This window comes from Rahnella sp. ATs2, from assembly GCF_051851855.1.
GTDB lineage: Bacteria > Pseudomonadota > Gammaproteobacteria > Enterobacterales > Enterobacteriaceae > Rahnella > Rahnella variigena.
Genome location: NZ_JBLYPL010000003.1, coordinates 115,343 through 173,013 on the forward strand (window position 1 = coordinate 115,343; position 57,671 = coordinate 173,013).

42 protein-coding genes (2 of these 42 running past the window's edge) are annotated in these 57,671 nt (G+C 54.5%); 17 read left to right on the top strand and 25 right to left on the bottom strand.

Translation table 11 applies throughout. From position 1 onward, the window contains the following. Positions 1-2,066: the 3' portion of a malto-oligosyltrehalose synthase gene (gene treY, locus ACJY2G_RS03710; protein WP_439291287.1), read on the top strand. 457 nt of this gene lie to the left of the window's left edge; the window shows 2,066 of its 2,523 coding nt (coding positions 458-2,523); its start codon lies off the left edge, out of view; it ends in the stop codon at positions 2,064-2,066. A gap of 102 nt (positions 2,067-2,168) precedes the next feature. Continuing rightward, complete coding sequence (locus tag ACJY2G_RS03715) at positions 2,169-2,441, top strand: DUF883 family protein (protein ID WP_112286543.1); 273 nt, start codon at positions 2,169-2,171, stop codon at positions 2,439-2,441. Positions 2,442-2,746: 305 nt separating this feature from the next. Here the strand turns inward: ACJY2G_RS03715 and ACJY2G_RS03720 are convergent, their stop codons facing one another. Together ACJY2G_RS03720 and ACJY2G_RS03725 are read right to left on the bottom strand one after the other, a co-directional pair. After that, positions 2,747-3,583 (bottom strand): alpha/beta fold hydrolase, encoded by an 837-nt coding sequence (locus tag ACJY2G_RS03720; RefSeq protein ID WP_120162239.1) that lies wholly within the window; start codon positions 3,581-3,583, stop codon positions 2,747-2,749. A 138-nt stretch (positions 3,584-3,721) separates the two neighbouring features. Further along, a complete protein-coding gene (locus ACJY2G_RS03725; protein ID WP_439291289.1) occupies positions 3,722-4,618 on the bottom strand; it encodes a LysR family transcriptional regulator in 897 nt (298 codons plus the stop codon). A gap of 118 nt (positions 4,619-4,736) precedes the next feature. Here ACJY2G_RS03725 and ACJY2G_RS03730 point away from each other — a divergent pair, with 118 nt between their 5' ends. Continuing rightward, positions 4,737-6,059, top strand: a complete 1,323-nt coding sequence (locus ACJY2G_RS03730; protein WP_430319534.1) for a serine hydrolase domain-containing protein — start codon at positions 4,737-4,739, stop codon at positions 6,057-6,059. A gap of 60 nt (positions 6,060-6,119) precedes the next feature. Here ACJY2G_RS03730 and ACJY2G_RS03735 read toward each other — a convergent pair whose 3' ends face one another. Next, positions 6,120-7,232 carry a mechanosensitive ion channel family protein gene (locus tag ACJY2G_RS03735; RefSeq protein WP_430319533.1) on the bottom strand — a complete coding sequence of 371 codons (1,113 nt, stop codon included), beginning with the start codon at positions 7,230-7,232 and terminating at the stop codon, positions 6,120-6,122. Between the two features lie 247 nt (positions 7,233-7,479). Here ACJY2G_RS03735 and ACJY2G_RS03740 point away from each other — a divergent pair, with 247 nt between their 5' ends. Continuing rightward, the gene (locus ACJY2G_RS03740) at positions 7,480-7,845 is read left to right on the top strand and encodes a hypothetical protein (protein WP_284005913.1); all 366 of its coding nucleotides are present in this window, start codon (positions 7,480-7,482) and stop codon (positions 7,843-7,845) included. A 2-nt stretch (positions 7,846-7,847) separates the two neighbouring features. Next, complete coding sequence (locus tag ACJY2G_RS03745) at positions 7,848-8,351, top strand: YbjP/YqhG family protein (protein WP_430319532.1); 504 nt, start codon at positions 7,848-7,850, stop codon at positions 8,349-8,351. A 75-nt stretch (positions 8,352-8,426) separates the two neighbouring features. On the opposite strand, the gene ACJY2G_RS03750 is transcribed toward ACJY2G_RS03745, so the two are convergent. After that, positions 8,427-9,899, bottom strand: coding sequence for a pyridoxal phosphate-dependent decarboxylase family protein (locus ACJY2G_RS03750; RefSeq protein ID WP_129638858.1), 1,473 nt, complete (start codon positions 9,897-9,899; stop codon positions 8,427-8,429). 18 nt (positions 9,900-9,917) lie between these two features. Next, positions 9,918-11,303, bottom strand: a complete 1,386-nt coding sequence (locus ACJY2G_RS03755; protein ID WP_120162233.1) for a diaminobutyrate--2-oxoglutarate transaminase — start codon at positions 11,301-11,303, stop codon at positions 9,918-9,920. Between the two features lie 750 nt (positions 11,304-12,053). Between ACJY2G_RS03755 and ACJY2G_RS03760 the strand changes: the two genes are divergently transcribed. After that, positions 12,054-13,043 carry an aldo/keto reductase gene (locus tag ACJY2G_RS03760; RefSeq protein ID WP_430319531.1) on the top strand — a complete coding sequence of 330 codons (990 nt, stop codon included), beginning with the start codon at positions 12,054-12,056 and terminating at the stop codon, positions 13,041-13,043. Between the two features lie 83 nt (positions 13,044-13,126). On the opposite strand, the gene blaRAHN is transcribed toward ACJY2G_RS03760, so the two are convergent. The 7 genes from blaRAHN to ACJY2G_RS03795 all read right to left on the bottom strand — a co-directional run bounded on the left by blaRAHN (position 13,127) and on the right by ACJY2G_RS03795 (position 21,990). Further along, the gene (blaRAHN, locus tag ACJY2G_RS03765; RefSeq protein WP_430319530.1) at positions 13,127-14,014 is read right to left on the bottom strand and encodes an RAHN family extended-spectrum class A beta-lactamase; all 888 of its coding nucleotides are present in this window, start codon (positions 14,012-14,014) and stop codon (positions 13,127-13,129) included. 125 nt (positions 14,015-14,139) lie between these two features. After that, on the bottom strand, positions 14,140-15,804 hold the full coding sequence (locus ACJY2G_RS03770; RefSeq protein WP_430319529.1) for a methyl-accepting chemotaxis protein: 1,665 nt from the start codon (positions 15,802-15,804) through the stop codon (positions 14,140-14,142). A gap of 233 nt (positions 15,805-16,037) precedes the next feature. Next, on the bottom strand, positions 16,038-17,627 hold the full coding sequence (locus tag ACJY2G_RS03775) for an ABC transporter ATP-binding protein (protein ID WP_439291293.1): 1,590 nt from the start codon (positions 17,625-17,627) through the stop codon (positions 16,038-16,040). Continuing rightward, positions 17,624-18,439 carry an ABC transporter permease gene (locus ACJY2G_RS03780; RefSeq protein WP_439291295.1) on the bottom strand — a complete coding sequence of 272 codons (816 nt, stop codon included), beginning with the start codon at positions 18,437-18,439 and terminating at the stop codon, positions 17,624-17,626. Before ACJY2G_RS03780 ends, ACJY2G_RS03775 begins: the two co-directional genes overlap by 4 nt. Positions 18,440-18,457: 18 nt before the next feature. Then, positions 18,458-19,384: an ABC transporter permease gene (locus tag ACJY2G_RS03785; RefSeq protein ID WP_439291403.1), complete on the bottom strand. Its 927-nt coding sequence runs from the start codon at positions 19,382-19,384 to the stop codon at positions 18,458-18,460. Positions 19,385-19,478: 94 nt separating this feature from the next. Further along, complete coding sequence (locus tag ACJY2G_RS03790) at positions 19,479-21,020, bottom strand: ABC transporter substrate-binding protein (RefSeq protein ID WP_439291404.1); 1,542 nt, start codon at positions 21,018-21,020, stop codon at positions 19,479-19,481. Between the two features lie 67 nt (positions 21,021-21,087). After that, positions 21,088-21,990: a homocysteine S-methyltransferase family protein gene (locus tag ACJY2G_RS03795; protein WP_439291297.1), complete on the bottom strand. Its 903-nt coding sequence runs from the start codon at positions 21,988-21,990 to the stop codon at positions 21,088-21,090. 820 nt (positions 21,991-22,810) lie between these two features. On the opposite strand from ACJY2G_RS03795, the gene fhuE reads away from it, so the two are divergent. From fhuE to ACJY2G_RS03840, 9 genes are all read left to right on the top strand, one after another. Continuing rightward, positions 22,811-25,033: a ferric-rhodotorulic acid/ferric-coprogen receptor FhuE gene (gene fhuE, locus ACJY2G_RS03800; RefSeq protein ID WP_430319525.1), complete on the top strand. Its 2,223-nt coding sequence runs from the start codon at positions 22,811-22,813 to the stop codon at positions 25,031-25,033. 335 nt (positions 25,034-25,368) lie between these two features. Continuing rightward, entirely contained in the window at positions 25,369-26,406 is a 1,038-nt protein-coding gene (locus ACJY2G_RS03805) for a dipeptidase (protein ID WP_430319524.1), read from the top strand. Positions 26,407-26,576: 170 nt separating this feature from the next. Beyond that, positions 26,577-26,648: a pyrroloquinoline quinone precursor peptide PqqA gene (gene pqqA, locus ACJY2G_RS03810; protein WP_013578120.1), complete on the top strand. Its 72-nt coding sequence runs from the start codon at positions 26,577-26,579 to the stop codon at positions 26,646-26,648. A gap of 57 nt (positions 26,649-26,705) precedes the next feature. Further along, positions 26,706-27,617: a pyrroloquinoline quinone biosynthesis protein PqqB gene (gene pqqB / locus ACJY2G_RS03815; protein WP_439291300.1), complete on the top strand. Its 912-nt coding sequence runs from the start codon at positions 26,706-26,708 to the stop codon at positions 27,615-27,617. 12 nt (positions 27,618-27,629) lie between these two features. Next, positions 27,630-28,397: a pyrroloquinoline-quinone synthase PqqC gene (gene pqqC / locus ACJY2G_RS03820; protein ID WP_120162222.1), complete on the top strand. Its 768-nt coding sequence runs from the start codon at positions 27,630-27,632 to the stop codon at positions 28,395-28,397. A 26-nt stretch (positions 28,398-28,423) separates the two neighbouring features. After that, positions 28,424-28,681 carry a pyrroloquinoline quinone biosynthesis peptide chaperone PqqD gene (pqqD, locus tag ACJY2G_RS03825; RefSeq protein ID WP_232829931.1) on the top strand — a complete coding sequence of 86 codons (258 nt, stop codon included), beginning with the start codon at positions 28,424-28,426 and terminating at the stop codon, positions 28,679-28,681. Then, entirely contained in the window at positions 28,668-29,801 is a 1,134-nt protein-coding gene (gene pqqE, locus ACJY2G_RS03830; RefSeq protein WP_369920764.1) for a pyrroloquinoline quinone biosynthesis protein PqqE, read from the top strand. The genes pqqD and pqqE overlap by 14 nt, the downstream gene beginning before the upstream one ends. Before the next feature lie 7 nt (positions 29,802-29,808). Further along, on the top strand, positions 29,809-32,061 hold the full coding sequence (pqqF, locus tag ACJY2G_RS03835) for a pyrroloquinoline quinone biosynthesis protein PqqF (RefSeq protein WP_439291303.1): 2,253 nt from the start codon (positions 29,809-29,811) through the stop codon (positions 32,059-32,061). A 64-nt stretch (positions 32,062-32,125) separates the two neighbouring features. Further along, positions 32,126-33,256, top strand: coding sequence for a GGDEF domain-containing protein (locus tag ACJY2G_RS03840; protein WP_439291305.1), 1,131 nt, complete (start codon positions 32,126-32,128; stop codon positions 33,254-33,256). 44 nt (positions 33,257-33,300) lie between these two features. On the opposite strand, the gene lldD is transcribed toward ACJY2G_RS03840, so the two are convergent. Beyond that, positions 33,301-34,449: an FMN-dependent L-lactate dehydrogenase LldD gene (lldD, locus tag ACJY2G_RS03845; RefSeq protein ID WP_112289147.1), complete on the bottom strand. Its 1,149-nt coding sequence runs from the start codon at positions 34,447-34,449 to the stop codon at positions 33,301-33,303. Positions 34,450-34,784: 335 nt separating this feature from the next. On the opposite strand from lldD, the gene ACJY2G_RS03850 reads away from it, so the two are divergent. Continuing rightward, positions 34,785-43,319, top strand: coding sequence for a GH36-type glycosyl hydrolase domain-containing protein (locus ACJY2G_RS03850; RefSeq protein WP_439291308.1), 8,535 nt, complete (start codon positions 34,785-34,787; stop codon positions 43,317-43,319). A gap of 57 nt (positions 43,320-43,376) precedes the next feature. On the opposite strand, the gene ACJY2G_RS03855 is transcribed toward ACJY2G_RS03850, so the two are convergent. Together ACJY2G_RS03855 and ACJY2G_RS03860 are read right to left on the bottom strand one after the other, a co-directional pair. Further along, positions 43,377-44,474, bottom strand: a complete 1,098-nt coding sequence (locus ACJY2G_RS03855) for a pectate lyase family protein (protein WP_113877672.1) — start codon at positions 44,472-44,474, stop codon at positions 43,377-43,379. 97 nt (positions 44,475-44,571) lie between these two features. Further along, entirely contained in the window at positions 44,572-45,069 is a 498-nt protein-coding gene (locus ACJY2G_RS03860; RefSeq protein WP_430319519.1) for a helix-turn-helix domain-containing protein, read from the bottom strand. Positions 45,070-45,616: 547 nt separating this feature from the next. On the opposite strand from ACJY2G_RS03860, the gene ACJY2G_RS03865 reads away from it, so the two are divergent. Further along, positions 45,617-46,462: an EAL domain-containing protein gene (locus ACJY2G_RS03865; protein WP_430319518.1), complete on the top strand. Its 846-nt coding sequence runs from the start codon at positions 45,617-45,619 to the stop codon at positions 46,460-46,462. 101 nt (positions 46,463-46,563) lie between these two features. Here the strand turns inward: ACJY2G_RS03865 and ACJY2G_RS03870 are convergent, their stop codons facing one another. From ACJY2G_RS03870 to ACJY2G_RS03915, 10 genes are all read right to left on the bottom strand, one after another. Next, entirely contained in the window at positions 46,564-47,679 is a 1,116-nt protein-coding gene (locus ACJY2G_RS03870; protein ID WP_430319517.1) for a hypothetical protein, read from the bottom strand. A 56-nt stretch (positions 47,680-47,735) separates the two neighbouring features. After that, entirely contained in the window at positions 47,736-48,866 is a 1,131-nt protein-coding gene (locus tag ACJY2G_RS03875; protein ID WP_439291311.1) for a hypothetical protein, read from the bottom strand. A 55-nt stretch (positions 48,867-48,921) separates the two neighbouring features. After that, positions 48,922-51,480 carry a fimbria/pilus outer membrane usher protein gene (locus ACJY2G_RS03880; RefSeq protein WP_430319515.1) on the bottom strand — a complete coding sequence of 853 codons (2,559 nt, stop codon included), beginning with the start codon at positions 51,478-51,480 and terminating at the stop codon, positions 48,922-48,924. 91 nt (positions 51,481-51,571) lie between these two features. Beyond that, positions 51,572-52,327, bottom strand: a complete 756-nt coding sequence (locus ACJY2G_RS03885; protein ID WP_430319514.1) for a fimbrial biogenesis chaperone — start codon at positions 52,325-52,327, stop codon at positions 51,572-51,574. Beyond that, entirely contained in the window at positions 52,324-53,070 is a 747-nt protein-coding gene (locus ACJY2G_RS03890) for a fimbrial biogenesis chaperone (RefSeq protein WP_113877679.1), read from the bottom strand. Before ACJY2G_RS03890 ends, ACJY2G_RS03885 begins: the two co-directional genes overlap by 4 nt. Before the next feature lie 10 nt (positions 53,071-53,080). Then, the gene (locus ACJY2G_RS03895) at positions 53,081-53,647 is read right to left on the bottom strand and encodes a fimbrial protein (protein ID WP_120509480.1); all 567 of its coding nucleotides are present in this window, start codon (positions 53,645-53,647) and stop codon (positions 53,081-53,083) included. 21 nt (positions 53,648-53,668) lie between these two features. Further along, complete coding sequence (locus ACJY2G_RS03900) at positions 53,669-54,211, bottom strand: fimbrial protein (protein ID WP_113877681.1); 543 nt, start codon at positions 54,209-54,211, stop codon at positions 53,669-53,671. Then, positions 54,195-54,863, bottom strand: coding sequence for a fimbrial biogenesis chaperone (locus ACJY2G_RS03905; protein ID WP_259274989.1), 669 nt, complete (start codon positions 54,861-54,863; stop codon positions 54,195-54,197). Before ACJY2G_RS03905 ends, ACJY2G_RS03900 begins: the two co-directional genes overlap by 17 nt. Before the next feature lie 165 nt (positions 54,864-55,028). After that, entirely contained in the window at positions 55,029-55,541 is a 513-nt protein-coding gene (locus tag ACJY2G_RS03910; RefSeq protein WP_113877683.1) for a fimbrial protein, read from the bottom strand. A 283-nt stretch (positions 55,542-55,824) separates the two neighbouring features. Beyond that, a protein-coding gene (locus tag ACJY2G_RS03915) for a response regulator (protein WP_430319513.1) crosses the window boundary here: on the bottom strand, positions 55,825-57,671 show its 3' portion. The gene runs 1,765 nt beyond the window's last position; 1,847 of the gene's 3,612 nt are visible here — the last part of the coding sequence; its start codon lies beyond the right edge, outside the window; it ends in the stop codon at positions 55,825-55,827.

Genomic DNA, 57,671 nt, shown 5'->3' on the forward strand with positions numbered 1-57,671 from the left:
GTCAGCCTGCACTCGCCTATTTCGACACGTACTATCCTCTTGCGCCAGACACGCACGACGCCAGCGCAACCACGCCGGATAACGGCGCGCTGGCGGAGTTACATCAGCGCCAGCCCTACCGGCTGATGTCATGGCGCGATGCGCCGCGTGAACTTTCCTACCGGCGATTTTTTGAAATCACTGGCCTGGCGGGCGTGCGGGTGGAAGATGACGCGGTATTCGATGATACGCACCGGTTGATCCTCGAACTGGTGCATTCCGGCGCGGTGGACGGGTTACGGGTGGATCATGTGGACGGTCTTGCCGATCCGAAAGCTTATCTTGAACGTCTGCGGGAAAAGGCCGGTGCGGATTGCTACATCACGGTGGAGAAAATCCTCGGTAAAGGCGAACGTCTGCCCGCTGACTGGCCGGTTTCCGGCACCACAGGTTATGAATTTATCGCCGCACTTTCTGATGTGCTGGTCGAAGATGAAAACATCGCGGTGCTGCGCAATTTGTATGAAAACGTGGTCGGCAAGCCGGTAGATATGCGCGAAGAATTGCGCGCCGCCAAACTGATGATGGTGGAGAAAAATTTCGAAGGGGAATTCACTACGCTGTGCCAGCTGGCGCTGAATATTGCAGAAGCGGAAGACCACACCTGGGATGCCAACACCCTGCGGGCAGCGCTGCGTGAACTGCTGATCGCCTTCCCGGTGTATCGCACCTATGGCACATCGCGGGGACTGCCCGCGGATGACGCTGCCCTGCTGCATAACATTATCGGGAAGATCACCACCTCATCGCTTGCCGTACCGGCGGATATTCTCGAATTTCTGGCTCGTATTCTCTGTGCGCAAACACCGGAGTCCGTATCCGGTCAGGCTGACCAGTTCCGCACCCGCTTCCAGCAACTGACGGGGCCGCTGATGGCGAAATCCGTGGAGGACACGCTGTTCTTCCGCCAGCACATGGATCTGGCCCTGAACGAAGTGGGCGCAGAGCCTCTGCTGCGCAGGTTTTCCCTCGACCGGTTCCATCAGGAAATGGCCCGTCGGCTCGGGGAACAACCGGCAGCACTCTCCACCACGTCAACTCACGATACCAAACGCGGCGAAGATGCCCGCGCCAGACTGTTTACCCTCACCGAAGCGCCGGAACTTTGGGCCGAAAATGTCACCCGCTGGCATCAGATGAATCAGTCGAAAGTCATCACTTTGCCAGACGGCCCCGCACCGAAACTGACCGGCGCATGGATGCTTTATCAGGCGCTGGCCGGTGCATGGCCGGCAACACTGCATCCGGCCGATGAGGAAGGTTTGCGTGAACTCAATGAAAGATTCCAGCTATTCGTAGAAAAGGCGCTGCGTGAAGCCAAGCTGCGTACCAGCTGGGGTGACAGCAACGATGATTATGAAAACGCCGTACTCGGCTATGCCCGTCATCTGCTTTCTCCCGATAACAGTCTGTTTCTTAATGATTTTTACGCTGCCATCCGTCCCTTTATTCGCGCCGGGTTGGTGAACAGTCTGACCCAAACGGTGATCAAAATGATCGCGCCGGGTGCCCCGGATATTTATCAGGGCAGCGAAGTGCTCAATTTCAGTCTGGTGGATCCGGATAACCGGCGTCTGCCTGATTTCGATGAGCTGGATCGCCTGCTGGTTCAGGGAGAAAAACCGGCGTGGAACGATGAAACCGCGTGGACAAGCGGGCAGCTGAAACAACATATCGTTGCCGTTCTTGCCCGTTATCGTCAGCAAAAAACCGCGCTGTTTCTGCAAGGGGATTATCTCCCGCTGGAAACGACTGGCGACCACGCCGGTAAAGTCATCGCTTTTGCGCGGCAGGCAAACGGCGAAGCGGTGATTGTCGCCGCGCCCCGTCTGGTTTTTAATGAGCAAAAAGTCGGCTTTACTCAGCCCGCAGAGGGAGTTGATACGCAGGTGCTGCTGCCAGAATCACTGGCTCACCGCACCTGTCGTGACCTGCTCAGCGGCAGAGAAATCCACGTGACCGACCGGCTGGATCTCAGTACCTGGCCGCGTGATCAGCCGGTCGTGCTGTGCGCTTCACCACGTTGACGCAGGTCATTTAACCGGCGGTTTTTTAGGAATAAGCGGAATATTGTCCTGAGCTGGAAATTATCGACTAGGCTTAAAGTCGGTTAACAAAAGGAGAAAACCATGTCATCACATGATATCGATGCAGACGCAAACCATCTGGCAGATAAACTCGAAGACAAAGGCAAGCAGCTTGCCGGTGAAGCACAGAAACAATTTGGCGATTTTGTTGATTCTCCTAAGCACCAGATTAAAGGCGCAGCGCGGAAATACTCGGCTCAGGCCGGTGAAGTCGTCTCTGACGTCGCGGAGAAGATCAAAGAAAATCCCCTGTCCGGTCTGATCGCGGCAGGCGCAATTGGTGTTGTGCTGGGTTTACTGCTTGGCCGTAAGTAAGTGAGTAAGCTGGCATAGTCCGCATAAAAAAGGCCTTCGGGCCTTTTTTATTGCCTGAAAGACGCAATCCCGCCATCGTTCGCGCCACGCTTTGTCGTGAGAACCAGAATTCTCCTACACATTTCTGTCACAGTGGGAGTGTATAGTGAACATCTCTGTAGCAACCTACAGAAATCTCAAGACTTCCCCTTGTAACCTTAAAAACGCCCGTTTCCCCTGACGGGCTTTTTTATGCCTTGCAGAAAAAACCCGCCATTTCAGCGGGTCTTTGTTTAAAAAGATGTATGACGTAAATGACGCAGGAATTATCCGCGAATAAACGCCAGAATATCCTTATTGATCACGTCGGCGTGCGTGGTGTGCATACCGTGAGGATAGCCTGGATAAATCTTAAGGGTGCTGTCTGCCAGCAGTTTATCCTGCAGGAGAGCAGCATCTTTATAGGGTACAACCTGATCGTCATCCCCCTGCAAGACCAGCGTCGGCACAGTAATGGCTTTCAGATCGTCGGTCTGATCCGTTTCTGAAAACGCCTTGATTCCTTCGTAATGCGCATTGGCGCTGCCGGTCATACCCTGACGCCACCAGTTATTGATGGTGCCTTGTGACACTTCTGCCCCATCGCGGTTAAACCCGTAGAAAGGCCCGGAAGCGACGTCTAAATAAAACTGCGCGCGGTTTGCGGCGAGCGCACTGCGAAAACCATCGAAGACGGCAATCGGTGTACCGTCGGGATTAGCATCAGTTTTCACCATCAGCGGCGGAACCGCGCTGATCAGCACCGCTTTCGCCACACGCCCCTGTGGCTGGCCGTATTGCGCCACATAGCGGGCAACCTGCCCCCCGCCCGTTGAATGACCGATATGCACGGCATCATGCAGGTCAAGATGCTCGGCAACAGCGGAAGCATCGGACGCATAGTGATCCATATCGTTACCTTCACTGGTCTGATCCGAACGCCCGTGTCCACGACGGTCGATGGCGATCACACGAAAACCTTCGGCCAGGAAGAACAGCATCTGATTGTCCCAGTCATCCGCACTCAGCGGCCATCCGTGATGGAAAACAACCGGTTGCTTGTCTTTCGGACCCCAGTCTTTGAAGAAAATATTGACGCCGTCTTTCGTTTTAACAAAAGGCATAGAATGAACTCCTCAGCAGATTTTCGGGAAATCAGTATGGTTTGCAGGGCGAGGTTCAGATACAGGATGCTAAGAAAGCGTAGCAAAGCCCGCTGAAATTGCCTGCCTGAGGGCACATTTATCCGGCGATCACATCCTTCAGCCCTGAAGGCTGTTACGCCATAATTCCGGCAGTGCACTGATTAATCTGCCGGTGACCGGTTGCTTTGTCTGACCGGGCTGCCAGATAGCCACCATCGTAATGGTCAGTCCCTGATTGCCCACTTCCGTCTCAATCGCCTGCACATCCTTCCATGTCGATGCCTGATAATGTGTGGGTAAAAATCCCCACCCCTGCGCATTTTCCAGCAAACTGCGCAGCGCAGAACGCTCGTTGACATAAAGAGTATGCCCCGAAATTTGTAACCGGCGGGCAATTTGCTCATCATGTTTGTGATGCATGACCAGCTGAGGTTTCAGGGAAAGATTGAGCAACGTCAGCGGACGCTGCTGATGCTGAAACAAACCGCTTGCGGCGTAAAAATCCAGTTCAATATTGCCCAGCGCGCACCATTCCATATCCATCCCCAGCGCACGATTATTTGCCTGACAGACTGCAATCTGGGCCGTCCCGGCAGTCAGCGCCGCTTCGGCCTCTTCCCGCGATGCGCTCCATGCGCTGAAACGGATCCCCTCTTTCGACATCATCACGATAACTGCGTCGATAAACGCCTGCGAAACGAAGGGGTCGTAGACCATCACCAGTTCCTGCTGATCAGGCTGCGGCAGCGACTGCGCGTAAAACTCAAAGGCCTGAGCCTGACGCATCAGCAAATGTGCCTGCCGGTGGAGTTGCTGCCCTTGCTCCGTCAGCACTAGCGTGCGCCCCTGACGGATAAACAGCGGATACCCCAGCGCGTCTTCGAAATAATCAATTAAATCACGCAGCGTGGTGCGATCCTTACCCAGTGATAACGCGGCACGGGATAAATTGCCCATTTCAGCAACGCAGGCAAAAGCCTCTATCTGTGAGAAGGAATAACGTAACGCTGACATGTTCTGCTCCCTGTAAATGTCATTTTATTGGGGGATTTTCCCCCATCAGCTGATTTTTTTAAATCATTTACCCTCCTTATACTCATGTTTCCCGATACTCCGATGGATAAGTGAAAACATGAAAACATGGAATCATCCCCTCCTAAAACCTCTGATGCTGGCTGTAACCATGAGTGCAGCAGTCTCGTTTATGACGCCTGCTTCTGCAGAACAACCACTGGACTGCGGCGGTATCAAACTCAGCAACTGTCCGACGCCATTCGATAAGACGCTGCCGGATACCAAAGACATGCTGAACTGGGATCAGGCCGCCCGTGTCATCGGTTTTCGTAACGACTACCGCAATTATGCTGGCGACGTTTTCCGTCATGGCAAGGCTACGCCATTCGTACAGGCAGAAAAACAACTTCAGGATCCGACGTACAGCGTGAACGGTAAAACCTATACGCTGCAGGATTACCTGAAGCGTGAAAATGTAACCGGCATGCTTGTGCTGAAGAACGGCAAAATCGCGTACAAATATCTGGGCGAAGGCAATACAGACCACACCTTGTGGACATCGCGTTCTGTAGGGAAATCCGTGGTGTCAACACTGGTCGGGATTGCGATCAAAGAGGGAAAAATCAAATCACTGAATGACCTCATCACCGATTACGAGCCGGACCTCAAAGGCACCGCGTGGGAAGGCGTCACGCTGCGCCAGCTTATTCAGCACACCTCCGGCGTGGCATGGAATGAGGACTACACTAATCCTGAATCAGATTTTGCTCATCTCACCCAATGTGAAGCGCAGCCGGGCACCTACGATTGCGTTCGTAAAATCATTACGGGTTTGAAACGCGCGCATTCGGCGGGTGAATCCTGGTCGTATTCTTCTGGCGGTGCATGGCTGCTGGGCGATGTGCTGGAAAAAGCCACCGGTATGCCGCTGGCGAAATATCTGGAAAAAACCCTCTGGCAGCCTTACGGCATGGCCCAGGATGGCGTCTGGCACTCGTATCAGCAGGGAAAACATGACGTAGGGGCGCACGGCTTTAACGCGACGTTAGAAGACTGGGGACGTTTCGGCGAGTTTGTAATGAGCGGCGGCCAGTTGCCGGACGGTAAAACAATTCTGCCTGAACACTGGCTGGAACAGGCGGCAGACTGGAATAAGGCGAAGAATTCGGTTTCAGCTGCGCATCCGGAAGGGATGTACGGCTATCAGTGGTGGAATAATGCCGTGCCCGCCAATGCCAAAAACGTCACGCCAGCGCCGTCTGAATCGCTAAAAGGTTCGATGTGGGCGCTGGGTATTTATGGTCAGGTGATTATGGTGAATCGCGCAGAAAATCTGGTTATTGTTCAGTGGTCAACATGGCCGCAGGCAGAACCTGATTTCAGCGCGCAACCGCTGGAAGCGTCGCTGATGTACAGCGCCATCGCACAGCAGTTACGTTAATCAGATCCAAAAAAGACAGGGTTGCAGCGTTTCGATATGCGGCAAACCTGTCTTTTTATCCTAACCCTGCGGTTTTGCGCTGGCAGCTTCCCATTCTCCGAAGCCACTTTTCTCCGGTGTTTTAACAATCATATTTGGCAGCGCCATCTCAATACCGTTTTCCATGAGCTTTTCGATAATGCGGATATTAATTTCCTGCTGGATATCCATATATTTATTGTAGTCGGCGGTATTAACGATATGAACCACCTCAATATTCAAACGGTCGGTGCCAAAACCCAGCAGATGAGCCCGGTCAAATTTGGTTTCGCCGACATCGATAATAATCCCTTTGACCATGTCACCGATATTGCGCAGCTTATCCGGCGGCGTATTGATGGCGATACCAAAATTAAACACGATGCGGCGGGTCTGCATACGCTTGTAATTATGCAGCGTCTGCTGAAGCAAAATGGCATTCCCGCAGACAATCTGTTCCCCGCTCAGGCTGCGGATGCGCGTGGTCTTCAGGCCAATATGTTCCACCGTACCGGCGACATCATTGAACACCACAAAATCACCAATTTCGAAAGGTTTATCAAAGCCAATCGACAGCGAGGCAAACACATCGCTGAGGATGGTCTGGATAGCCAGCGCGATAGCAATACCGCCCACGCCCAGACTGGCGACCAGCGCGGTAATGTTGACGCCAACGTTAGCCAGAATGGATAACAGCATTACCGACCAGACCATCGCGCGGAATATCAGACCGGTGATCACCAGCGTCACCGGATTTTTGTTCATGCCCGGCTGCCGCATGATATGCCGCAACCACGACACCACACCCTGATCGAGCCATAGCGCCATTTGCAGCGCCAGCACCAGAAACCACGCATGGCTGATGGTGTTGTAGAGATTGTCCGGCAGATTGACGAACCGCAGGCTGAACAGGAATGCGGCGACAAATATCAGCAGATTATTAGTGCGGTTGAGCATATCGCCCAATATAAATCGCATTCTGTTGGTCGCCGGATGCACCTCTCCCCAGCTCTTAACGCCTTTGCGCAGAAACGACAGTAACCAGCTCAGCAGCCAGTAAGTCACCAGCGTAACCACCACCATCGTCGCGACGCCAATCCAGAATGCCGGTGTCATCACCAGCGCGATAAAATTGAAGTGTGACGGAAAATTCATCGTCCCTCCCCGTTTTCAGCACAAAGTACCAGTATAGGAAACGAGGCCCGGGCGATCGAAAGAATAGGAAAGTTCGGTGAATAGGCGGGTTGTTACAACTTAACAGAACGGATCCAGAACTAACCCCGATAACAAACTTCTGAAAATAACCTTTCGCACCTTTAGTGCTTTCTCCCCATTATTTCCAGGGCGTATTTTAGCGTTTCGACAAACGTAGGATAAACAGTGTTTTTACTTTGGAGCCGTTATGAGTTGGAACAGGGACGCAGCAGTTTCGCACATACGAACACACGCGAGCGGAGGTTCACTAAGCCGCTGTGCTGAATACACCAGACAAGCTATTGAAGCGGGAGGCACAACCCTTGACCGGACTGCAAATGCTAAAGATTATGGAGCACCGTTAGAGCGTGCCGGTTTTCGTGAATTACCTCGGGGTTCAACGCTTCAACCAGGGGATGTAGCAATTATCCAGCCCTACACAGGGGGAAACCCGTCAGGTCATATGACCATGTTTGACGGCACAACATGGTATTCAGATTTCAGACAACGCACGATGTATCCGGGTGGGGGCTATCGCAGAGCCCAACCCGCTTATAAAATTTACAGGAAGTAATAATGCGCATACTTGCCATGTTGTTCATCACACTGCTGACCGCATGCACCTCTCCCCGAACAGATGACCAAAAGGCCATTCAGCAGGTCACTGACTTTTATCATTATTACCTGAACACGTTCATGAGTTCTCCTTCGCCAGCCCTCCAGTCGGCTGAAATGCGTCGCTATGTCGCCACAGACACTCTTAAGCAGCTGGAAATAATCAGCAAACTTCCGGAACCTGATATTTTTAATGTTGATTATTTCACTTACTCACAAGACTATGATCCCGCGTGGATTGCCGCATTCAAAACAGGTGATGTCCGTGATCTGATGGGGGGTAAAGTCGTCGATGTCTGGCTCGGAATTCAGGATGGAAAACACGAACATTTAGCAGCTTATGTCAGGCTGGAGGAGAACAAGTGGAAGATATATCGTGTGCGTGATATCTCAAATAAATTTGAATCCCCTATTTTCGATAATTTCACTATAGAAAATATCCGCACTAACAGCATGTCTGAGTGAATCTTCACAAATAAAAAAACCGGTGACACTTTCGTATCACCGGCTTTTGGCTGCGTCTGGGCGCAGAACTAAAACTTACTGGTTCAGCAGTTGCTGTGCGGTTTTCTCAACCAGCGCCAGCAGAACTTTTACGTCTTCCAGCGTCACCGTCGGGTTCAGCAGAGTCAGTTTCAGGCAGGTCACGCCGTTATGCTCCGTCACGCCTACGTTGGCGCGACCAGATTCCAGCAGCGCATCGCCGATTTTCTGGTTCAGCAACGCGATCGCCGCATCGCTGCTGCCCGCCAGTTGCTCAGGACGATAACGGAACAGCACGCTCGCCAGCTGCGGCTTCATCACCAGTTCCAGCGCGGCTTCAGAGGTCACATACTGCGCGACTTCCTGCGCCATCGTCACACCGTGATCGATGATGGCGGCATACTGTTTCTGCCCTAATGCTTCAAGACCCATCCACAGTTTCAGTGCATCGAAACGGCGGGTGGTTTGCAGTGATTTGGACACCAGATTCGGTACGCCAGCCGCTTCGTCGAACTCAGAGTTCAGATAAGCCGCCTGATAGCGCATCAGCTCGTAATGACGTTCTTCTTTAAGCAGGAACGCGCCACAGCTGATGGTCTGGAAGAACTGTTTGTGGAAGTCCAGAGTGATGGAATCCACTAACTCGATGCCGTCCAGATAGTCGCGGTATTTTTCGGACAGCAACAGAGCACCGCCCCACGCCGCATCCACATGAACCCAAATCTGATGCTCAGCGGCCAGTTCAGCAATGGCGCGCAGCGGGTCGATAGCACCGGCGTCGGTGGTCCCGGCGGTCGCCACGATCGCGAGTATCTGATCGCCATTGGCCTGCGCCTGTGCGACTTTCTCGCGCAGATCGTTGAGATCCATACGCGCGAACTCGTCGGTTTTCACCAGCGTCACGCACTGATAACCCAGACCGAGCAATGCCATGTTCTTCTGCACAGAGAAATGCGCGTTTTCAGAGCATAACACTTTAACTTTACGCAGATTTCCGACCAGACCATCCTGCTGAATGGAATGACCCTGACGGGCAAAGAAGGCATCACGCGCCAGCATCAGACCCATCAGATTGCTCTGGGTGCCGCCGCTGGTGAACACGCCCGCGTCGCCAGCCTGATAGCCAACCTGAGTACGCAGCCATTCGATCAGTTTCATCTCGATGATGGTCGCTGACGGGCTTTGATCCCAGGAGTCCATACTCTGGTTAGTGGCGTTGATCAGCACTTCCGCGGCCTGGCTGACAACCAGGCTCGGGCAATGCAGATGCGCAACACACTGCGGATGATGTACAGACAGGCTGTCTTTTAAAAAGTATTCAATGGCGCGTTCAATCGCGGCCTGGTTACCCAGGCCGTTTGGATTGAAGTCCAGTTTGATACGTTCACGCAGCTCAGCAACGGTTTTGCCCTGATACATCTCAGGTTGTTGCAGCCACTGCACAACAGCTTCACTGCTCTGCGCAATGGCTTGCTGATAGGCTTCAGTGCTTTGCGCTGAACCTGCCAGAATCGGGTTTAACTCGGACATCAGAATCTCTTACTCCGCTCAGACAGGCTTGACGCCAGCCGCTAACAGCGCCTGCTCAAACTTATCGAGGAAAATACCCAGCTCATCATTGGTGATCAGCAGGGAAGGCAACAGGCGAAGAACGCAACCATTACGGCCACCGCGTTCGAGGATCAGGCCTGCTTCGAAGCATTTTTTCTGCAACAGGGCAGAAAGCTCGCCGTCAGCCGGGTAGCAACCCATATGATCCTGCGCTTCGTTCGGTTTCACGATCTCGATACCGATCATCAGACCCAGACCGCGCACGTGACCAATTACCGGATAACGTTTCTGCATCTCAGCCAGTTTGCCTTTCAGCCACTCGCCCTGTGCAGCCACTTTCTCGGCAATTTTTTCTTCTTTCAGGATTTTCAGCGTGGTCAGGCCGGTCGCCATCGCCAGCTGGTTGCCGCGGAAGGTCCCGGTGTGGTGACCCGGCGCCCAGGCGTCGAACTCTTTTTTGATACCCAGAACAGCCAGTGGCAGACCACCGCCCACCGCTTTAGACATCACAATGATGTCCGGCTCAATACCTGCGTGTTCGAAGGCGAACTGTTTGCCGGTACGGCAGAAACCCGCCTGTACTTCATCGAGGATCAGCAGAATGCCGTGTTCCTGAGTTACTTTACGGATGCGCTGCAACCACTCAGCCGGAGCCGGGTTCACGCCGCCTTCGCCCTGAACGGCTTCCAGGATCACAGCCGCAGGTTTGCGCACGCCGCTTTCCACGTCGTTGATCAGGTTTTCGAAGTAGTAAGTTAATGCTTTGACGCCAGCGTCACCGCCAATGCCCAGCGGGCAGCGGTACTGGTGCGGATAAGGCATAAACTGCACTTCCGGCATCATGCCGTTAACCGCTTCTTTCGGAGACAGGTTACCGGTCACCGCCAGCGTGGCGTGGGTCATGCCGTGGTAGCCACCAGAGAAACTGATGATACCGGTACGGCCAGTGACTTTCTTAGCCAGTTTCATTGCCGCTTCAACAGCATCAGCACCGGACGGACCGGTGAACTGCAGGCAATACTCTTTGCCCTGTTGTGGCAACACAGAAAGCAGATATTCGGAGAACTGATCTTTCAACGGTGTTGTCAGATCCAGTGTATGTAACGGCAAGCCGCTGGTAATGACATTTTGGATGCTTTGCAGCACGTCAGGATGATTATGTCCCAGAGCCAGCGTACCCGCGCCTGCCAGGCAATCAAGATATTGATTATTCTCAACATCAGTGATCCACACGCCATTGGCTTTCGCGATTGCCAGAGGCAATTTACGAGGATAGCTCCGAACATTCGATTCAAATTCAGCTTGTCTCGCCAAATAGGTTTCATTGTTTCCGTTTAATGAATTCGCACCTAAACTGTCAATACGGACTTTATCCGTCATCATATCTCTCCTACAACCGCGGGTTATTGGTAACGCCGCAATTGAATAAATGGAATTTAAAAGTAAGTACCCTGTGAAAAACGCGGCCAATATATGGCTTTTTTGCCCCCACCTCAATAATTTATTTTGTATAGAATTGTTTATTCTTTTGCATACTAATCAATATGTTGCTGATTTAATGAACGATCGTGCTGAGTTAAGCCCATTACGAGGTCATTAATAAAGGCCTAAAAAGCACTTCCGGCCTGTTAAACACAGGCTAAACAGGGATCCCGGCAGGCACTTCCTGCTGACGAAATCGCAAAGAGGTTTGGCCAGATAGCCGTGACGCCGCACGGGTTGGGATACCCGGATCAGACGTCATAGTGAATATTGCAATTATAGTCTCGGGGACAGCAGACGGGCGTCAATAATAATTATATCGCCAGTAACTGGCTGAATATTGGCCTGATATAAATGTTTAAATATATTACAACGAGATCAATTCCACTTAGGGACGAAATAATCCGGACTTTTATTACTGCTTATTAAAACCGTTAATACAGGGCCACTTTTCAAGGATATAACAACGGCCTCATATTGATTCATGAATCCTGCTCATAAGCTCTTGCAGATAACCCCCTCTAATCTTATGAAAGTTCAGCGTCTAGTATTACTGACACTACATCACCTGCCGTTGCCCGCAACGGGAAATCCCAAAATCCCATAATCACAAGATGACAGGATTTCAGAAATTAATAAGAGGAAAACCACATGCAAAAACGTCTGCTGGGAAAATCCGGCCTTGAAGTCTCATCACTCGGTTTGGGTTGTATGGGTCTGAGCCATGGCTACGGGCCTGCCACAGGAACCAAACAGGCGGTTGAACTGATCCGCGCTGCCGTCGAACGGGGCGTCATTTTCTTTGATACCGCTGAAGTTTATGGCCCTTATCTCAATGAAGAAGTGGTTGGCGAGGCGCTGGCACCGGTTCGTGACAAAGTAGTGATAGCGACAAAATTTGGTTTCACTTTCGGCGATGATAATAAGCAGCAAATCCTTAACAGCCGCCCGGAACATATCCGCCAGGCCGTTGAAGGCTCGCTGAAGCGTCTGAAAACCGACGTTATCGACCTGCTCTATCAGCACCGTGTTGACCCGGATGTACCGATTGAAGACGTCGCCGGTACGGTGAAAGAGCTGATCAGCGAAGGTAAGGTGAAGCATTTCGGACTGTCTGAAGCGGGCGCGCAGACCATCCGCCGTGCGCACGCGGTACAACCGGTGACCGCACTGCAAAGTGAATATTCGATGTGGTGGCGTGAGCCGGAGCAGGAAATCATCCCCACGCTGGAAGAACTGGGCATCGGCTTTGTGCCATTCAGTCCGCTCGGTAAAGGCTTTCTGACCGGATCGATTACCGCAGATTCAACGTTCGGCAGTGATGATTTCCGGAGCCTTGTGCCACGTTTTTCTCCGCAAGCACTGGCGGCCAATCAGCAATTGATCACAGTTATTCACCAGATTGCTCAGGACAAAAAAGTGACGCCCGCGCAGATAGCGTTAGCCTGGCTGCTGGCACAGAAACCGTGGATAGTGCCGATCCCGGGCACCACTAAACTCCACCGTCTGGAAGAAAATCTCGGCGCTGCTGAGGTCACGCTGTCAGACGCCGAACTGCGCACCATAGCCACCGCACTGGAGACCGTGAAAGTTCAGGGCGACCGTTATCCGGCTTCACTGATGGCACGCGTTGGCCGCTAACCGGATCAGGCGTTAAACAGACACAATAAAGGGTCCCTGCGGACCCTTTTCTTATTGTTTCAATTAATCTTTATGTGCGTGGATCAATAACCCTGCGTCACTATCTTGGCCGCACTGGCGAGCACATCACGACGGGATTTTGCATCTTTTTCGGGTTGGGTGAAATACGTCACCAGCACCAGCGGCGCTTTGTTTTCTGGCCAGATCACTGCGATATCATTGGTCGTGCCGTAATCGCCGCTGCCGGTTTTATCGCCGACAATCCAGGTCGCCGGTAATCCTGCGCGGATGCTCATCGCGCCGGTGGTATTCCCTTTCATCCATTCCACCAGTTGTGCGCGCTGCGGTTCCGCCAGCGCGGAGCCCAGCGTCGCGTGTTGCAGGCTCAGCGCCATCGCACGCGGTGACGTGGTGTCGCGCTCATCGCCCGGAATGGCGGTGTTCAGCGTCGGTTCGGTGCGATCCAGACGGAATGTGTTGTCGCCCAGCGTACGCGCATAATCGGTGACTTTGTGTGGCCCGCCGAGATGTTCGATAAGCTTATTCATGGCGGTGTTATCACTGTATTGCAAGGCCGCTGCCGCCAGTTCGCCAATCGTCATACCCTCTTTGAGATGCTTTTCGGTAATCGGGTTGTAATTCACCAGATCCGATTTTTTCAGCCCGACATGTTGGGTAAGGAGATTTTTCTTCACTTCGCTCTCTTTCAGGATCGCCGAAGCCGCCATGAATTTGCTGGTGCTGCACATCGCAAAACGTTCATCCGCACGATAAGCAATTTGAGAGTTGTCCGCCGTATCAATCAGCATCACGCCAAGACGTCCGCCGCTTTCTTTTTCCAGCGCCGTCAGCTGTTGCTGAACTGACGTCATTTTCGTCGCAGTTTGCGCCCAGGACGGCGCGCTGAATGCGAGCATTGGCACCACAGCCGCTGCCATCAGCACGGTTTTACGCAGGGTATTTTTCATCATCAAAGCCTTCTCCTTTATATTGGCGAAGGGATTATGGCAAAAGCTGACACATAAAGTAAAAAACCCGACAGAATTTGTCGGGTTTCAGACGTAAAACAGAAATTTTTCAGAAACTATGCGGAAGTTTAAAAGGTTTCCCAGTTACCTTCTTCAACGGCAGGAACCGGCTGGCGGTTTGACAACAAGGCCGGTGTTTTCGCGTGAGCAGCCTTACGCACCGCCGCCGTCGCAGAACCTGCGCTGACTTTAAAGATGCTGATGGCTTGTGATAAACGCTCCGCCTGCTCATTGAGAGAATACGCTGCCGACGACGCTTCCTGAACCAGTGCGGCGTTCTGCTGCGTCACTTCATCCATCTGCGTAATGGCTTTATTAATTTCCTCAATGCCGGTGCTTTGTTCGTTACTGGCGATAGCGATTTCGCCCACAATATCGGTCACGCTTTTCACGCTGGACACCACTTCCGCCATCGTCGAACCGGCTTTGGCGACCAGTTGCGTGCCGTTATCCACTTTCGCTACAGAATCGTCAATCAGCACTTTGATCTCTTTCGCAGCACTGGCAGATCGTTGCGCCAGATTCCGCACCTCAGAAGCCACTACCGCAAAACCGCGCCCCTGCTCACCGGCACGCGCGGCTTCAACCGCAGCATTCAGCGCCAGAATATTGGTCTGGAAAGCAATACCGTCAATTACGGCAATGATATCGACGATTTTGCGTGAAGACGCGTTGATGCCTTCCATGGTGTGAACCACTTCGCCCACCACTTCTCCGCCCTGCACAGCCACGCGGGAAGCCTGCGCCGCCAGCTGATTGGCCTGACGCGCGTTATCGGCATTCTGCTTCACAGTCGCGGTCATCTGCTCCATGGCCGACGCCGTTTCTTCCAGCGAACTGGCCTGCTGTTCGGTGCGTGAAGACAAATCCAGGTTTCCGGCCGCGATTTCACCCGAGGCGCTGTGGATCGCGTTGGTACCCGCGCGCACTTCGGTCACAATCTTCAGCAGGTTTTCGTTCATGTTTTTCAGTCCCTGCATGAGCTGACCGGTTTCATCGTTTGAAGTCACGTGGATTTGCGTGGTCAGATCCCCTGCCGCGACGTTTTCTGCCACTTTTACGGCAGTATGCAGCGGACGGGTGATAGAACGGGTGAGGAAGAAGCCCAGCGCGGCCGCCACCAGAATCGCCAGCGCGGAGAAAATCAGTGTCAGCTGAATCGCCGTTGCGCCATCGGCAATCGCCGTTTTGCCTTCGCTCTGTAACTGCTGATCCTGCGAGTCGGCAAACGCCGTTGCCAGATCCAGATAAGCATTTTGTGACGTAGTCAGTTTGCGCAGAACGAATTCCGTCGCGCCGTCCATATCCCCGGCACGCGCTAAATTGACCAGTTGTTCTTTCGCAGCTTCAAAGGTGTCACTCGCATCCTGCAATGCTTTAATCTTTTGCTTGCCTGTCACCGTCGTCTGGATAGCGGCGATTTTATCCATCGCTAAATTAGTTTGTTTAACGGTGTCATCAAGCTGCAAATAACGTTTTTTATTTTGCTCAGGATTTTTGGTATCGATGACAATACCGCGTAGATATTTAATCTGATCGTTCACCCCGTCACGGACATCAAATGCCAGCCGCACTTTGACATAACGGTCGCTGACTATTTGTTCGATAGTGCTGTTAATACTGCTTATTTTCGTCACTGCCGTTACGCTGACGATGATCAGCAGCAGTATCACCAGACTAAATGCCGCACCCAGACGGGCACCGACACGCATATTGTTGATCGCTTTAAACATTCCTTCTCCCTTGTTTCCTGGCCAATAAAATAAATACAATGAAAAAATATTTCAAAATATTGATTACATAGAGGAACTACTTTGCAGATATTTATTTAATCCAACAGGGTTATCGGTATAAATAAAGGAATCTTTAGCGAAGAGGATATTAGGAAAGTGTAAATAAGGATGACCTGATAAGGCATGTTACTGAACAAAAAATTTCTCCTCCCCGGCGAAGGGGAGGACGAGTATTAATTAGCAAACATTTCTTCCAGCCAGCCGACCCGCATCTCAGGTACGGAGTGCAGCAATTCACGGGTGTAATCGTCCAGCGGCTCGGCCAGAGTGGAGCTGACCGGGCCCTGGCGCACAATCACGCCCTGTTTAAGCACCGCGACGTCATCGGCGACTTCCCGCACCACCTGCAAGTCGTGAGTGATGAACAGATAAGAAATGCCGGTGTCTTGCTGGATCTGGCGCAGTAAAGCCAGCACATCGCGGGCGACCAACGGGTCGAGTGCCGAGGTGGGCTCATCACAAACGATAACTTTGGGTTCAGCCGCCAGCGCCCGCGCGATACAAACGCGCTGTTTCTGACCGCCGGAAAGCGCATCCGGAAAACGCCCGGCCAGTTCAGCATTAAGCCCGACTTGCGCCAGCAAAGCTTTTACCCGCGCCTCACGCTCACTGCGGTTCAGCGTGGTAAAGCACGCCAGCACGCGCGAAATCTGGCCGCCGATACGCTCTTTCGGGTTAAGCGCCGTATCAGGGATCTGATGGATCATCTGCACATCGCGCAATTGCACGCGGCTGCGCTGACGCAGTCCGGCGGGCAGCAAGGTCTGCTCAAGGCTGACATCTCCTGATTCCGGCACCAGTAATCCGCAAATCACTTTACCGAGGGTCGATTTGCCTGAACCCGATTCACCAATGACCGCCAGCGTGCGGCCTCGTGGCAAACTGAGTGAGATGTTTTGCAGCACTGGCTGCGCGTGATAGCGGGCGCTGACATTACTGATGGTCAGCATCAGCGGCGCGTCGCCGGTTTGCGGTGTTTTAGTCTTGCCCTGCGCCTGTAACAGGCGGCGGGTGTAATCCTGCTGAGGCTCAGCCAGCAGTTGTGCCGTCGGCGCGTGCTCCACCATTTTGCCGTGCTGCAATACCATAATGTGATGGCTTATCTGCGCGACCACCGCCAGATCATGGCTGATATAAATCGCCGCCACGCCGGAAAGGCGAATGACATCGCTGATAGCCTTAAGCACGCCGAGCTGCGTGGTAACATCCAGTGCCGTCGTCGGCTCATCGAAAATCAGCAATTCCGGCCCCGCGCAAAGTGCCATCGCAATCATCGCCCGCTGTAACTGGCCGCCGGAAACCTGATGCGGATAGCGCTGATAAAACTGCTGCGGCTCCGGCAAACCAAGCTGTTCGAACAGCTCAATTGCCCTCGCCTGCGCCTGCTGGCGGTTAAAAATATTGTGTTTCAGCGCTGCTTCAATCACCTGCTCGCCGAGCGTTATCGCCGGATTAAACGCCGCACCGGCAGATTGCGCCACATAGGCAATTTGCCTGCCGCGCACCTGACGCAGCTGTCGGTCAGAAAGCTGCGTCAGGTCCTGCCCGCTGAAGGCAATCTTGCCTGACTGAATGCGCATCCCCTGACGGCAATGCCCGAGGATTGCCAGTCCGATGGTCGATTTGCCCGCACCTGATTCACCAATCAGTCCGAGCACTTCGCCGCGTCTGACGGTAAAAGAGACATTATCCACCAGCGTGCGCGGACTTTTTCCCTGCGAAACCACACACAAGTTTTCAACGTTCAGTAACGGTTCATTCATGCTTTTTTCCCCCAGACGCGACGCTGACCGCTCATCAGCCAGTCCGCCACTGCGTTGACCGCCAGCGCCAGCACGGCAATGGCACCGCCTGGAATTAATGCCGCCCAGACACCAAACAGAATGCCGTCTTTGTTATCGCGTGCCAGTCCGCCCCAGTCCGCGGTCGGTGGCTGAACACCTAAACCGAGGAAAGACAGCGCGGAAAGGAACAGCAAGATGAAGATAAAACGCAGGCCGAATTCGGCAATTAACGTCTGTAAAGCATTCGGTAAAATGACCCGCCACAGGATCCAGCCGAGGCTTTCGCCGCGCAGACGCGCCACATCGACAAATTCCATCACGCCGATATCCACCGCGAGAGAGCGTGCCACACGCAGTACGCGGGTGGATTCCAGCAGGCCGAGCACCAGCGTCAGCACCAGAATGGTTTTAGGTAACACAGCCAGCACGATCAGTGCCAGGATCAGCGTCGGGATCGCCATCACGATATCGTTGCAGCGGGAAATCACCTGATCCAGCCAGCCACCGCGCAGTCCGGCGATAAAGCCCAGCGTACAGCCGACGATAAACGCCACCAGCGCCGCAAGCGCGGTCACGCCCAGGGAAACGCGTGTGCCCCAGATCAGCCGGGAAAGCAGATCACGTCCGAGATTATCGGTGCCAAGAAGTGCGTTGGGTCCCGGTAAATCCCACGACATACCGAACGTCTGATCCGGTGCATGAGGCGCCAGCCACGGAGCAAAAATGGCGATAACAATAAACAGACTCAGCACCAGCAGGCCGAGAATCGAAGCAGGTTTTAAAGCAGGCATGACAACTATTCCTAAGATTCAGCGGTTGTGGCGTAAACGCGGATTTGAGATCAGCGCCATCACATCTGCCAGCAAATTCAGCAGGATATAAATACCGGCCAGTAACAGCGCGCAGTCCTGCATCACCGGAATATCACGCTTGCTGATGCTGTCGACCATGTATTGTCCGAGTCCCGGATACACAAACACGTTTTCGACAATCACCACGCCAACCATCAGATACGCCAGATTAATCGCCACGACGTTAATAATCGGCCCGATAGCATTGGGTAAAACGTGACGCCACAAAATGCGCGACGGCGACAACCCTTTCAGCAGCGCAGTGTCGACATACGCCGAACTTTGCGCAGCACGGGTCATGTTGCTCATATGCCCGAGGATCGCCAGCACCAGCGTGGCACACGGCAGGGAAATCGCAGAAAGTTTGGCCGTCAGCGGCATATCTGCCGTGATACTGCTGTTGCTTGGCGCCCACGCCAGCGTGATGGCAAAAATCAGGATCAGCAGATAACCGGAGAAAAACTCAGGCAGCGCAACCGTCGCACGGGTGATCACATTGAGCAGCGTATCGATAACACTGCCGTGATAGCGCACTGAGATAAACCCGATCAGCAGCGCCAGCGGAACCGCAATCGCCGCGGTGCATCCGGCCAGAAACAGCGTATTGCCCAGACGGGTAAACAGCGGACCGCTGATGGCTTCACGGGTAGAAAAACTGGTGCCGAAATCACCGTGCAGCACGCCAAACAACCAGCTCAGATAGCGACTGACAGCCGGTTTATCCAGCCCGAGCTGGAGATTCAGTTCGCGAATGGCATCCGGCGTCGCGCTCTGGCCCAGAATGGCCGTCGCGGCATTTCCCGGCAGCAGCTGCACACCGGCAAAAATCAGCACCGAGACCGCGAGTACCACCAGCACGCCATAAAACAGGCGCACCAGCACCATGCTCAGAAGGCCGGAATGAGGTTGCGAAAAACGGCCCGCAGGCCGTTGAGTCGCTTTCTGTTGTGCAGATAAGTCAGACATATTTTTACCCGGTTCAGCCTTCGATCCAGACTTTTTCCGCCGCGCGGTTGCCACTCAGCGGCATCCCCGGAACGGAGGTAAACCCTTTGATTTTGGAAGAACAGCCGTCGAGCGCATCGGCATACAGCGGAATGATTTCGCTGCCCTGATCGACCAGCATCACCTGAATATCGTGATAAATCTGCTTGCGGCGCGCTTCGTCCGGTTCACCGCGTGCGGCTTTCACCATCGCATCGAACTCAGGCACATGCCACGCCGATTCGTTCCACGAAGACTGGCTGGTGAACACCAGTGAAAGCAGCGCATCGGCAGTCGGACGGTTCGCCCAGTTAGACGAAACAAAGGCTTTCTTCTGCCAGATGTCATTCCAGAACGCATCGTCCGGCACGCGTACCACATTCAGGTTAATGCCCGCTTTGGCCGCGGATTGCTGATAAATCTGACCGGCATCGACTGCGCCGGGGAAACCGGCATCCGCCACATTCAGCATCAGCGGACCGCTGAAACCAGACTTCTTCCAGTGGAATTGCGCTTTTTCTGGGTCGTACGGCCGCTGCGGAATGTCTTTCGCGAAGTAACGGTTCGACGGGAAGATCGGGTTGTCATTCGCCACGCTGGCATAACCGCCGAGCACGGTGTCGATTATTTTCTGACGATCAATGGCGTATTTCAGCGCCAGACGGCCATCAACATTATCGAACGGCGCGAGATTCGACAGCCCCGGGAAGGTGTAAATCATGCTGTCTTTGGCACGCACCAGTTTCAGGTTCGGCATACGCTCGATGCGGCTGACAATGCGCGGATTCACGCGGTTAATCAGTTGCGCCGATCCGCTGACCAGCGCGGCCACACGGGCAGTAGAATCGTTCATTGCCAGCGTTTCGACCGAATCGACATGACCGCGTTCGCTGTTCCAGTAGTTCGGATTGCGTTTGGTCAGCGTGGTGACGCCTGGCTGGAATTTCTCCAGGATAAAGGCGCCGGTACCGATGCCTTTATCAAAGCTTTCGTTTTCAGCGGTAATGGCGAAATGCACGGCGCTCAGCAGCCAGACGAATTCGACGTCCGGCGCGGTGAGTTTGATCGTCACTTCATGTTCACCGGTGGCTTCAATGGAACTGACCGGATCCAGATACCCTTTCACCGGCGACGTGGATTTCTCGCCACGATGGTGATTAAGGGAATACACCACGTCTTTCGCGCCCAGTGAGCGACCGTCATGGAACTGCACGCCCTGACGTATTTTCAGCACCCAGGTTTTGCTGCCGTCAGTGGAAGCCCACGACTCGGCCAGCGACGGCGCGAGCTTCGCGTTTTCGTCGATTTCCACCAGATTGTTAAACATCTGCGAGCCGACGAAATACATATAAGTTTCGAACCAGAACGCAGGATCCAGACGGTCAGTACTTGAGGCGTTATCCACGCCGACGACCAGATGGCCGCCCTTTTTCGGTTTATCTGTCTCCGCAGCAAAAGCATTTCCCAGCCACAGAGAATGCGTTGCCGCAGCAACGGTAAGTGCCCCCGCACTTTTAATAAACGAACGACGATCAATCATGTGTTTCCCCTGTCTCCGAAGGATGCCTTCAGAATAAAAATGTGATTTTTTCTTTTTATGGACGTTATTTAACGAAGGCTTTTTTCAGCGCCGCAATATGTTCCGGCCCGATGCCGCAGCAGCCGCCAACCATCGTTGCGCCCTGCGCCACCCAGTCTTTGGCGAAATCGAGGTATCCGGCAGGATCGGTGTCCTGACGCATTTTGCTCAGCCCTTCGTTGGCACCGCGCGTGTTATCGGAAGGTTCAAAGGCGTTGGCATAGACACCGATATCAAGCGCCGATCCCTGCGCGGTCAGTGCAGCGCGTGCGGTTTTCACCGCCGTCGCCATGACTTCCGGTCGGCTGCAATTGAACAGCACCGCACCGGCAGAAATCCGCAGTGCAGCATTCACCGCCTCAGCAATGGATTCGCCGGAACGCAGCAGCGCATTGCCCTGCGGATCAAGATTGTCCTGCAAAGTGAAGGACAGCCACAGCGGACGGGGGTCATCGCCCAGCACATCACGCACCGCTTCAACTTCCGCCACAGAACTCTGTGTTTCCGCCAGCCAGACGTCGACGTTACCGGTCAGGTTATCCACCAGCACCTGAAGTAATTTTTTAGCCGCCACCGGTTCGAACAGATCCGGGCGATAAGAACCCAGAACCGGAGGAAGCGAACCCGCAACGAGCACCTTAGCCGGAGCCGCATCCGCCGCTTCGCGCGCCAGTTTGCCGGAAAGAGCGATCAGCGCCGCGCCCTGCTCAGCAAAAACATCGTCCCCGACGTGGAACGGCACGACGGCGTAGCTGTTGGTGGTGATCACCTGAGAACCGGCAGCGATAAAGGCATCATGCGCGGCACGCACAAACTGCGGAGCCTCTATCAGCGCCAGCGCAGACCATTCAGGCTGACGAAAAGGAGCGCCCATCCGGGCCAGTTCGCGACCCATGCCGCCATCGAGGATTTGAATGTTACTGAACATTGTGTCACCACCATCGTATTTTTCTTAGCCGAATCAATCGTTAACACGGCAGGTGATGACACTCTACAAAACGAACGTTTAGATGTCTAGATTTCTTAATGGCTAAAAGGTGGATTTTTAATTGCAAATTGTTCTCACTCGCCGTGAAGGCTGGATCGAGAATATTTCGGTTTCTTAACAACGGTTATCACGTAGCCTTTCGTGCCGAAACCGCCCAAGAGAGGGAAGTGCTTTCCCTCTCTTGGATCTCTCCCCGCTTTTACAACCAGCGCTACCGCTCGCTGGCTATGTTTCAGTTGCCGCAGAGACAGGCTGGAAATCTTGCCGCTGCGCGGTTCCTTCTCTCGGTCTTCGAGCCATAGGTCTCGAAGCCGCTTCGTTCAGCAAGATTTCTGAATCGCCCGCACGATCTTAAATTCAACGGCACACTGTTTTTTATCTTTGCTCCTCCCCCTGCGAAGGGGGAGGCTGGGAGGGGGTTTTAAGCGCAAACACTGTTTGTTCTGGTCAGAGCAAACTCCTGCTTCTTAATTTGTTTTTAATACCCCACCCCAACCCTCCCTTTCGCAGGGGAGGGAGCGTTGCGGCTATCGGTGTGGGCGGCCAACCCACGCACCCTCTCCCCCCGCCTGTAATATTTATTTACAGCAGTAAACCCAATGCGTATTATTCTCATTCGTTTTATTAACCATGCTCATTTTATCTTCTCCAGCCCTTGTTACGGGGGATCCTGGCGGGGTTTGCTCATGCTGATAAAGCCGTATTCATAAAAAAATGCAGTGGCTTAAAAAATAAGAAAATAACCGCGTGGAGAATACTTATGTCAAATTTTACAGGGAATTACGCCGTCAGGAGTGTTAAGGAAAATCCTCAAAACAATTCAGGAAAGAAACTTTCACTTTCCATCATTGCCCTGCTGGTTTCATCTTCATTGCATAGTGCTTATGCAGCAGAAGCCAGCGCAAAAAAAACCGCTGAAGACACGGTTGTCGTCACCGGTCAGAACGACACCAGCGCGGCAGATACCTCAGCGACCGATTACAGTGTGCCGGTTACCACCGCAGGCACCAAAATGGCGCTGACTGCACGCGATATCCCGCAGTCCGTCAGCATTATCAGCACACAACGTATGCAGGATCAGCAGCTTCAGTCGCTGGGTGATGTGCTGCGAAACACCACCGGGATCCAGGAAAGTGTCTCTGACCTTGACCGCCGTACCTACTACGCGCGCGGTTTTCTGATCGACAACTACATGGTTGATAACATCCCGACCACCTTTGACCCACGCTGGGACATTGGCGATTCCCAGTCGGACACGGCCATATATGATCGTATCGAAGTCGTCCGTGGCGCGACCGGCCTGATGACCGGTCCGGGGAATCCGTCAGCGTCCGTCAACCAGGTGCGCAAACATGCCGACAGTAAAGAGTTCACCGGCAATGTTTCCGCCAGTTACGGCAGCTGGAACAAACAACGCTATGTGGCGGATTTATCTACCCCGCTGAATGAATCCGGCAGCGTGCGCGGCCGTCTTGTCACCGGTTATCAGGATAAAAACAGCTACGTTGAACGTTACGGCGCGACCAAAAAATTCGTGTATGCCACCGTGGATGCTGACCTGACCGATTCCACCCTGCTTTCGGCGGGCTACGAATTCCAGCAAACCAACACCGACAGCCCCACCTGGGGCGGAATGCCGCGCTGGTATCTGGACGGCAGCAAAACAGACTATCGCCGTGGTTTTAACTCGGCACCTGACTGGGCTTACAGCGATAAAGAAACCACCAAACTGTTCACCACCCTGAAACAGTCCTTCGACAACGGCTGGCAGGCGACCCTGAACGGCACGCATACCGAATCGCACATCGACTCTAAGATGATGTATATCGACGGCACATTTGATAAAACCACCGGCGTCGGTGAATCTGCCTATGCCGGATATCCGGTCGTTGCGGGTACCGGCTACAACACCGGTAAGCGTAAAGTCGATGGTGTCGATGCCTTTGCCAGCGGTCCGTACCAGCTGTTTGGCCGTCAGCACGAGCTGATGACCGGCGTGAGCTACAGCAAACAGCAGAACACCTATTACAGCTCCTTTGCCAATATTTCCACCGAAGAGCTCGGCAACTTTAATGATTTCAACGGACAGTTCCCTGAGACCGACTGGAACCCGCGTTCTCTGGCCGAAGACGACACTATCCGTCAAAAGTCGGCGTATGTTGCAACACGTCTATCACTGGCCGATCCGCTGCACCTGATCGTCGGGGCGCGTTACACCAACTGGAACTCGCACACGCTGACCGATCAGATCGAGAAGAACAACATCACGCCGTATGCCGGTCTGGTGTTTGACATCAACGATACCTGGTCGACCTACGCGAGCTACACCTCGGTGTTCCAGCCGCAGACTTACCGTGATATCAACGGCGCGTATCTTTCCCCGGTTATCGGTAAAAACTACGAAGCCGGTGTGAAATCTGACTGGTTTAACAGCCGCCTGACAGCGTCCGTTTCCATTTTCCGCGCAGAACTGGACAACGTTGCGCAGACTACCGGACGTACAATCCCGGGCTCGACCGATACGGCCTATGAAGGGAAAGACGGCACCGTCAGCCGTGGCGTGGAATTTGAAGTGAACGGCGCACTGGCCGATAACTGGCAGATGACGTTCGGCGGCACCCGTTACATTGCAGAAGATGAAAACGGTGATGCGGTTAACCCGCAACTGCCGCGCACCCAGCTGAAATTGTTCTCCAGCTACCGTCTGCCGATGTTGCAGGATCTGACCGTCGGCGGTGGCGTGAACTGGCAGACTCACGTCTGGCAGGACGTCCCTGGACCGAGCGGCAACGGCACCCGTTATGCAGAGCAAGGCAGCTACGCGCTGGTCAATCTGTTCAGCCGGTATCAGGTTACGAAACAGCTGGCCGTGCAGGGCAATATCAACAACCTGTTCGACAAGGAATATGACACCAGCGTGAACCAGTATGTGGTTTACGGTGAACCGAGGAATGTGTCGGTGACAGCGAGCTATAGTTTCTGATTTGCTGAGGCCGCAGCAATAATTCAAATGCAGAATGTTTTCTGTTTGCTCCTCCCCCTGCGAAGGGGGAGGTTGGGAGGGGGTTTTAATGGCTAATTCTTTGTAAAAGCACACTTTAACTATTGGATTTTGACCTTAATACCCCACCCCAACCCTCCCCTTCGCAGGGGAGGGAGCTGACTGAGATTTGCCTGACCAACAGACAAAAGGTCAAAGCCGTATTTTTCTTTCACCTCCACATGAAAACAAGTCAGTCAAATCACTTAACATCCCCCAAACAAACCATTACATATTCCGCATACATTTTCGTGCTTTTATAAAGTACCATTAACATCATGAACACCATCCCTAATCCCCCTGTCTTTGACGGTCATAACGACCTGTTACTTCGCTTGTGGCTGCATGACGCAGCAGATCCTGCTGCTCAGTTTCTTGATGGCGCACTTGAAGGGCATCTCGATCTCAGGCGTTGTCGCCTCGGCGGTTTCGCAGGCGGTTTATTTGCCATTTTCGTACCACCTGCTTCGTATATGCCGCAACTGAAGCCAAATTCTCCGCCAGAACCGCATGACGCGTTAGCCATCACGCAGGCGCAGATTTCATTGCTTGAACGCCTTGAAACGCAGTCATCCGGGCGGGCAAAAATCTGCCGGACGGTCGCCGAAATTGAGCATTGTATGGCTCAGGGCGTACTGGCAATGGTGATGCATATCGAGGGCGCGGAAGCGCTGGGCGATGACTATTCACGGCTGGAAGTCTGGTATGAAAAAGGGCTGCGCAGCATCGGGCCGCTGTGGAATTTACCCAATCAGTTTGGTACTGGAGTCAAAGGTGATTTTCCAGGTTCGCCGGATACCGGTGATGGCCTGACGCCCGCCGGGCTTGATTTACTGCGTGAATGCAACCGCAAAAAAATTCTGTTCGATGTCTCGCACATGAACGAAAAAGCCTTCTGGCAGACAGCAAAATTCAGCGATGCCCCGCTGGTCGCCACTCATTCCAATGTCCATGCGTTATGCCCGCAACCGCGTAATCTGACCGATAAACAACTGGCCGCCATTGCCGAAAGTGACGGCTTTGTTGGCGTGAATTTCGGCACCGCGTTTCTGCGTGCCGATGGAAAACGCAATGGCGATACCCCGATCACCGAAATTGTTAAACATCTTGATAACCTTATTGGTAAACTGGGCGAAGAAAATGTCGGTTTTGGTTCGGATTTCGACGGTATCAATGTGCCGGACGCGCTGGGTGATGTTGCCGGACTGCCCGTTCTGTTGCAGGCCATGTCTGATGCGGGCTACAGCAAGCCGCTTATCGAAAAAATCGCGTACCGCAACTGGCTGAAAGTATTAAAGCAAACGTGGGGTGAATAGTTTTTCATCCGGCGTTTTGCGCTAATCCCTGTGGCTTACAGGGCAATATCGGTCTGGCACCATCGCAACATTTTTGTAGCCAAACCGGCGATATTTGACAATAAGCCGATCACCTGCCGCAATGAAAGCGGCAGTGAACTTAAAACTGTAATCACCAAGAGGACGTTATCATGTGGACTAAACCTTCTTTCGAAGACCTGCGTTTAGGCTTAGAAGTGACGCTGTACATTTCTAACCGCTAAGCCCTTATGCCCACGGTTCGCTGTGGGCATCTTCCTTCCCTTTCCCCTGGTTCACACATGCAAATTATCGTACTTGGTTCAGCGGCTGGCGGCGGCTTCCCGCAGTGGAACTGCAATTGCAGCAACTGTCAGGGTGTGCGCAATGGCACCATGAAAACCTCAGCGCGCACGCAATCTTCTATCGCCGTCAGCGACAACGGCAGAGACTGGGTGCTGTGTAACGCCTCGCCGGACATTTGCCACCAGATTGCCGCCACGCCCGAACTGATTAAACACGACGTTTTGCGCGGCACCGCCATCGGTTCCATCATCCTGACCGACAGCCAGATTGATCACTGCACCGGTCTGCTGAATTTGCGCGAAGGCTGCCCGCATCAGGTGTGGTGTACGCCGGAAGTCCACGACGATCTCACTACCGGCTTCCCGATTTTCACCATGCTTTCGCACTGGAATGGCGGCCTGCAACACCACGCTATCGAACCGGAGAACAGCTTCTCCGTGGCCGTGTGCCCGGATCTGAAATTCACTGCCATTCCGCTGCTGAGCAACGCACCGCCTTATTCGAAATACCGCGGCAAACCGCTCCCCGGCCACAATATCGCTCTGTTTATTGAAGACACGAAAACCGGCACCTCGCTGCTGTACGCACCGGGTCTGGGCGAGCCAGACGACGAGCTGATGAAGTGGCTCAATAAAGCTGACTGCCTGCTGATTGACGGCACGCTGTGGCAGGACAACGAGCTGGCGACCACCGGCGTTGGCCGCAATACCGGCAAAGACATGGGCCATCTGGCGCTTGCCGAAGAACAGGGGCTGATTGCCCTGCTTTCTTCCCTTCCGGCGGAACACAAAATTCTCATCCATATTAATAATACCAACCCGATCCTCAATGAATCCTCTGCCGAGCGGCAGGCGCTGACGCAGCAAAATATTGAAGTCAGCCGGGACGGGATGCGCATCGAACTTTAGGTAAATACGATTATGACGACTTCTTCACACCCGACGTCACCGATGACGCCGCAAGAATTTGAACAGGCGCTGCGTGCCAAAGGCGCGTTCTACCACATCCATCATCCCTACCATATTGCGATGCACAATGGTCAGGCGACGCGCGAGCAAATTCAGGGCTGGGTAGCGAACCGGTTCTATTATCAGACCAGCATTCCGCTGAAAGACGCGGCTATTATGGCTAACTGTCCGGATCCCCTGACCCGCCGCAAATGGGTGCAGCGTATTCTTGATCACGACGGTTATGACGGCAGTGAAGGCGGTATCGAAGCCTGGCTGCGACTGGGTGAAGCGGTCGGTCTGGATCGTGATGTGCTGCTGTCAGAAGAAATGGTGTTGCCGGGCGTGCGTTTCGCCGTCGATGCCTACGTCAACTTTGCCCGCCGCGCCGTCTGGCAGGAAGCGGCGTGCAGCTCGCTGACTGAACTGTTTGCCCCGCAAATCCATCAGGCGCGTCTCGACACCTGGCCGCAGCATTACAAATGGATCGAGGAAGAGGGTTACGGCTATTTCCGCAGCCGTCTGAGTCAGGCGAATCGCGACGTCGAACACGGCCTGCAACTGGCGCTGGAATACTGCGATACCGTTGAAAAACAACAGCGTATGCTGGAAATCCTGCAATTCAAACTCGACATTCTGTGGAGCATGCTCGATTCCATGACCCTGGCTTACGAACTTAACCGCCCGCCGTACCACAGCGTGACGCAATTGGCGGTCTGGCACAAAGGACGACTTCTGTGATCACCATTACCGAACACTACACGCCGATGTTCCGCCGCGGCTACCGCATGCAATTTGAAAAAACGCAGGACTGCCACGTGATTTTGTATCCGGAAGGCATGGCAAAACTCAACGACAGTGCGACGTTTATTTTGCAACTGGTCGACGGCGAGCGGACGATTGCCAATATCATTGATGAGCTGAATGAGCGCTTCCCTGAAGCCGGTGGCGTGAATGATGACGTCAAAGATTTCTTCGCTCAGGCCCATGCACAAAAGTGGATTACCTTCCGTGAACCTGCTTAAACCTGCGGTCAAACCGCCACTGTGGCTGCTGGCCGAACTGACTTACCGCTGCCCGCTGCAATGCCCGTATTGCTCGAATCCGCTTGATTTCGCCAAACAGGAAAAAGAACTGACCACCGCCCAGTGGATCAAGGTGTTTGAAGAAGCGCGGGAAATGGGCGCGGTGCAAATCGGTTTCTCCGGCGGCGAACCGCTGGTGCGTAAAGACTTGCCGGAGCTCATCCGCGCTGCGCGTGATCTGGGTTTTTACACCAACCTGATCACGTCCGGGATCGGGCTGACGGAAAAGAAAATCGATGCGTTTGCACAAGCCGGCCTGGATCATATTCAGATCAGCTTTCAGGCCAGCGACGAAGAGCTGAACGCCGCGCTGGCGGGCAATGCTAAAGCTTTCCAGCAAAAGCTGGCGATGGCAAAAGCAGTAAAAGCCCACGGTTATCCGATGGTGCTGAACTTCGTGCTGCACCGCCATAACATCGATCAGATCGACAAAATTATCGACCTGAGCATTGAGCTGGACGCCGACGATGTCGAACTGGCGACTTGTCAGTTTTACGGCTGGGCACAGCTCAACCGCGAAGGGTTGCTGCCGACCCGGGAGCAGATCGCCCGCGCCGAAGACGTGGTACATCAGTACCGCGAGAAAATGGCCGGAACCGGTAATCTGGCGAATTTGCTGTTTGTGACGCCGGATTATTACGAAGAACGTCCGAAAGGCTGCATGGGCGGCTGGGGCGCGATTTTCTTAAGTGTCACGCCGGAAGGCATGGCGCTGCCGTGCCACAGCGCGCGCCAGCTGCCGGTGGAATTCCCATCGGTACTGGAAAATACCCTGCAGGAAATCTGGTACGACTCCTTCGGCTTTAACAAATACCGTGGCTTCGACTGGATGCCGGAACCCTGCCGTTCCTGCTCTGAAAAAGAGAAAGATTTCGGCGGCTGTCGCTGTCAGGCATTTATGCTGACCGGCAATGCTGATAACGCCGATCCGGTGTGCTCCAAATCTGAACATCACGGCATGATCCTCGCCGCACGCGAGCAGGCGAATTGCACCAACATTCAGATCAATCAGCTCCAGTTCCGCAACCGCGCGAACTCGCAACTGATCTTCAAAGGCTGAAACGCTGATGCTGCCTGACGTGCAGTCACTGACGCTGGCGAACGGCCTGCGGGTTAACATGCTTCACGACCCGCAGGCCTCGCGTGCTGCCGCACTCATTCACCTTGATGCCGGAAGTCATCACGAACCGCCCGCGTTTCCCGGTCTGGCGCACCTGTTCGAGCACGTCGTGTTTGCCGGAAGTCGTGAGTTTCAGGGTGATGAACGGCTGATGATGTGGGCGCAGGCGGAAGGCGCAAAACTCAACGCCACCACGCACGCGAATGCCACGGCATGGTTTTTCGACATGACACCGGCAAAATTTGAAGCGGGTCTGGCACGGCTGGTGGATATGCTGGCGCAACCGCTGCTGGCAGAGGATTCAGTCAGGCAGGAAGTGTCTGTCATTGACGCCGAATACACCATGCTGACCGGCCATGCAGACTCGCTGTGTAATGCGGCGCTGAGTCTGGCGTTTAACGCTCCGGCGCGGCTGCACGATTTTCACGTCGGTAGCCGTGCCTCTTTCGGCGAGGATATTCCCGCACTGCAACGGGCGCTTACGCACTATCATCAGCAATTTTTCACCGCAGGTCATCTCACGCTGTGGCTGCAGGGCCCGCAATCTTTCACAGAACTGACCGCGCTGGCAGAACGTTACGGCAATGCCTTTTCAGCCCGCAACGGTTATCAGCCGGCACCCGCTCAGCCTGTTGTATTACGCGACAAACGCCATCTTCAGCTGCGTCTTGACGGTTCACCGCGGCTGCGTTTTTCGTTCCCGGTCACGCATTGCCCTGCCCTGACCTTATTGCGTCAGCTACTGACAGACGAGGCAACGAATAGTTTGCTGGACATCTTGCGGACGCAGGCGCTGGCCGATGATGTGCGGGTTTCGCTGCCGTATGCATCAGAGCGTGACGCTATTCTCAGCGTTGAATTTCTGGTCTGCGAGACTTCGCCCGGTTTGCGCGCCCGCATCGAAACGCTGTTCTGCCTGTGGCTGCAACAGTTCCGCGATTTAAGCGCGGCACATCTGCAACATTATGCAGCCCTCGCACATCGCGATTTCAGCCGTTTAACGCCGCTGGATCAGCTGCGCACGCGAACGCTGGACTTTCCGCCCGCCACCCAAAATGGCTGGCAAACATTACTCGCTGAGTTGCATCCGCGGAACATGACGCGACTGTGGATTGCGCCAGATGTTCAGGGGCAAAGCACGCCCGCACAAGGTTTCAACCTGCCAGTGAGTTTCGCTGAGTGGGACGGGATAAGTGACAATGTCACAAAATCATCTTTTGCTTTTCATCTCCCACCCGATGGAATTGTGCACAAAACAGACGAAAGGGTGCATACCACCGGTGCGCCCCTGACCTTACATCAGGCCTGTATCGCCCGTGCCTGTCTGCGCGCCCTTAGTGCGCAATCTGCTCATGAAGGCAATTCGCTGGTCTTTACCCATGTTCAGGGAAACGGATTATTGCAGCTCAGCGGGCCGCAGGAATGGGTAACACGTACGCTCTCCACAGCACGTGCGCTGCTGCGCTCGCCCTCGGCTATAGCGCTGACACAGGGCGAACGGCTTTTTGAACAGGAGCAACGTAAGGCAGAGTCGGAGATTGCGATCCGCACGCTGCTCGCAAAACTGCCGGAAGTGATCTGCGGCTCGTCCGAAAAGTCACATGAATTCGCGACCTCGGGTGATGACGCGGCAGTACTGGTGTTCATGCCGCTGAAGGAAAACACCGCCGTATGTCTGGCCGCCACACAGATTCTGGCTTCTTTTCTTGAGCCAGCATTCTTCCAGCAATACCGCGTTGAAAAGAATATTGGCTATGTGGTCAGTTGCCGTTTCCATCAGACCGCGCGCCAGTCCGGTATTTTGTTTGCCTTACAGTCACCCGTATATGACGCGCAAGCGTTGCTGGGGTTTATTGATGCGTTTATCGCGCAGATCCCCGCCATGATTAACAGCATCACCCCGCAGGCGCTGGAGGAGAAACGCGGCGCGCTGCGGGAATCGCTGGGAGTCAGGCCTGCTGACAGGCTGGAAGCAGCGAGGCAGCAATGGCTGAGGGAGTTTGCGGCTGCGCCAGAGCTGAATGAAGAGTCTGTTGCGGCGATTACAACAGAACAACTGCTGGCCTGTGTGCGCGAACCGGACAACTCCCTCCCCTGCGAAGGGGAGGGTTGGGGTGGGGTATTACTGAAAAATCAAGAAGTTGATGTCTGCTTTGTACATCGGTTCGTCCTTAAAACCCCCTCCCCGCCTGCCTCTTAGCAGGGGGAGGAGTAAAAACTCTTCTTCGTCTACACTATCCACGAAGACGAAGTTAAGGAAAGCCATGCAAAAGACCACTCACACGCTGCAAGACACTGCGTTTAACGCCATGCTGGATCATTATAAAAAAGCGGCACTGCGTACCAGCGGTATCTGGCTGATGATCGCAAATTTATGTTTTGTACTTTTTCTGTTTGGTCGCCACCAGTTCAGACTTTTGCTCGATCCGCACGCCGACGTGGCGATTGCCGGACCGGTGCTGGACAAGTTGTCGCTAATTTTTTTAGTGTTTTTTGTCATTGCACTGCCAGTGTTACGTTTCATCCGTTCGCGCACACCGGCGATGGCCTTGGCTTTTCTGGTGGGATTGTACTGGGCGGTGGTGTTCCACTACATGCTGGCCAGCGATGCGCAGCAGCAAATGGTCTTTCCTCTGTTCTGCATGCTGATTTTTACCGCGCTGATTGCGCTCTATCCGACCATGCCTGTCCTTTACAGCTTCATCGCGCCGCTGTGGTTATCACTGTTTATACATTTGATTTTTCGTGACAACACCATTCCGGTATTAGAAGTTGCGGCGATTCTGATCGCCAGTGCCCTGTTCGAAACCGGTCGTATCATGCTGAGCCGCTGGTTTGTGCTCTCGATTCGCCGGGAATGTGATAACCAGCTGCTGGTCAGTAAGCTGGATAATCTGGCGCATTACGATCCGCTGACGGGTGTAGCAAACCGTCGCCAGCTTGATAACCAGCTCGAACAACTTATTGCTCAGACAGAACGTTCGGGTGGCACCTTTTCACTGATCATGATTGACGTCGATTTCTTCAAAAAATACAACGACCATTACGGTCATCAGGCGGGAGATAGCTGTCTGGTGGGCATCGCAGAATGCTTCAAGAATGTCGTCCGGCAACCGGCTGATCTGGTCGCCCGCTACGGTGGCGAGGAATTCGTCATTCTGCTCCACAACGCGGGTGCCAACGACGCAACAGTGATCGCGCAACGCATCAAGGAAAGTGTCGAAAAAGCCGCTATTCCCCATGCGTTATCACAGGTTTCAGAAACCATAACGGTCAGTCAGGGCATCATGCAATGGGCAACGGGAATGACGGCGCTGAAGTTGCTAAAGCGCGCTGACAGCGCCTTGTATCAGGCAAAACATGCGGGAAGAAACGGGTATTGCGTGGCAGAGTGATAAGACCGGGGCAGTCATAGCAGACGTCCCCGGGAATGACCGCATCAGCGCAAACTTCTTCCGTACACCAGCGATTCCGCGCTAATCTCAGATATCGATTTCGCGCCGGTTAAGGTCATCGCCACGCGCATTTCTTTCTCGATCAGGTTCAGCAGATTAATCACGCCCGCCTCGCCCGCCGCCGCCAGCGCGTACACAAACGCCCTGCCCAGTAATACGCTGTCTGCGCCAAGGGCAATCATGCGCACCACATCCAGACCGGTGCGGATACCGGAGTCGGCAAGAATGGTGATGTCGCCTTTTACCGCATCGGCGATGGCAGGCAGTGCGTGCGCGGTAGAAAGCACGCCGTCGAGCTGGCGGCCGCCGTGGTTCGACACCACGATACCGTCTGCACCAAATTTCACCGCATCTTTCGCGTCTTCCGGATCCAGAATGCCTTTGATAATCATCGGGCCTTTCCAGAATTCACGGATCCACTCTAAATCTTTCCATGAAATCGACGGGTCGAAGTTCGCCCCCAGCCAGCCGATATAATCTTCCAGCGTGGTCGGTTTACCGCGATAGGCCGAGACATTCCCCAGATCGTGCGGTTTACCGTTCAGACCCACATCCCAGGCCCATTGCGGATGCATCACCGCCTGTAACATGCGGCGGGCGGCGGCATTCGGGCCGCTCATACCGGAATGGGCATCACGATAACGTGCGCCAGGCACCGGCATATCAACAGTAAACACCAGCGTTTTGACGCCTGCGGCCTGTGCGCGTTCCAGCGCATTACGCATAAATCCACGGTCTTTGAGCACGTAAAGCTGGAACCACATCGGGCGATCGATGGCCGGTGCGACTTCTTCAATCGGACAAACGGAAACGGTGGAAAGCGTGAACGGAATGCCTTTTTTTGCTGCGGCGCGGGCGGCCTGAACTTCGCCACGTCGCGCGTACATGCCGGTCAGCCCGACCGGTGCCAGCACCACAGGCATCGCCAGCTTTTCACCAAACAATTCGGTTTCAAGACTCAGATCCGACATGTTTTTCAGAATGCGCTGGCGCAGGGCGATATCAGCCAGATCGGCGGTGTTACGACGCAGCGTGTGCTCGTTATAAGCGCCACCGTCGATGTAATGAAACAGGAATGGCGGCAGTTTACTTTTTGCCGCAGCGCGATAGTCCGTTGATGCAGAAATGATCATGATGTTTTCTCGTTATTCATAACGCGCTCTTTTATTTGGCGCTGTAGGGGTGCAGAAAGTGTAGTTGAAAATACACAACACGAGAGAAAACAATGACAACGAATTTCAGCGCTGTTTCACGATCCCCATTAATTTTGCAGTGATCTGCGCTGAAACGTCAGCAACTTTGGAAACTAAACCCACGCTCCGCCTCAAAAGAGACTAAGCTCAGGGGAGACGCCCGCCCGGCGACAAATTCGATCTGCCTCCCTGCCCTCTGCCCACTATTCTCTTCGTGTGAACTCTTATCGCAGCTCAGGCAACTGCCTTTTCGGGTTCGCGTAAGGTATGTCGACGTGAAAAATGCTGTGATTAACTGGTTTAAAAGTAAAAGAGAACCACCTGTTCCGGTCATTACCCGACGTCATCGGGCCAGCGCGCTGGAAAATCCCGCGCCTATCCGCGCCGAACTCTTCTCAGCGGATCAGATGGAACGTTTTGGCGGCAAGCTGGCACTCTCGCATAAGCTTTCCGGTAAGAAACTGCCCTACTACCTGCTTAAACGTCTCGACGATAACGAAAAAGTCCTGACCCGCAGCTGTCTTATCCTCAGCAGTGGCGAGAAAGCCAGTATTACGCCCGCCGGAGAATGGCTGCTCGACAACTTTTATCTGATCGAAGAACAGATCCGCGTCGTTCGTCAGTTGCTGCCGAAAAACTTCGGCAAAGGCCTGCCCTCACTGGGCGCACCGCATTTTTGCCCGCGCATTTATGATATCGCCACCGAAGTCGTCAGCCACAGCGACGGACTTTGGGACATCACCACGCTCACCCGTTTTCTCTCCACCTATCAGAGCGTGCGACAGCTGACGCTCGGCGAATTGTGGGCGTTTCCGGGGATGCTGCGTCTGGCGCTGATCGAGAACCTGCGCCGCGTCAGCATTGAAGTGGCAAATGCCCAGCAGGAGCGCAATCTGGCCGATTTTTGGGTCAATAAATTGCAAGACAGCGCCGAGAACGATCCGGCCAGTCAGATCATCGTGATTGCCGATATGGCACGCAGCAATCCACCGCGCACCAGCGCGTTTGTCGCTGAACTGGTTCGCCGCCTGCAGGGACACGGTTCAATACTGGCGCTGCCGCTGACCTGGGTGGAACAGCGTCTGAGCGAAGTCGGCCTGACGCAGCGGGAAGTGATCGACAAATTTAATCAGCAACTGGCGGCCAACCAGCTTTCAGTCAGCAACAGCATTATGGGATTACGTCAGCTGACCGAAATGGACTGGGCGGATTTCGCTGAAAATCTCAGCGTGGTGGAGAAAATTCTGCATGAAGATCCCGCTGGCATTTACGCCTCCATGCACTTCGATACCCGCGATAATTACCGCCATCTGATAGAACGCCTTTCGCGCAACTCCCGCCACGACGAGGCCTTTGTTGCCAGCCGCGCGATTGCCTTAGCGCAACAGTCGAGCGGTGCCGTACAGCAACGGCATGTAGGTTATTACCTGATCGACGCCGGGCGCAAGGCACTCGAAAAAGACCTGAATGTCAGATTCTCATGGGTGACGCGCATGCGTGGCCGCCTCAACCAGACACCGCTTCTCTCGTGGCTCGGCAGCCTGTTGCTGCTGACCACCGCTGTCACCGCTGATGCGCTCTACCGTTCCGCCCATACGCCTATGCACTGGTTATGGTGGAGTTTGTTAGTACCGGTGGTGCTGGTCGCCAGCCAGTTCGCGCTCAATCTGCTCAGCGAAATCACCACCCGCAGCCGGACGCCGCAACCGCTGCCGCGCCTCGAATATGCCGGTGGCATTCCCGCGTCCGCCAGCACACTGGTGGTGATCCCGTGTCTGCTCGGCAGCCGCAAAAATATCGAGGCGCTGATCAGCAGCCTTGAAGTTTGTTATCTCGGCAACGTGTTACCTAACCTGAATTTCGCGCTGCTCAGTGATTTTCATGACAGCGTAAATCCGCAGAATGCGGATAACGATGCCCTGCTGGCCTTTGCCGTGCAGCAAATTCAGGTGCTGAACCGCCGTTATCCCTCTGCGCAGGGCGCACTGTTTACGCTGTTGCACCGCGACAGCGAACTCAATGAGAAACAAGGCGTATGGATGGGGTATGAGCGTAAGCGCGGCAAACTGAATGCGCTTAACCGCTGGCTGCGCGATGAAGGCGAGCCGTTCTCGCTGACCGAAGGCAGCACGCAGGCGCATCTGCGTCAGGTGAAATACGTTATCACTCTCGACAGCGATACCGTGCTGCCGCGGGCCACCGCTCATCAGCTGATCGCGGCAATGGCGCATCCGCTCAATCATCCGGTGTATGACGAAAAACGTCATCGGGTGGTGTCCGGTTACGCCATTCTCCAGCCACGGCTGGCGGAGGAAATCCCGGAAAACGGTCAGGGACGCTACGCCGCTTTATGCAGCAGCGTGCCGGGCAACGATCCTTATTCGTCGATGTCTTCCGACATCTATCAGGATTTATTCGGGGAAGGCTCTTTTGTCGGTAAAGGTATTTACGACGTCGATATGTTCATCCGCGCCACGGACAATACCTGCCCGGAAAATCTGGTGCTCAGCCACGACCTGCTGGAAGGCTGTTACGCGCGCTCGGGTATGCTCAGCGATGTGGTGCTTTACGAGCAATATCCCGATCATTATCTGGCAGACGTAGCGCGTAAAACCCGCTGGATCCGTGGCGACTGGCAGTTGCTTAACTGGCTGGGGTTTTATGTCACGCAGGAAGATGGGACGCGTTGCCGTAATCCGCTGACCACGCTTTCCCGCTGGAAACTGTTCGATAACCTGCGCCGCAGTCTGGTCGCGCCAGCCCTGCTGGTTCTGATCTTCACCACGCTGCTGGTGGTGCCGGACAAACTTTACTGGCTCGGTTTTATTACCGTGATGCTGCTGTTCCCGGCGCTGGTGGCGCTGGTGTTAGACCTGCTGAATAAAGGGCCACGACGGGCGCTGGTTCCGCATCTGAAAAGTGTGGCATCGGCCACCGTCAGCCGGATTTCCCGCGTGTTGCTTAATCTGATGACGTTGCCGCACGAAGCCGTTTATTCGGTGCAGGCGATTTTGCTGACACTGTGGCGACTCAGTGTCAGCCATCGCAAGTTACATGAGTGGGCGAGCGTCAATATCAGCGCGAAATCCCGTGCGCATTCGCCGGGATATTTCTACCGCCGCATGTGGGCTAATCCGCTGGCAGGCGTGGCGGTCATTTTGCTCGCTGCGCAGGCAAGTCCGCCGCTGCTGGGGTTTGCCGTCCCGCTCGGCCTGCTGTGGTTTATCGCGCCGCGTATTTTATGCTGGCTCAGTCAGCCCGCCCGTCGCCAGGTGCCGGATCTGGACGCACAACAACAGATTTACCTGCGTCAGGCTGCCCGTCAGACCTGGTCCTTCTTTGAAGTTTTCGTGAATGAAACAGAAAACTGGCTGCCGCCGGATAACTTCCAGGAAATCCCCCAGCCGGTGATCGCGCACCGCACCTCGCCGACCAACATCGGGTTGTCGCTGCTGGCCAATATTACCGCGTGGGATTTTGGTTATCTCACCCAGGGTGAAGTGCTGGAACGCACGATGCTGACGCTCGATACGCTGGATAAACTCGAGCATTATCGCGGACATTTATATAACTGGTACGACACACGCACGCTCCAGCCGCTCAATCCGCGCTACATTTCCAGTGTAGACAGCGGCAATCTGGCCGGGCATTTACTGACGCTGAGCACCGGCTTACGTCTGTGGCGAAAACAACCAGCCGTCAATCTTCCGGCATGGCTAAAAGGGCTGGAAGACACGCTGAATATGGCGGAAATCCCGGCAGATGCCCCGCTGGTGGCTAAGCTTCGCGAAAGTCTGAAACAGGCTGCGGGTGAAAAAGCTGAGCAGAGTATTTTGAGCCTGCGCGAGATGCGTGCGCTGATCGCCGCCACCGCAGAAGGCTGGCTGCAACGACTGGCGCAGCAACTTGATGCCGGTCTGCAGGCGTGGTCAGATTTTTACGCAGAATTGTCGCCGGAGGCGCAAAACGCACCGCTCCCCTCGCTGCAATGGCTGGCGCAACAGGATGCCCGTACGGCACCGGCGCTTTCCCGCGCGATCGGTCTGGCACGGCAGCGTCTGGACATTATCGGCGAACTTGAACAGCGCCTTAATGACCATGCGCGCATGGATTTCCGCTTCCTGTACGACAAGAATACCCATCTGCTGACCGTCGGATATAACTGCGACTCGCATAAACTGGACAGCGGGAAATACGATCTGCTGCCTTCTGAAATTCGTCTGACCAACTACGTCACCATTGCCACCAACCAGTTGCCGCAAAAAAGCTGGTTTGCGCTCGGACGCCTGTTCACCGTGATCGACAAACAGCCGTCGCTGATGTCGTGGAGCGGATCGATGTTTGAATACCTGATGCCGCAACTGGTGATGCCGGCCTATCCGGATACCCTGCTGGTGCAGATGTGTCAGACCGCCGTTGACCGGCAAATCGCCTGGGGTAAGGAAAACAGCGTGCCGTGGGGGATTTCTGAATCCGCTTATGCGGCATTTGACCTCAATCAGAATTATCAGTATCACGCCTTCGGTGTGCCCGGTCTGGGCCTGAAGCGCGGTCTTGGTGAAGACATGGTGGTCGCGCCTTATGCCACCATGATGGCGCTGATGATCCGCCCGCAGGAAGCCTGTCTCAATCTCAACGTACTGGAACATTGCGGTGCGCGTGGCGAATATGGCTTTTACGACGCGCTGGATTACAGCCCGTCGCGTCTGATCCGCGGCCAGATTTACATCGTGGTGCGCTCTTACATGGCTCACCATCAGGGAATGGGTTTCCTGGCACTGGGCAATGTGCTGCTGGGCGCGCCGATGACCGCACGCTTCGCCGCCAATGCCGCGTTCCAGTCGGCACGCCTGTTGTTGCAGGAACGGGTGCCGGATGCCGTCGAGCTTTACAGCCCGCGTCGCCACTTTGAGTCTCATGACAACACGCTGCAAAAAGTGAACATTGAGTTGCGCGAATTCACCGACACCAGCAGTGCCTCGCCGGAAATTCAGCTGCTGTCTAACACGAATTACCATCTGATGGTGACGCAGGCCGGTGGCAGCGTCAGCCGCTGGAAAGACCTGACGCTGACCCGCTGGCGGGAAGATGCAACGCGCGATAACCGCGGGATTTTCTGCTATCTCAGCGATCCGGAGTCCGGCGCGGTCTACAGCAATACCTGGCAACCGCTCGGTAAACAGAAAGGCACCTATCACGCGGTGCTGAACGATTTCGGTGCGGAATTCAAACGCACACAGGGTTCGCTGACCATGCAAACCCACATCGTGGTTTCGCCGGAAGATGACGTCGAAATCCGCCGCATGACGGTTACGCATCATGGCCGCCGTCCGCGTGAGCTGGAAATCACCACCTATGCCGAAGTGGTACTGGCGCCAGCCGCCAATGACACCGCGCATCCGGCCTTCAGCAATCTGTTTGTGCAGACCGAACTGGTGCCCGCACAGGAAGGGATTTTGTGCCACCGCCGTCCGCGTGAACCGGAAGAACAGTGCCCGTGGATGTTCCATATGATGGCAATCCACGGCTCTTTCGAACGGGAAACGTCGTTTGAAACCGACCGGTCGGCCTTTATCGGACGCGGCAATACCGCGGCCAGCCCGCAGGCCTTGCGTCAGGGCGGACCGCTCACGAACAGCGCCGGTGCGGTGCTGGATCCGGTGATGTCCATCCGCCAGCGCATCACCCTGAAACCCGGCGTGCCGGTGATTATCGATATGGTGTACGGCATTTCCGAAACACGGCTGCAAAGTCTGATGCTGCTGGAAAAATACCGTGACCATCATATTGCTGATCGGGTATTCGAAATCGCCTGGTCGCACAGTCAGGTGGTGCTGCGCCAGCTGAATGCCACCGAAGACGACGCGGGATTGTATAACCGTCTGGCCGGTGCGCTGGTTTTCGCCAGTCAGGAACTGCGCGGCGATGCGCAGACCGTGGCCGCCAACCGCCGCGGACAATCCGGTCTGTGGGGGCAATCGCTTTCCGGCGATCTGCCGATCGTGCTGCTCACCCTGAACAGCGATGAAAATATCGGGCTGGTGACGCAACTTATCCGCGCGCACAACTACTGGCGTCTCAAAGGGCTGAAGGTCGATCTGGTGTTGTTATGCAATGACTCCGGCGGCTATCAGCAGGCGTTGCAAAATCAGATCCTCAGCCTGGTCGCTTCCGGCGCGGGCTCCAGTCAGACCGATATTCCGGGGGGAATTTTTGTCCGCAATGGCGAACAACTGACGCAGGAAGACCGCACACTGCTGATGAGTGTGGCGCGGGTGGTGATCGACGACCGCCGCGGCTCGCTGGACGATCAGCTCAACCTGCGTATGCAATTGCCACACGTCTCACTGCCTGCTCTGTTGCCGGTACGCACCGTCACCGACAATACGCCGGTTGCCGCAGCGCCACGTGACCTGACCTGTTTCAACGGTCTGGGCGGATTCTCGCCGGACGGACGTGAATATCAGATTGTGCTCAACGAAGGTCAGAATACGCCTGCGCCGTGGTCAAACGTGCTGGCGAATGCCGGTTTCGGGACGGTGATTTCAGAAAGCGGACAGGCCTATACGTGGTTTGAAAATGCCCACGAATACCGCCTGACGCCGTGGGAAAACGACCCGGTCAGCGACAGCTCCGGTGAAGCGTTCTATCTGCGCGATGAGGAAACCGGCAGCGTCTGGTCACCGGCACCGTTACCGGTGCGTGGTAATGGCGGCTATGTGACACGCCACGGTTTTGGCTACAGCGTTTTCGAGCATACCGGACACGGGATCAGCAGCGAAATGACGGTATTAGTGGCGGAACATGCGCCGGTGAAACTGATTATGCTGACGCTGACCAACGTCTCGGGGCGGCCACGCAGGCTGTCTGTGACCGGTTATGCCGAATGGGTGATGGCGGATTTACGCGCCAAATCGGCTATGCACATCGTTACCTCAGCGGCACACGTGGCTCAGGGTTGCGGCGTGCTGGCGACCAACCATTACACCAGTAACGGCTCCCCGCGCACCGCCTTCTTCGCCGTAACCGGCGCGCACTGCTCGGTGAGCGGCGATCGTCGTGAGTTCCTCGGGCGCACAGGGTCAACTGCCGCGCCCGCTGCAATGAAAAATCAGCGGCTGTCGGATAAAACCGGCGCAATGCTCGATCCGTGCGGTGCGGTTCAGTCCGCCACCACGCTCATCGACGGCGATCAGCGCACCTTTATTTTCGCCCTCGGTCTGGGGCAAAACGCCGGTGAGGCCGAAGCCTTAATCCATCAGTTCTTCCAGGAAGGCGCCGCGCAGGCTGAGCTGGACAGAATTCATCACCACTGGCATCAGGTGCTGGATAAAATTCAGATCACCACGCCGGATAAATCAGTCGATTTGCTGACTAACGGCTGGCTGATTTATCAGACCCTCGCCAGCCGGATCCTTGCGCGCAGCGGTTATTACCAGTCCGGCGGCGCATTTGGTTTCCGCGATCAGTTACAGGATACGCTGGCGCTGACTCACGCCGCGCCGGAACGTATGCGCGAGCAGATCCTGCTGTGCGCGTCACGGCAATTTATCGAAGGCGACGTCCAGCACTGGTGGCATCCGCCAACCGGTAATGGCGTGCGCACCCGCTGTTCCGATGACTATTTGTGGCTGCCGCTGGCCATCAGCCATTACATCGCGGTGACCGGCGATCACGCGATTGCAGAAGAACAGGTGCCGTATCTTGAGGCACGTTTACTGGCTCCGGGCGAAGAGTCGTTTTACGAACAACCGGTGGTCAGCGGAACCCGCGAAAGCTTGTGGCAGCACGGCATACGCGCGCTGAAACATGGCCTGAAAATGGGTGAACACGGTCTGCCGCTGATGGGCGCGGGCGACTGGAACGACGGCATGAATCTGGTCGGTCTGGGCGGGCGCGGGGAAAGCGTCTGGCTGGGCTTCTTCCTGTATGACGTGCTGCAACGCTACGGCGAACTGGCGGAAATCCGTCAGGACACCGCCACCGCCACCTTGTGCCGCGAAGAATCGGCGCGGCTTAAACAAAATCTCAACGATCATGCCTGGGACGGCGAATGGTATCTGCGCGGTTATTTCGACAGCGGTGAAACGCTTGGTTCGCACGTCAATGCGGAATGCCAGATTGACGCCATCGCTCAGAGCTGGTCAGTGCTTTCCGGGGCAGGCACACCGGAACGTACCGCCAGCGCCATGCAGTCGGTGGACAAATATCTGGTGGACCGCGACGCGGGGCTGATCAAACTGCTGACGCCACCTTTCGACGGCAACGGGCCGAATCCGGGTTATATTCGCGGTTATCTGCCGGGCGTACGCGAGAACGGCGGGCAATACACGCACGGGGCAATCTGGGCGGTGATGGCTTTTGCCAGACAGGGCAACACCGAACGCGCGTGGCAATTGATGTCGATGATTAACCCGGTCAATCACAGTCTGACGCCGGAGGCCGTCAGTCGTTACAAAGCCGAACCTTATGTGATTTCCGCCGATATTTACTCGGTGGATCCGCACAGCGGGCGCGGTGGCTGGAGCTGGTACACCGGCTCCGCAGGCTGGACGTATCGCCTGATCACCGAATCTTTGCTCGGCATCACCCGCCACGGCGACGCCATTTCGATCCACAGTAAACTCCCGCAGGACTGGCCGGAAATCACCGTCACCTACCAGCAGGGCAGCAGCCGTTATCTGATCACCGTCCGCCGCAGTACCGGAGAATATTGCGTCACGCTGGATGGCACACCGCTTGCCGGTGACAAGATCCCACTCAACGATGATGGCGTTGAACACAGGGTGGAGGTTGAATTGGGAGAGTGACGAGTTAGCACGTCGCCAGGAAGAAATGCCCTGCATATGGATCGCAGGGCATTTTTTTTACACCAGAACGCGGTAATCCAGCATGTTTCCCGCTGAACGTCTTACCGCATCGACAAACTCCGGCGTCAGATCCCATTGCGGGAAATAGTCATAGGGCGGCCTGACGACGGATGTAGTGTTAAAACCGCAGGCGTTTAAATCCGCTGTTGTGTCGTTAAATACCGAGCCCGAATCAGACAAATATTCGCCGCCAAACCCCTTGAACAATCTGCAAGCAACCGTCTGCCCTTTCACGTTGAATACGTTCAGTTCGGACAACGTTCTGGAATCTTTTCCGATGCCAAAACTGTACTGATATTTGTATATCGGATCGGCGACATCATTATCAAACACGTTGTTAAACAGATGAACATTGCCGAAACGCACGCGTGGTGTGCGCTGTACCACACGGGTAAACAGATTGTCGTGAAAGGTCACGCGCAGTTTGCCGGCGTCTTCTTCGTCATTGTTGTCGCTGTGGCCGATGAGAATCGTTTTATCGTGCAGGGTGAAAACGCAGTGCGAAACGGTGACGTAATCCGAGGCACGTTTGATATCCAGAGAACCGTCGTGCTGGACGTATTTCCAGCCATCGACGGTTTTATACATGTCCATCGTAAAACGCCCGTCGCTGAATGTCACATTGCTGACCCAGACATGCTGGGCGCGAATGATACTCAGCCCGTCCCATTCCGCGTTCCAGCCATCGCCCTCTTCAAACTGAGGATCGACGTCGACAGGATTTTCGATGTAAATATTATGAATAATGACGTTGCTGACATCCTGAATAATCAGCGCGCTTTCAACGAACCGGGCATTTTCATCGATACCCATCAGCGTCGTATTACTGCCGATAAATATCCTGCCGCGCCGGGACTGATCCTGACGGTTGAGATAAGGCACGCCGCCGCTGGCGTCAATCAGCCCGCCAATCCAGATGCGTTTCGGACGGTCGCCGGACTCCTCAATGGCCTGCCGGAGTTCGCCGATATTCGTGGCGTAATAGGAAAGCTCAGGTTTTTCGCCGCTGCCGGTCGTGCCCCCTGCTTCAGAGGCCCAGCCTGCCGGGGTTTGGTACCAGAATTCATGCGGGGGAATATGATGAATTGATTTCATTGAGACAGCTCCATTTTATTGAAATAAAAATGAGTGATGCCACCTGCTTTTCCGTCCTTAGAATGGGGATCCCGGCGTAGTACCGCGCCTTACGCCGTCAGCTTATTGCTCTGTGTCTGGCAATATTTTTGTATAACGTAATACGATTGCTGATTTGTAATTTGTTAATCATGCGGGTGCGATGGGCATAAAACGTTTTCATGTTCATCCCCAATCGCTCACCAATTTGTTGCGTATCCAGCCCCTGCTGCATACAGGTCAATACTTCATTTTCCCGCGCAGAAAGTTTATATTTCACGTGATAATTAAAACGTGAATTATTCACCAGTAAACATGACAGCACTTCTTTTACCGGACTGCGCCGGTCAATCAGTGTCACATTCTCCAGATGTTGCAATGCGTAATAATCCACATCATTGGAGATAAAAGCGAAAATCTTTCGTCCCTGGCAGACAGAATCGGTCACCTGCGCATAACTGGTGGTCTCCACATCGACGATATAATAATTCTCATCAATCAGTTCCCGCGATAATAACGCGCTGAAGCCGAAGATAAAAAAATAATCACCAGAAATCACGGAGTCTGATAAGTCCATATAAATTCCCTTTCCGTAGTTCCTTTTACCCTATTTAACTGTCAGTAATTCGCTTCATTTCCTTTTATAGAATTTACAGAAACCACAAATTTTTGACACTACTAAAGTAATAGGAATTTTCTTTCAATTTAAAAACGTTCAATTCATCTTGATTTTTCATGACGAAAGGACATCAGACTGCACTTTACCGCATTAAATAGTGCAAACCACCAATATATAATCTTTGCGCGGCACTTATCACCACGCCGCAGAGTCAGCCTTACGTTAAAATCCGCAGTGGTTTGATAGCCAAAACTTAGGATAATTTCAAAAATGGATTTTTCTTAGTGAAAATACCTTGCAGAATTCACCACAATATTTCGTTTACGTCCGGCAGATTTTACACACTTAACAAAAGATCAACATCGGCCTCAGATTATTTTTATGTGCGTCAATGACTACGCCTGTAGTTTCCGTCTGAAATATCCCGGCAACGGGATATCGTTTATATAATGTTTATGCGCAATGCATTACAACCTCACGTCCTGTCATTACATAACGGTGCGCCATGCGTATTTTTAAACGGATATTCAATTCCGGATTACTGTCTGCTCTGTCGGACAAAACGCTGGCGCAGCCGCACGCATTGCTTTTTATGTTGCGCAGGGCCATCAATAAACACCAGCTGATGCCTTTTATTCAGCCCATTGTGGATGCCCGAACCGGTGAAACGGTGGCGGGCGAAGTATTGATGCGCTGGCACCATCCCGCGCTTGGAAATATTTCTCCTGACTATTTTATTCCGCTTGCCGAGAAAAACGGGCTTATTTCCCGCATCACAGAGTCAGGCATTCAGTCCGTCGCCCGCACTGTGATGTCGATGGCATTTATCTGTCGCCCTGAGACCACGTTATTCTTTAACGTCTCTGCGGCAGATTTTAAAAATCACGCCATTGTGAATCTCTGCAAAGCGTTCAAAAGGGATACGGCGCAGCGGGATTTACGTATCGGGCTGGAAATCACCGAAAGAGAAGCGGTTGAAGATACGACGTTGGTGAAAGATCTGTGCAAAAGCCTCGCGCTGTTGGGCGTTGATCTTTCTGTCGATGATTTTGGAACGGGTAATGCTAACTACCATTATCTGATGCAGTTTCGCCCGCGCTATATCAAGATCGATAAAATGTTCACGGCCGGTGTTGAAGCCGACCCGGTGAAAGAAGCGATTGTGCGCAACATTATAGCCGTCGCAACGGAACTGCACTGCCTGACCATCGCCGAAGGCGTGGAAACAGACGCACAGCGACAAAAGCTCGCCACCCTGGGCGTCAGTCACTTTCAGGGATATTTCTTCTCAAAGCCGGTCGAGGCGTCGGTTTTCTTTCACCAGCTTATGCACGCCCTTCCCCTGCGCTGATCTGCGCGCCCTTTTCCTTCCTCTGTGGCTTTACCCGATAACGAAAAAGGCGGCCTGCTGTGATGCAGTCCGCCTTTTTTGTTATCCGTAATGAAGGTGTGTTACCAGTTGATATCCAGAGTCGCCGCCGCCGTGGCCGGTCCGGGTTCTGCCGTCGGGCGCGGACACAACACCCACACCAGATTGTCAGACCAGGACTGCGTGGAAGACACCGTCCGCAGCGCCGCTTTGCTGCTATCCATACGCATGGACGAGCCTCTGGTGGTACATCCGGCCTCTGCGCTGGCGTTTGTGCCCATAAATCCGCGGATATCACCCGCAACACTGCCGCCTGCGGTCGAGATCATCGGCAGCGTGTAATCGTCGCCTGCCTGGGTTTTCGGCGTCACAGAATAGGTGATATCCGTGCTGGTACCGGCGTCGTTAGTACAGTTCACATTCAGCGAAGACTGCACCGCAATCCCCTTGCCGTCCGTTGCATGACCCGGCGTCACATCACCGAATGGCACGACCGCCGCAGTGTTCATCGTACATTGCGTCTTGGTCACCACCAGGTTGCTGAAGTTCAGTGCGTACTCCCTGTTGGAGCCGCTGGTTTTATGCAGCACCATATAGGTCGTCGGTAACGGCCCTGCCGCAGCCGTTGGCGACACATACACCCCGTAGGTCACATTGAGCGAGGTGATGGATCCGTCCAGACTGTAGAAGTTGCCACTGACCGTGCGCTTTATCCCCGCACACTGCGACGCGGTGCCCGGCGTCTGCCAGTCAGTGGTGATGGCCCCTTTACTGTCCCAGGTGGCGGAATAGGTGTCGGTGATCACGTTGGCGTTGGCGGTCGGCGTCGCCGTAATGCTTGTCGCGTTCAGGCTGCCGGTCAGGACAATCAGCACGCCCGGTTGGATCTGATAGCCCGACCAGCCGTCTATGGTGGTGTAGGACTCGCCTGCTATTGAGCAGGTTGCGGCATCGGAGTCATTCGGCACGCTTTTCCAGGCCGACAGTTTCCAGCCCCAGCTGTAGACCAGCGCAGTGGATTGTTTATAAGGACCGTTCGAGGCCCCGTTGATGGTCGGTGCCCAGGTTCCCATCCGGGTGTAACCCTGCGGAAGGTTCACCGCGAAGACCTGCTGACATGACAACAGGGCAAAAGCGGCCATGCAGGTGATCCCGCGTCGGCGGAAGGCTTTCGCCAAAAAACGCATAAAAACAGACATCTTATTTCCTATATCAATAATTTTGTAGAGACTAAAATCTGGCCCGATGAGGTTGATTACCAGCTCATGTCAAGAGTCACCGCCGCCGTGGCCGGACCGGGTTCTGCGGTCGTCCGCGGGCATAACACCCAGACCAGTGGATCAGACCAGTTCGTGCTGGTAGTGACCGTGTGCAGGCTGACTTTCGTGCCGTCCATCGGCAGTGAGGAAGTGCGGTCTGCACAACCGGCTTCTGTGGTCGCGGATGCGCCCAGAAAACCGCGCACATCGCCGTCAACGGTGCCGCTGGCCGACATCATCGGGATGCTGAAATGGTCACCGGCCTGTGTTTTAGGCAGCACCGAATAGGACACCGGCAGCGCGGTGCCGGAAGGATTACTGCACGTCACATCCACCGAGGAGTTCACCGCGACCTTGCGGTCATCCGGCGTGATATCTCCAAAAGCAATCGCAGGCGTTGAATTCACCGTGCAGTCCATGCCACTCCACGCCAGCGACAGAATACGCCGGTCAAAGGTCGCCGGCGTGACGTTCCAGCGGTAGCCACGCGCGGCCTGTGCATAGACGGTTTTTGCTGCCATTTTGGCGGCTCCCGGCTGTACATAGACGCCGTAACCCATCGCCGACTGCGAGCCGCCTCCGCTGTTCATTTCCACCGCGCCAAACGACTGATTAAGGGTGGTCATCACCCCCAGACAGTCGGTGCGAATACTGACGTCGCCGCTGCCGTTGCCGGATTTGTCCCATGACGCGGACGACACGGTGTTCAGATCCGGCGCGCCGTTAGGGGTAAACGTGCCGCCGGTGGTAGTCGGGTTCATGGTGCCGGAATTAATGACAATCTGGCCGGATATGGAACCGAACGGGATCATCAGAATGCCGGGAGAAATCTCATAACCGCGATAGCCGTCATAGGATTTCATCGGATACATCGATGCGCATTCCCCGCTGGGCACCGGCACGGGGGAAACCACCACGGTGCCCGCGACACCTGATGCCATAAAAGGCACCACGTTTTGTGAGTAATACCAGCCGGGTTTATTGCCCGGAATGGTATCGCCCTCGGTCCACGTCAGCCGGGTGTTGACCACGTCACTGACCACCTGATAACCCGATTTCAGCTCGAGTGCAGCGCAGTTCATTCCCCACATCAGAGCCACAGACCCCAATAACATCCTTGCAGTCATGACTGCTCCTTAAATTGGTGTGCATTAAGTCCGCGCAACGGTGCGCGGCCGTTTATCAGCGGCATTCGCCGTTCAGCTGAATAACCGGCATTTGTGCCGTCGGTTTCAGCCCCTTCAGGTCATAACTGACGCGGCACTGTTTATCGTTGCCTTTGCCCCACGACACCGCCAGCTGGCCTTTTTCCGGCAGGCCGGTCAGATACACCTGGCCGTTATCGCCGACGATGCCGGTGATTTCCTCACGACCTGCGTTTTCCAGCAGTGATGCGGTGGCACCAAACGGCACCACGCCTGCTCCGCCAGCCCGCGTCAGGGACATCAGCACCTGATAACCGATACGCGTGGCAAAGTCAGTTTTCACCACCGCGCCGTTGGTCGGGTACACCACTTTCTGGTTTTGCGGCAAATCGACGTTGTCCGGTAACGTGCTCGGATCGAGACCGACGTTGTTGCGGCTGTAATCCGACAGATACGGCACCACGGCGAACCCGCGCGAATCGGTTTTGCCACCGCCATTAGACAGGCTGACGCCTTCCGCACCCGGCGCGCTGACCAGCGCCACCGAACTGCCCAACGGACGTGACAGCGTCACACCTTGCGCATGGGCCACCGCGCCGCCACTCATGTTGACGTTCATCGAGCGCATGTCGTTTGAGTAACCGTAACCCGCAGAAACGTTGCCCTTGCTGCCCTGATATCCTAGATTCAGGTTGCTGTTACTGGCCTGATCCTGATTGCCCCAGCCCTGCATCACGCTGTACGACAACGCGCCGTTCTGGTTGCTGCCGGAAATCCCCGCCTGATTCTGCGTGCGTCCGTGGTTGTCATGAGATATCTGGCTGGTGGCGTAGGTGTTTTGCAACGCAGACGAATAGCTGAAGATGCTGAACGGCACGCTCATGTTGAAGGAAACCTGACGGTTTTCCGGCCAGTCGCCGTTTCCTTTCATGCGATCCACGGTGTAATACACGCCGTAGCTGACGCCGTGATAACTGCCGTTGTAACCGGATGACAGGCTGGTCAGCGTTTTGGTCGACCCCCAGTAATCATCACGGTTGCCGCGCAGGCTCACAGAGCCATAATCCCCTAGTTGCTGTGTTACCTGCGTCTGGAAACTGCTGCGCCGGCGGCTCATCGTCCACGGCGACACAGCATCCTTCTGCGCATAACCCATGCTGTTGTATTCTGCGAAACTGTAATAATTTCGGGTGGAATAACGCAGCGCGGTCAGGTCAAACGAAGTGCCGGTGGTGAGCATGCTTTTGGAGTAACGCACCCGCCATGAACCGCCCGCCTGACGATCTTCTTCTTCCAGCTTCGTGCTGGAGAAAGTGCCGTCCACAGACATTGCGCCAAGATCGCCCAGCGAAATACCTGAACCCATGCTCAGCGCACTGTAGTTTTGCGAGCCCAGCAGACCGCCGTACAGCGTCAGGTTTTTTGGTAAGCCATAAATCAGCGTCGCCAGCACGAATTCTGATTCGCGTGAGCCCTGCGTCGTACCGCCGTCATAACGTCCGGCGGTCACTTCATATTTCATGGCGCCCGGTCGCAGCATCACCGGCAGGGAGGAATACGGCACCACGAAGCTGTGCACGCTGCCATCGGCTTCGGTCACTGCCACGTCCAGGTCACCGGAGGATCCCGCCTGATACAGATCCTTAATTTCAAACGGGCCCGGTGCGACGTAGGTTTCATATACCACGTAGCCGTTCTGACGCACGGTCACGCGGGCGTTACTGCTGGCTACGCCGGTGATCAGCGGCGCAAAACCGCGCAGACGCGAAGGCATCATCTGTTCGGACGAATTCAGCTGCACGCCGCGGAACGGCACGCCGTCCAGCACGTCACTGCCGGTATTGGATTCGCCCATGGTCACGCGAGAACGCCAGTCACGGATATCGCGCGACAAATAGGTATTGGAAAAATGCGTACTGTCGTTATTACTGCTGCTACCACTAGTATCAGTGTGGCTGTGCGTCAGCGTACTGCGCAGCCGCCAGGCACCGGCGTTTGCGCCGGTCTGCACGTTGGCAAACAGGTTGTTATTCACGCGGGTATCGCTGTTGAGCGTCTGCTCATTGCGACCGGCACTGACGTTGTAGTTAAACAACATCGCCGGAATGCCGTCGTCCCACTGTGACGGATCCGTCTGGCTGTCACTGCCCGGCTGCATCGCCACCTGCGGGATACTGACGTCCAGCCGCAGGCGGGATAAATCGAATTTCACCGTAGATTGCGGAACCAGCGCTGTCAGATCATCCACCGGTTTGTCTTTCGCTAAGCCTTTAAATGCAGGCAGCTGATCCACATTCACGCCCAGCGCGCCAAGCAACTCCGGCGACAGTTCAGGCGCAATATTGCCGTGGGCGTTTTTGCCGAACACCAGTTCGCGGGAGACCGCTTCACGCTGGTTGACGAAGATAGTGACCGGATACTTCCCTTCCGCCACGCCGCCAGCCAGGGAAAACGCGGAGAGATCGACATCCGATGCGCCGCTTCCCAGCGAGAGCAATTCAGGATCGAAGTAATCCGCTGCCCACGCGTTCTGGCAGCTCATTAATACAAACAGCGCAAGCGTTTTGCGCGGGAAGGCGCGGGTGCTGGCTGCCATTCCGTTAGTCCTTAAACAGGATGTCAATTTCTTACTCAAGGTCGTTCCCTGCTATGTAATATATGATTAGCGGTTCCGGATTTCCCCGGTCTTACAATGGCTTACGCTGGACGGACGTCACCCGGCTGTCTTCGCCGATCACCTGCCACTCCACCTCGCCCCGCGTCCCTTCAGGGACGGGATAGCGCTGCTGCCCTTTCGGCGGTACCAGCTTGCGCAGATCGGCTGCCGGTAAGGTTTTTCCACCCACTTTCAGCTGGCTGAAGTTGAGGTAAAACGGCGTCGGGTTATCCACCACCAGCGCATCCCCTTGCAGGCTGAAACGCAGCTGTTCAGACGCCTTAGTGACGCCGCCTGGCGGTAAACCTTCCGGTCGGTAGAACAACTTCATGTTGTTGACCACCGCGACCACCAGCTGGCCGCCGGTCTGGTTGTCTTTATCCGGCACCGACGGGATGCCTTTTACCGACAGGTAAAACACTGATTCCCTGTCCTGCGGCAGCGTCATGTCGGTAAGACGGATGCGCAGCTGGAGCTGTTCACCCGGATCAACACGTTTTAACGGCGGCGTCACCAGCAGCGGAATGGCCGTGGCGGGCGCTTTATCGTCTTGTTCTGTCGCCGGTAAACCGGTGGCCAAATCCAGCGGCCGCACCCATGACTGCATCAGATACGCACGGTGGGTGTTATTGGTCATTGACCAGGTGATGCCTTTGGTTTCCGATGCCGGATACACAAGGCGGAACTGATTGATCGACAGGCCGGAAGGCTGTTCCGGCGCGGCAACACACGGCAATGCCAATGCCAGCGCGGCAATCAGCAGCGGCACTTTCAGCGAAAACGTCATGATTTCCCTCCGTTCTGCACAGCGGCTGAAAATAGCGGGCTGTTGCCGCCGTAATCATTAATCACCGTCCACTGCGCCTGCTTAACCTGACCACTCACCGGATAACTGGCCTGCGAGAATGGCGGGATCATCGGCACAACGTCTCGCACCGCCACGTCGTGGCCATCAAACGCCAGACGTGAAAACGTCAGGAAGTAAGGCGTCGGATTTCTTACCTCGATGCTGCCGTCCTGAAGATGAAACGTCAGACGCCCCTGCGCTTCCTCCGCCGTCATCGGCAGCCCTGCAGGGCGGTAAAACAGCTTGATGGTGTTCTGAATACCCACCGAAATCCGCGCCGCCAGCGAGGCGTCTTCCGCTTCTTTCGGTTCCGTCATCGCCGGTACGGCGATCGCGGTGAAATAAAACACCGACTCACGGTCAGCAGGCAGCGCCGCATCGTCCTTACGCAAAATGCGCAGGGTGTTTTTGCTATTTTCTTCCAGTCGGAACAGCGGCGGCGTGGTCAGAAAAGGCGCAACTTCACGGCCTTGCGGTGACCCGACGACCGCCGACTGCACCAGATAAGGCCGGGAACCGTGGTTTTGCACGGTCAGCGTCTGGGCGCTGTCGGTTGACTGAAAAATCACCCGCGTACGGCTGAGGCTGATCCCCCCATCAGCGGCAAAAGCGCCCTGAATCAGCGTCACAATGCCCATTAAAATGAGTGCGGCACGGCGTACTAAAAGAGAAATAAACTGCACAGAAAACCCCTTACTGATAGGCGAAATCAAAGGTGACACTGGCGTTCAGCGTGCCGCCTTTGGTAGCGGCATCGCTGCATTTGGTGCCACAGGACAGCGCTGCTTTCAGCGGAATGCTGACGTTGCCGCCGTCAAAATTGGTGGCGTTCAGCGGCACCGGCAGCAACGTGGTGTTGTTCACCACATCACCCGTCGCGTTCACGATGCGTACGCCGTAATTCACCACCTGTGAGGACGCCGGTTGCAGGAACAGAAAATCGCCGGAACTTGTGTTGCCGGTTCCCGACACTTTCACCACAGGTTTTTGCACCGCACCGACAAAACCGGCGCATTGCGACAGGGTCACCGTCAGCGGTAACGGATTGGCCAGGCTGTCGCCGCTGCGGATACCGGAAGACTGCACCGCGCCGAAATCCAGCACCGGCGGCGCGGAAACCTGGCAGGTCGGCGCCTGGAATGTGGCCGTAAACTGCACCTCTGTTGCCGCCGCCGCGTGACCCGCCATCGCCAGCAGGCACAGGCAAAGCGAAGCCCTCAGGGCAACGTGGTGTCCTGATAAAGAAATGTGATTTTTCATGGTGTCTGTCTGTTGAAAGCGTTAAGGGAAAATAAAGGCGAAGGTGATTTTTGCGCTGACCGCACCCGCCGTCAGCAGCGGATCACCGGCGCTGCGCACCAGTCCCACCGAAAAAGGTTGCACAGATGTGCCGTCATCCTGAGTGATCGCCACCGAATCGCCGGGCGCAACCGTACCGGCCGCGTTATAAAAATCACTGAGGTTATTCAGCGTGCCTTTTTTCAGCATAAAACCAACGTACTTCGCTGTTGAACTGGCCGAGCGAAACAGCTGTGTGTCGCTGAGCTGAGCGGATTCCCCGGACACAGTCAGCGACGGCGTTTTGCCCTGCATTCCTTCGCAGTTCACGCTGACCGCCAGTGGCAGAATGGCGGCGGTACCGGTCGCAAATTGCGTAACATCTTTTGTGTCGAATTTGAGCGTCGGCGTGTCGATCGCCACCTGACAATTGCCATCCATTACCGTGGCTTTAATGTCAGTGGTGGCAGCCAGTGCCTGACCGGCAGAAACGCCGGATAAAATCAGCAAAAGTGCTGATGAAACCTGTTTAATTAACCGTGCCACGGAACGTCTCCACACCGCCAAAATCGTTAATCGCTGCCCACTCGGCTTTGCCCTGCCCGGCTGTCACCGGATAATTATTTGATGCGAAGGGCGCAATCATGCTGGTGCCTTTAATCACATCGAGCGGGATCTTTTTGCCGTCAATCGTCAGTTTGTTGAGCGAGATAAAATACGGCGTCGGATTCGACACCTTCACGCTCTGGCCTGCTCTGGAAAACTGCAATTTGCCCATCGCTTCTTTTTGCGTCATCGGCAGGTTATCCGGACGATGGAACAGCTTCAGGGTATTACCGGTCGCCACCTGCAAGGTGCCACCGACTTTATTGTCATTATTTTCCTGACCTGTTTTACCGGTCGGGATCGCCAGAATATTTAAATAAAAGACCGACTCCCGGTCACCCGGCAGAGAATTGGATTTTTTCAGGATCCGGATTTTATTAGCGGAATCAGGCTCGATGCGAAATAACGCCGGGGTTGGCATGAACACGCTGTTCGATGATTTCGCTGAGAGACTTTCTGAAATACCGACATTAATAAGATAAGGTTGATTATGAGATCGGTTATTAATGTCAATACTCTGACTGCTGTCAGATGCCGTAAAAATAATGCGGGAGGCACCCACCGCAATACTTGCGATTGCTGGCGGGGTCAATAATATCCCCAGGCTTAAAATAACGCCTAACTTGTGAATAAACTTCATAATGTTCTCTGCCAGTTAAATGAAAAAGAGAGGTTTCATAGAACCTCTCTTTTCCGGACGCTTATTGCCGTACTGCTCGCGCCTTACGACGGGTCCCGTACTTCAGGTTCTTTACGCTTAGTTGCTCACGTAAGAGATTTTGATCGGCGCGTGGTAAGCACCCGGCTCAACGTTAGTCTTATCCAGCACGGCCATACCGGTGTTGAAGGTATAAGTCAGTGCGCCAGTCGTATCAGCAACAACCGGGATGCTGGTGTTGTTGGTCACTTGAGTGGTGCCGTCTTCACGGGTCATCATGAAACCTGCGGACTGAGCAACGTCGCTCAGGAACACAGTTTCGTTACCGGTCGCAACGATACCGCTGACCTGTAAAGCACCCGCTTCGTCTTTGCTACAGTTTTTCAAAGACACCAGCAGTGGTTCTTCACCAATCTGTTTTTTCGCTGCGTCGAAAGCGATTTTAGAGAAAGAACCGACGTTCAGAGTAGAAGCACCGTTATTTGCAGTCACTTCACAAGTGGTGTCTACAATAGACCCTTGCAACTGGACATCAGCCTGAGTTGCAGCCTGAACCTGACCTGCCAAACCTAACATCAGAGCGACAGGCGCAAGGGCGATAATTTTTTTCATTACAAGATCCTTCATTAAATATGCGTCATTATGACAATGGGAATAATTCATTTCAGCCTGCCTTGGCTGAGGAGAAGATAATACTTTTCCTAAAGAGCATTAAATATCAGAGGGAGATTATTTTAATGAAGGTCTCGGCCTACACGCGTAGGCAACGAATAACGTCTGAAGTAAAATGGAGGATTACAGGGAATATGAACATCCGCTTAAATAAATATTTATCACACCGGCGGATAAAAATAAAGCCATTCCGGAGAATGGCTTAGCGGGATAAAACACAATATTAATGTCGGGTGGATTTTGAATACGTTTCGATGGCGGCGCTGAATGCCATGATTTGCTGTTTAAGCTGCGCAGTACCTTCTTCTATTGCAGCTTCTATTTGTAAACCCTGTTGCCCGGTAGCCAGCACGTCTTCTAACTTTTCCGCCAGCAAATGCAACTTTGTCGCGCCCAGCAGCTGCATCGTGCCGTTGATCCGGTGCAGATGGTGTCGCAGTACATCCCGGTCCTGGCGTTCCAGCGCCTGTAACGCGGCGGCCATATCTTTATCGTTTTCGATGCGCGACTGTTCCAGCATCTGACACATCAGCTTTTTGTCACCGAGACTGTGCGCCTCAAGCGTCGGCATATCGACGAATTCTTCCAGCGGGCGGGTATCTGCGAACATATGCACGCCGCTTAACGCCGCTTTCAACTGTTGCAGGTCTATAGGTTTAAACAGGCAAAGATTCATGCCCGCCGCCAGACAACGTTCTTTCTCATCGGTCTGCGCATTAGCGGTTAAACCCCAGATAATGATCTGCTGATTGGTTTCCCGCACCTTTTGCGTGAGCGTAATGCCGTCCATGTTCGGCATATTCAGATCAGTGATCAGCAAATCGTAATCCTGCCTTTGGATCAGATTCAGCGCCTGCAAACCGTCTTCGGCTTCATCCACATGATAACCGAGCATATCCAGCTGACGGCGCAACAACAGACGATTCGTCGGGTTATCCTCGGAAATCACAATCCTTAATGCAGCAGGAAGCACTGCTTCCTGTTCAGCCAGCAACAAAACGCCTGGCGCATGGTCAGAAGTACGCGTCACCAGCGTGACCGTCATGGTCGTGCCCGCATCCGGCTGGCTGACAAGGCTGATTTGCCCGGACATTCTCTCGACCATTTCGCGGCAAATCACCAGCCCGAGCCCGGATCCAACGCTGCGTTTACCGACGGCGGTCTGGCTGAACGGCTTAAATAATTGCTGCTGTTCCTGCTCGCTTATCCCGGCGCCGGTATCGCGCACGCTCATTGACAGGTAAACCCGCTCCTCGCCCAGCGCCTGCGTATGTGCCATCACTTCAATCCCGCCCTGCGTGGTGAATTTGACGGCATTACTGACCAGATTAGACAGTACCTGTTTGAAAGCCTGCGGATCCAGCCATAGCGTTTTCCCTTCTTCCAGGCGACAATCGACGGTCAGCCGGAGATGTTTCTGACGCGCCAGCCCTTCGAAATTCGCCACCGTCGCGTGGACGAGCCCCCCCAGATCTACCCATTCAGGTACCAGCGTAAAGTTGCCGGATTCGATTTTTTCCATGTCCAGCACATCACCGATAAGCCCTATCAGCGTCTGCGCCGTACTGTAGGCCAGTTCAATCGCCTCGCGGGCTTCTTCCGGGCTTTGCTTGCGGGTGGTCAGCAGCTCAAGAAATCCCATGATCGAACTGACAGGCGTGCGGATCTCATGACTCATATCCGCCAGGAACCGGCTTTTCGCCTGACTGGCGTCAATGGCTTTGTCTTTTTCGACCTGCAACGCTTTCATCAGTTGCCGGGATTCCGTGATGTCCTGCCAGCCGCAAATCAGCGTCGCTGGCATGTTTTCCGGCATCTGGCACGAGGTCAGCCAGTGCAGGATCAGCCGGTCTTCCTGACCGTTATTGAGCACCAGCTGATGAGTGATGACGGTGTCCGGCACCAGCCCTTGCTGAATGTCCTGCTGCACATCAGGGAAAATATCCGCCAGAGGGCTGCGCCGGTCGTACAGCGAATGGCGCATATTTTCACGCAATTGTGGCGTGAAAAACTCGCCGAAAGCGCTGTTATAACTTTCTAACTCACCTTCCGGCGTAATGACATACACCG

Bases quoted from the DNA above. Each gene is read 5' to 3' on its own strand.
- ACJY2G_RS03715 (WP_112286543.1), top strand. From the start codon at position 2,169: ATGTCATCACATGATATCGATGCAGACGCAAACCATCTGGCAGATAAA.
- ACJY2G_RS03720 (WP_120162239.1), bottom strand. From the start codon at position 3,583: ATGCCTTTTGTTAAAACGAAAGACGGCGTCAATATTTTCTTCAAAGAC.
- ACJY2G_RS03725 (WP_439291289.1), bottom strand. From the start codon at position 4,618: ATGTCAGCGTTACGTTATTCCTTCTCACAGATAGAGGCTTTTGCCTGC.
- ACJY2G_RS03730 (WP_430319534.1), top strand. From the start codon at position 4,737: ATGAAAACATGGAATCATCCCCTCCTAAAACCTCTGATGCTGGCTGTA.
- ACJY2G_RS03735 (WP_430319533.1), bottom strand. From the start codon at position 7,232: ATGAATTTTCCGTCACACTTCAATTTTATCGCGCTGGTGATGACACCG.
- ACJY2G_RS03740 (WP_284005913.1), top strand. From the start codon at position 7,480: ATGAGTTGGAACAGGGACGCAGCAGTTTCGCACATACGAACACACGCG.
- ACJY2G_RS03745 (WP_430319532.1), top strand. From the start codon at position 7,848: ATGCGCATACTTGCCATGTTGTTCATCACACTGCTGACCGCATGCACC.
- ACJY2G_RS03750 (WP_129638858.1), bottom strand. From the start codon at position 9,899: ATGTCCGAGTTAAACCCGATTCTGGCAGGTTCAGCGCAAAGCACTGAA.
- ACJY2G_RS03755 (WP_120162233.1), bottom strand. From the start codon at position 11,303: ATGATGACGGATAAAGTCCGTATTGACAGTTTAGGTGCGAATTCATTA.
- ACJY2G_RS03760 (WP_430319531.1), top strand. From the start codon at position 12,054: ATGCAAAAACGTCTGCTGGGAAAATCCGGCCTTGAAGTCTCATCACTC.
- blaRAHN (WP_430319530.1), bottom strand. From the start codon at position 14,014: ATGATGAAAAATACCCTGCGTAAAACCGTGCTGATGGCAGCGGCTGTG.
- ACJY2G_RS03770 (WP_430319529.1), bottom strand. From the start codon at position 15,804: ATGTTTAAAGCGATCAACAATATGCGTGTCGGTGCCCGTCTGGGTGCG.
- ACJY2G_RS03775 (WP_439291293.1), bottom strand. From the start codon at position 17,627: ATGAATGAACCGTTACTGAACGTTGAAAACTTGTGTGTGGTTTCGCAG.
- ACJY2G_RS03780 (WP_439291295.1), bottom strand. From the start codon at position 18,439: ATGCCTGCTTTAAAACCTGCTTCGATTCTCGGCCTGCTGGTGCTGAGT.
- ACJY2G_RS03785 (WP_439291403.1), bottom strand. From the start codon at position 19,384: ATGGTGCTGGTGCGCCTGTTTTATGGCGTGCTGGTGGTACTCGCGGTC.
- ACJY2G_RS03795 (WP_439291297.1), bottom strand. From the start codon at position 21,990: ATGTTCAGTAACATTCAAATCCTCGATGGCGGCATGGGTCGCGAACTG.
- fhuE (WP_430319525.1), top strand. From the start codon at position 22,811: ATGTCAAATTTTACAGGGAATTACGCCGTCAGGAGTGTTAAGGAAAAT.
- ACJY2G_RS03805 (WP_430319524.1), top strand. From the start codon at position 25,369: ATGAACACCATCCCTAATCCCCCTGTCTTTGACGGTCATAACGACCTG.
- pqqB (WP_439291300.1), top strand. From the start codon at position 26,706: ATGCAAATTATCGTACTTGGTTCAGCGGCTGGCGGCGGCTTCCCGCAG.
- pqqC (WP_120162222.1), top strand. From the start codon at position 27,630: ATGACGACTTCTTCACACCCGACGTCACCGATGACGCCGCAAGAATTT.
- pqqD (WP_232829931.1), top strand. From the start codon at position 28,424: ATGTTCCGCCGCGGCTACCGCATGCAATTTGAAAAAACGCAGGACTGC.
- pqqF (WP_439291303.1), top strand. From the start codon at position 29,809: ATGCTGCCTGACGTGCAGTCACTGACGCTGGCGAACGGCCTGCGGGTT.
- ACJY2G_RS03840 (WP_439291305.1), top strand. From the start codon at position 32,126: ATGCAAAAGACCACTCACACGCTGCAAGACACTGCGTTTAACGCCATG.
- lldD (WP_112289147.1), bottom strand. From the start codon at position 34,449: ATGATCATTTCTGCATCAACGGACTATCGCGCTGCGGCAAAAAGTAAA.
- ACJY2G_RS03855 (WP_113877672.1), bottom strand. From the start codon at position 44,474: ATGAAATCAATTCATCATATTCCCCCGCATGAATTCTGGTACCAAACC.
- ACJY2G_RS03860 (WP_430319519.1), bottom strand. From the start codon at position 45,069: ATGGACTTATCAGACTCCGTGATTTCTGGTGATTATTTTTTTATCTTC.
- ACJY2G_RS03865 (WP_430319518.1), top strand. From the start codon at position 45,617: ATGCGTATTTTTAAACGGATATTCAATTCCGGATTACTGTCTGCTCTG.
- ACJY2G_RS03870 (WP_430319517.1), bottom strand. From the start codon at position 47,679: ATGTCTGTTTTTATGCGTTTTTTGGCGAAAGCCTTCCGCCGACGCGGG.
- ACJY2G_RS03875 (WP_439291311.1), bottom strand. From the start codon at position 48,866: ATGACTGCAAGGATGTTATTGGGGTCTGTGGCTCTGATGTGGGGAATG.
- ACJY2G_RS03880 (WP_430319515.1), bottom strand. From the start codon at position 51,480: ATGGCAGCCAGCACCCGCGCCTTCCCGCGCAAAACGCTTGCGCTGTTT.
- ACJY2G_RS03885 (WP_430319514.1), bottom strand. From the start codon at position 52,327: ATGACGTTTTCGCTGAAAGTGCCGCTGCTGATTGCCGCGCTGGCATTG.
- ACJY2G_RS03895 (WP_120509480.1), bottom strand. From the start codon at position 53,647: ATGAAAAATCACATTTCTTTATCAGGACACCACGTTGCCCTGAGGGCT.
- ACJY2G_RS03910 (WP_113877683.1), bottom strand. From the start codon at position 55,541: ATGAAAAAAATTATCGCCCTTGCGCCTGTCGCTCTGATGTTAGGTTTG.